Origin of the sequence: Limosilactobacillus gastricus PS3 (genome assembly GCF_000247775.1) — a bacterium.
Classification (GTDB): Bacteria; Bacillota; Bacilli; order Lactobacillales; family Lactobacillaceae; genus Limosilactobacillus; species Limosilactobacillus gastricus_A.
In genome coordinates this window covers 1-57,671 of record NZ_AICN01000014.1, presented here as the reverse complement: position 1 = coordinate 57,671, position 57,671 = coordinate 1, and the positions used below count along the sequence as shown (strand labels likewise).

Genomic DNA, 57,671 nt, shown 5'->3' with positions numbered 1-57,671 from the left:
TAGTTTTATTACACGCTTGGTGTGGTCAACCTTAATGCCGGTGGTGGACGATGCAATGCATTTCACCGTACAGCAAGGAAATAGTTATGTTACTTGGTTTTATATTGGGTATGCTATTTCAGTTTTACCAGGTGGGATGTTAGCCGATAAATTTGGATATCGGCGGATGGCAATGGTTGCAATCATTGGAAACTTGGTTGTGATGGTCTTAATGTCCTTTATGCAAGGATATTGGTCTGGATTGATTTTACGGGTACTTTTGGGACTGGTTTCTGGTCCTGATTTATCTGCTTGCCTTGGTATTATTACGGAATGGTTTGATGATACCAAAAGAGCTACTGCGACAGGCTGGTTTAACACATGTACTTCATTTGGTTTAATTGTAGTTAATGCTTATGCACCATCAGTCTCTGTTCATTATGGATGGCGTGTAGCAATGATTGTTACGGCGCTATTCCCATTAGCAGCTTTAATTTATGCCGGAATTGCCTTTCGGATGAAGCCACCATATCCGCAACAGTTTAAGGTTAGAACTGCTTCAGGTGAACTAAAGACACAATCTGTATGGGCTCGGTTATTAAGTGCCATCAACAGTCGAAGCGTTTGGATGTTAGCAATTACTGGATTATTTGCAACTGGTGCTAAGTGGGGAGTTACTAATTGGGCAAATCTATTCATGGTTAAGAGTTTAGGATTTAATGTGGTTGAAGCTGGGGCAGCAATGACCGTGTATGGTGTGACATCAGTTATTTCTATGGTTATAGCTGGCTGGCTTCCTGATCATTTTCAAAAAATTTCTCGACATGTATGGGCAGCGATTTTTATGGTCATTTTTACACCGACGATTATTGGTTTTGCTTTAACACCTAAAGGAAATGTTCCATTACTTTACTTCTGGACCGGAGCTGTTGGTGTGGGTGCGTTTATGTTCTCAACAATTACCAATAATTTGTCGGTTGAGGTTGCTCCTCCAGATCAGCGTGGAACGGTTTCAGGTTTTGTTAATGTTTTCAACCAGTCGGGATCATTTATTGCTCCGATCATCTTAGGACAATTATTGTCATCAACTGGAAGCTATGTTCAGTCATTGTTGGTAATTTCAGTATTTCCATTAATTGCGGTGGTGGCCTTATTGTTTGTCCGGGAAGATGATGCCAAAAAGTATGCGATTGAATAGTGTGAAGGAGATTTAAACATGGAATTTGGTTTAAGCAAAAATCATAAACGGAATGAAAAGGTTCAAGAACGTATTCAAACAGCTTTAGACTGGTTAGATTCAAAAACGACAGAAGAATTATTAGCAGAGCCAATTTCAAATAAAGTAATTGCAGATGGTGTGGAATTACGCTTCCAAAGCTATGATTCGCGTCCTTTTAATGATGAAATGCCATTTGAAACTCATCAACATCATATTGATATTCATTATATGATTAAAGGGCAAGAGTATTGTCGATTTACGGATAGTGGAAAAATTACTAAAGCGCGAACGGATTATGATGAAAAAGAAGATTTACAATATTTTGACCAACCAGAAGGTTATGATGGGAAAGTATTGTTAACAGATCGTCATTATGTTATTTTCGACCCAACTGATTTGCATGCTTGTCACGGCATGGTCGGCGATAAGCCAGATCATAACCGTAAATTATGTGTCAAAAATTTCATTAGATTAGAAAAAACGGCCTCCCAAAGTTGATGGGAGGCTATTTTTAAAAGCTTTCATGAAGACGGATTTCAGTAGGCATGGTTATTAGTCGTGGCGATTGTTCGGTTTTATTTTCTAACTTATCGATTAGGTTAGAAGCGGCTGTGATTCCAATTAACCGTGAATCCTGCCGGATACAACTAATTCTCGGGCGGAATACTCTTATCCATGAAAATTCTTCATAGGTAGCTAAAGCATAGTCATCAGGATAGTGGTAACTCAAGGTCTGCATCGCGTCTATTAATCGTAAAAAGACTCTTCCGTTCATAGAAAAAAAGCCGATACGTTTTTTTCCACGATTTGCCATAATCTCTTGAATAGTATTTTTAAAATGATCATATTCTTCAGGAGCTCCATGATGGGGAACTTGAATTAGATGTGAATCATTATTCGGATAGTTCATGGCCTCTAGAAATCCTTTAAAACGTTGGATTCGAGTGCTGACGCCACCTAAAGGCCAAGAAACAAAATACATTTCATCAATTCCAGAATTTTTCATCAATGAAACCATTTCTTTTACTGATGATTCATTATCAGTAACGATAGTATCGACCTTAATTTCGTTAGCTTGACGGTCCACCATAATAGTATTCTCATTCGAAAAAGTCTTAAATAAGGTACCATTTGGATTTACAGGGTCAATAATGTATCCAGATACCTGCTCAGAACGAAGTCTCACTAGATTTTTAATTTCATGTTTTGGATCATTGTCAGAGTTAGTAAAGATAACTTTGTAGTCATGCTTGTTACAAACTTCAGAAATTCCTGAAACGACTTGAGAGGTAAAAGGGTTAGTAATATCAGCAATTGATACCCCAATTGTACGATTCTCGTTTTTCGCTAAACCACGTGCAATACTACTAGGATGGTAATTAGCTTGGCCAATTACCTCTGCAATTTGCTGTCGGGTTCTATCAGACATTTTATTGTAATTTCCATTAAGGTAATTAGATATTGTCGCGGTAGAAACCCCAACTAGCTCGGCGATATCTTTGATTGTTAATCTTGCCATTAATTTTCTCCCGCAATTATAAAGTAATTTCTATAATAATATGCTATTTTAATAAATTAATCCATGTATTGACAGCGGTTTCAAGCGGTGATATTATGAAAAAGTGTTAAAGGTTAAGCGCTTAACAAAAATGTTTAATACGAGTTGTAGTAGCTGAAACAATGGTTTTATATGAGGTAATAGAGTGAAATATATTCTAAATACAATTGGATTCAAGAACCAGTTGGATCAAGGGGTTTCACAAAAGGACTTGGTTCCATCGGTTAAAGAGATGGGATTTGATGTGATTGAAGTTCGAAATGAATTTCTAACTGGTGATGAAAGTGAGTTAGTCGATATTAGTAAGGCGGCTAATGAAAACGGTTTAGACGTATTTTATAGTGTTAATGATGTTTTGATAAACGATGATGGCTTGAATCCACTGTTGGATAAATATGTAAATGAAATGCAAATTTTAGGATCAGACCATCTCAAGATGAATATCGGACGTTTATCCCAAGTTGATGATCAAGCCTTGAATGATAGATTGTCTAACCTTCTAGATGGTAATTTTCAATTAAAGGTTGAAAATAATCAGACAATTCAAGATAGCAGCTTGGAACTAACCAAAAAGTTTTTAGATAAAATGGCTAGTTTCCAATTATCTGATGTTTCTTATTGTTTTGATATTGCCAATTGGGCTTGGTTGGATGCTAGTCCAGCGGATGCAGCGAATTTATTAGCTCCTTATACTACTTACCTTCATATGAAAAATTATCAAAATTCTCAAGAACAGTTAAGAGTAACTTCCTTGGAAGAAGGTGAACTAAATTGGCGTCAACTAATCCAGAAGTTTGATGACATTTCTGAAGTTGGTCTAGAGTATGCAGGAGATGTTTCGACGATTAAACAAGATTTAAAATTGTTAAAACAAATTTACGGTTAATTATGAAAGGAATATAGTTATGTTAGAAGCGGTCAATAACTTCTTTACAGCGTTCGGTGCGAGTGTGGTCGTGCCAATCATGATTTTTATCATTGCTTTGTTCTTACGAGTTAAACCAAAGACAGCGATGATGAGTGCCTTTTATGCTGGGGTTGGTTTGACAGGATTCAGCTGGATTATTTCTGAATTTACTCCAGTTGTTACCAAAATCATTCGTCAGATGGTTAACACTACGGGATTGAATTTACCAATTGTTGATATTGGGTGGCAAGCTGGATCTTTGGCTTCGTTTGGTTCAACAGTTGGTCTGTCGTTCTTCGTGTTTGGATTAATTTTCGAATTAATAATTTTTGCTTTGGGGATAACTAAGATCTTCATGGCCTCAAATCTTTGGAATAATTTTGGGTTTATGATTTGGGGAACAATGGCATACTATGTAACGCATAATTTCTGGCTATCACTTGGCTTATCATTCTTCATGCTGTTATATGCATTACTGTTAGCAGAAGTTCAAGCGGATCGTTGGTCAGATTACTATGGGGTTAAAAATGCGTCGGTTGCATCGTTGCATAACATTGAACAAACGGTGCCAGCAATTATTTTAGATCCATTGTGGAATTTACTTGGATTTAATAAGGTGAAAATGACGCCAGAATACTTCAAGAATAAACTTGGGGTATTTGGGGAACCAACTACTTTAGGGGCTTTACTAGGTTTAATCATCGGTATCTTAGGGAATTTGAATTCACTAGGGACGGTTAAAGCATGGGGACAAATTTTACAATTTGCCATTCAACTTTCAGCAGTTATGACAATTTTCCCATTAGTTACTAATGTATTCTCAAAGGCATTTACTCCTTTGGCTGAAGAAATTGATAAGAATCGTAAAAAGGAATCGAGTGAAGAAGGTAAGAAAATCGATAAAATCAACGACAAAAAGCGTTGGTTCTTGGGTGTTGATGACGGGGTTGGATATGGTGAACCTGCAACCATCATTTCAGGGGTTATTCTAATTCCAATCATGGTTTTGATTGCCTTTGTTTTACCAGGAAACAAAACTTTACCAGTTGTCGATTTGATTTCGATTCCATTTATGGTTGAGTCAATTGTTGCCATTACTCGTGGTAACATTCTGAAAGTTATTGCAAACGGTATTGTATGGTTTAGTTTAGGTCTATATGCATCTAGTTGGTTAGGATCAGTTTATACTGGAGCCGTTTCTCATTATGGGGCTGCTATTCCTGCTGGGGTGGTATTAATCACCAGTTTCAACTTAATGTCTCGTCCATTGAACGCCTTGGTCTTCGCAGCCTTTATTACAGAAAATCCAGTTTGGATTGGTATTTGTATAGTTGTTTATCTTGTCTTATTATTTGCTTTACGTCGTTACCGTCCACAAATCTGGACTTATCTTAATAAGATGGCTGATAAGAATGCTGGTTTTGCTGGAAGCAAAGATAAGATTGAGTATTAGTTTTAATTAAACATGAGGAGGAAATTATCATGAAAAAAATTGAAGGTCATATTCATTTAGTACGTGCTATTGCCGGGTCAAAAGGTTTGGGACGATTGACTCCAATTGGTGATGGTCGAGCAATTTGGGATAATGGAGAGGTTATTCATTTAATTCCAGATGGTTGGGGTGATGATAAATTTCTTGCTGAAAAGTATCTAGAAATCATGGATGAAGAAAATATCGAGAAGGCTGTTTTACTTCAAGGTACGTTAAACGGATATCAAAACTATTATTCATATCAAACAGTTAAGAAATACCCTGGCAAGTTCGTTGCTGCTTTCTCAGTTGATCCATTTGCTGATGAAGCCATGAATATTGTTAAACGTCATGTTGAAGACCTTGGCTTCCGAGCAATTAAGTTTGAAATTAGCCAAGGTGGTGGTCTGCATGGTTTCCACAAGCCATTCCGTTTGGACGTTGAAACACGAGTAAGCCAAATCATGCATTTCTTAGCTGATTACCCAGGTTTTGTTGTAACAACTGACTATGGTGATTACGAACAAACCAGTTACCAGCCAGAAGGAATTGTTAACTTAGCAAAACGGTACCCTAAATTAGACTTTGTGGTATGTCACCTATCATTCCCAAATGCTGACCATTTGGACCGTTTAGAGAATGCATTACAACAATTTGCACCTTACGATAATGTTTATGTTGATATTTCAGCTATTCAAGATATTGAAGGTGAAGAAGCCGATGCTTTCCCTTACCCACGTTGCCAAAAAGATGTTAAGTTAGCCAAGGAAATCCTAGGTGCTAAAAGGATTATTTGGGGAACAGATTCACCATGGTCATCTACCTTTAATCCATATCACAGTTTAGCAACTTGGCTAGAAAAAACTGACATCTTCACTGATGAAGAGTTAGAGGATGTTATGTATAATAATGCTGAGAAGGTTTACTTTAAACCTGGTAATTTACAAGCGATGTTAGACGCTGATGACCCAGCAGTCAAATAATCGGAGAGGATAGCAGAATATGAGTAAAGCAAAAGTATTAGTTACAGGTATCATTCCTGAACAAGGTTTAACAGAATTAAAGGAAGTCTTTGATGTTTTCTATGATCCTGAAGTAGAAACTCGTGAATGGGTTTTAGAACATTTAAAAGAATATGATGGCCTGCTTTTAATGGGCACGAAAGCTGATAAAGAATTAATTGATGCTGGTACTAATTTAAAGATTATCACCGCTAATGGGGTTGGCTTTGACCACATTGATATTGAATATGCAAAGGAAAAGGGGATTGTGGTATCTAACTGTCCTACTGGGGTTCGGGTGCCTACTGCTGAAATGACCTTTGCCTTATTATTAGCTACCGTTCGTCGTCTCTTCTTCTACGACAAGGTGGTTCGGTCAGGTAATTGGATTGATGTTTCCGAACAAAAGTACATGGGAATGTCACTGCAAGGTAAGACTCTAGGTGTCTATGGATTTGGTCGGATTGGATCTGAAGTAGCTAAGTTCTGCCAAGCATTAGGAATGAAAGTTATTTATAATGATCCGCATCCTCTTGATGCCAAGCTAGAAGCTGAATTAGACGTTAAGTATGCTGATTTTGATACTCTAGTTAAGGAAGCGGATGTAATTACTTTGCATGCTCCTGCTTTACCATCAACTACTGGTATTTTCAATGCCAAGGTATTCGATGAAATGAAGGATACTGCTTATATTGTAAATGCTGCCCGTGGGGTTTTGATTAAGCAAGACGATCTAATTGATGCTCTTAAGAATCACAAGATTGCTGGGGCTGGGTTAGATGTGTTTGAGACGGAACCAGAAGTACCAGTTGAATTACGTGAGTTAGATAATGTAATTATGAGTCCACATGCTGGGACTGGTACACTAGAAGCCCGGACTGCAATTGCTAAGGAAGCTTCAAATAACTTGATCTCATTCTTGCGTGATGGGAAGCCAAGTAACCAAGTGAATGCGTAATTAATAGTTTTTACGAGGGCATTGGATTTATTAGTCCAATGCCTTTATCAGTGATAAGGGGATAAAGATGAAATTTGAAAAAATTTTTAAAGATCAATTAGATCATGGATATGCTGTAATGCGTCTTCAAGCTGAAGGACGTGATTTTGCATTGATTGCATCAGAAGAAAACCAACCATGCTATGCATATGATTTGGATGATAATTTTAAGCGTTATACAGTGTGGCCAGATGTTGGTGGGACCATGACGATGGTTCAATTACCAGGGACCCTTAATTTTGTGGCTACCCAAAAATTTTATCCAGGGTTTAACTCTCCAGAGTGTCGAATTGTTAAAGAAACGTGGAATGGTAATGGTTGGGACCAAACGATAGTTGGTGACTTTCCCTATGTTCATCGATTTGATGTAATTAAGAAGAAAGATGGCCAAGGCTATTGGTTTATTGGTTGTTCAATTGCAAATTCTAAGAAGTCAATTGATGACTGGTCCGATCCTGGTAAAATTTGGGTTGGTGAATATGACGACGAAAAAGAATCAGTGACTCAACATGCTTTAGATATTCGGATTGTTAAGAATCATGGATATAAGCGGATGGATGGTTATTCATTGATTACGGGCGTCGAAGGAATCTTTAAATTAACTTGGCCGACGTCTGGTCATGACTGGCAATTGGAACAATTGTCAGAAATTGAGACTTCTGATATCTTTAGCGCGGATGTGAATGGTGATGGTAAACAAGAATATTTAACTATCGAAGGTTTCCATGGCCCATATTTGCGAATTTCTAATGATCAGTTTGAAACGATTTCTTTAAGTGGGGCAGAAACCCCATTTGGTCATGCTATCTGGGGCGGCAAGCTAAATGATGGTAAGGAATATTTCATCTTTGGTTGGCGTGATGGCAAACAAGATTTAGAATTAATTACGGACGATCAACTTGACGCGCAATTAATTGACGAAAAGGTTGGTCCTAGTAACGTAATTGTCTACGAGAAGGATGGTAAACAATACTTACTATCAGCTAATCGCGAATCAAATGAGGTAGCTATTTATTCAATTGAACCTACTAAGTAATATGAGGTTATATGTATGCATAAATACTTTTTAACAATTGATAACGGCGGTACCAATACCAAAGTAGTGATTTGTGATGAATTAGGACATCAATTGGCAGCAGTTGCTTTTCCAACTAAAGGGTTACAGCCCAAGCCTGGTTATCATGAATTATCATTAACAGATCTTTGGGATAAATTAGGTGAAAGTACCCAAAAGGCACTCGCAGAAGCTGGGTTAACCGGTGCTCAAATCAGCGGGGTTGCTACTGTTGGTCATGGTAAAGGATTATACGTCCTGGATCTTAACCATCAGCCGTTTATGAACGGGATTCTCTCGGCAGATAGTCGTGCCGAAGAATTAGCTGAAGAATTCGAAAGTCGGGTTCATGAAATATACTCGATTAGCCATCAACATGTAATGACCAGTCAGGCGCCGGTGATTTTACGATGGTTAAAAGATAACCAACCAAACAATTATCAACAGATTGGGGCGATTTTATCGAATAAAGATTACATAGGTTATTTATTAACTGGCGAAGTTAAACAAGAAATTGGCGATGCTTCTGGGAATAACTTTGTTAATCTTGATTTAGGTCATTATGACCGCAAGCTCTTTGAATTCTTTGGCATTCCTGAAATGTATGATCAAATGCCACCGTTGATAAAAGCGACTGACCAACGTGGTGTAATCTCTGACCAAGCTGCTGCAAAGACGGGACTTGTTGCTGGTACTCCAGTATTTGGTGGAATGTTTGATATTGATGCGTGCGCAATTGCAACTGGTGTGCTAGATGATGATAAGTTTAGTATTATTGCCGGAACCTGGAACATGAATATTTTCCCGTGTGATACAATGGCTCCGGAATCTAGTAATCTAATGAATTCAATTTTTCCCACTGGGAAAAATTTGGTTGAAGCATCGAGCCCAACTTCGGCAGGGAATCTAGCGATTATTTTACGAATGCTGATGACAGCCGAAACTCGGGATGCGGAAGCAAATGGAGAATCGATCTACGATACCCTAGAACAATTCCTTGAAAGTACGGATGCTCATTATTGTCAAGTGTTGTTTTATCCGTTCTTATATGGTAGTAATAGCGCGCCAGATGCTGAGGGATCGTTTATTGGACTTCGAAGTACGACTACTAAATCAGAGATGATTCGGGCGGTTTATGAGGGGATTGCCTTTGCTCATCGTTATCATATTGAACAGTTGATGAGAGCAACAGATAAGAAGCCGACTGTTTTACGAATGTCTGGTGGAGCAACTAATTCCAAAGCATGGATTCAAATTTTTTCTGACATATTAAAGTTTCCGATTGAAATTGTAGAAGCGACTGAATTAGGGGGCTTAGGAGGCTCAATTGCGAGCGCTGTAGGGACAGGAGTATACTCTTCACTAGAAGAAGCATCTGCGAAAATGTCAAAAGTTCGTCAACGATTTGAACCACAATTTGATCAGGTTAAAATTTATGATGAAAAGTATGCTCAATACGTTATCTTCATGGATGCGTTAAAAGATTCATGGAAATCATTTAAAAAGATGCAGGAAAGGATTGCTGAAAATGACTGAAAATGCGTTAGGAATTTATGAAAAAGCTCTTCCACAGAGTTTAACATGGGAAGAAAAATTTAATTTAGTTCATGACCTAGGATTTAATTTTATTGAATTTTCAATTGATGAGAGTGATGAACGGTTGGCTCGCTTAGATTGGACGAGGGAAGAGCGTCAAGAATTTCGCGATGCCATGTGGAAGACTAATAGTCGAATTAATACGATGATGTTATCTGGACACCGTCGCTATCCTTTAGGGTCAAAGGATCCGGTTATTCGCCAAAAGTCTTTAGAAATGATGCAAAAGGCCATTGATTTAGCGGTTGACTTGGGAATTCGGAATATTCAAATGGCTGGCTACGACGTTTTTTATGAAGAAAAAACGGTTAACAGTCGTGAGTTATTTGTTGAAAATCTTAAGAAATGTGTTGAAATGGCAGCAAAGAAAATGGTGATGTTGTCCATTGAAACGATGGATGATCTATTCTTGAATTCAATGGAAAAGATTGATTATCTTAAGACCATGATTCACAGTCCTTGGTTACAATGCTATCCTGACTTAGGGAACATTACTGCTTGGCCTGAAAATAATGTTGCTTATGATCTGGAAACTAACGTAGACAATATTGCTGCTGTGCATTTAAAAGATACTAAAGCGGTAACTCCGACCTCTAAGGGACAATTTAAGAATGTTCCATTTGGCGAAGGATGTGTTGATTTTGAAGGGACCCTTCGGACGTTAGCACGCTTGGATTATTCTGGAAGCTACACTATCGAGATGTGGGGTGGCGATAATGGAGACAGTGATCCATTAGCTGAAGTACGAGCGGCTAAACAATACTTCGATGATTTATTCGAAAAAGTTGGTATTACACAAGAACCTGTTGTAAAGTAAAATTATTGATTCAGAGGAGATGACAAGATGTTAGAAGAACTAAAAAAAGAAGTTTATGATGCTAATATGCAATTACCAGAGTTAGGGTTAGTTACTTTTACTTGGGGGAATGTCTCGGGAATTGATCGTGAAAAAGGTTTATTTGTTATTAAGCCATCAGGTGTTGATTACAATGATTTAAAACCAGAAGATATGGTAGTTGTTAATTTAAAGGGTGAAGTGGTTGAAGGTGATTATAATCCATCATCTGACACGCCAACTCATACTTATTTATATAACCACTTCCCTAAGATTGGTGGGATTGTTCATACTCACTCTCCATGGGCGGTTTCATTTGCGGCTGCTAAATTAGATATTCCAGCCATGAATACAACCCATGCAGATACTTTCTACAATGACATTCCAGCAGCGGATGCATTAACGAAAGAAGAAATTGAAGAAGATTACGAAGGTAACACTGGTAAGACTATTGTTAAGACTTTTGAAGAACGTGGTCTAGATTATGAAGCAACTCCAGGAACGTTAGTTAGCCAACACGGCCCATTTACTTGGGGACCAACACCTGCCAAGGCAGTATACAACGCTAAGGTTCTGGAAGTGGTTGCCGAAGAAGATTACCATACTATGCAAATGACGATGGACAATACTCGTTTGCCACAATACTTACTGGATAAGCACTACTATCGTAAGCATGGGGCTAATGCTTACTATGGACAAAATAGCGCACACTCAAAAGATCACGCAAAGCATGAATAGAAAAATTAAGGAGTTAACCTCATGACTTGAGGCTAACTCCTTTTTGAGTACAGTCGATTTAATATTAATTCAGTGTATGCGATGGGGATCGATTGAATATCAATTACTGAATTTCGATTGGCTATATTTCCGGGAAGTAAGATTGTTTGGGAGAAAAATTTACTCATTTCCGCATTTTTATTCATGGTAATCAGGAAAGTTCGGTTCGAATTTTTAAAATTAGAATCCTTTAGCAGATGTGGGTAAATTAATTTAACCCCACTAATAGAGAAGACGATAATGGTTGATTTTGAATCAATAAAATGCCCTAAGCTTTGTTCACGGATTGGATTGTTAACGCCAACCTGAATACTTTGATATCCAAGATCGTTAAGACCAGTTGATAATTCATAAGCTGACGAAAAGGAATAATGTGTTCCTAGAACATAAGTTGTCCGTGAGTTAAGAATGGAATTAATCAAATTTTTGGTAGGCTCTTGTGAAAAAATACTAGGGAGTTGTTTTATAGTATCTAAATATGAATTCCAGTCTTTATTAGAATAATCAACCTCTTTTGAATTTAGATAGTCTAAGACGTTGAATTTAAACTCGCTGAAGCCATCATAGCCGATAGCGAGACAGAATCTTTGGATGGTAGCAATGGATGTACCAGCTTGATCAGCTAAATTACTGATGGAAGGGGCGTAGATTCGATTGGGCTCTGCCAAAATAAAATCAGCAAATTTTCGTTCAGTCTTTGTTAGATGAGGACGGCGAATTTTTATGTTTTCTAAAACATCCAAGGCTTCTACCTCTCAATAATTTTGATAAATTTATCATATAATATTGAAAGCGATTACATCAACTGATAAATTATAGATAGAAAAATTATCTTTTTAATAGATAAAAATATCAGGAGGATGAACATGGACTATCATAAGTTAGCTGCCGATATTATAAATAATGTTGGTGGACAGGAAAATGTAAATAGTGTTGGTCACTGTATGACGCGACTTCGGTTTATATTAAAGGATGTTAAAAAGACCGATAAAGATGCAATTCAAAATCTTGATGGCGTCGTAGGGGTTGTTTATGCTGGTGGACAGTATCAAGTGATTCTTGGTCAGAATTTATTGCCGGTCTATGAGGCCATCATGAATGATTTTGATGTGAAGGCTGGTCAAGTTATTAATGAAAATGTCGATGAACCCAAAAAAGAACCTTGGTCTTGGAAAAATGCAGGTAGTAAGATAATTGGTTTCGTATCGGGAGCTGTTATGCCAATGGTTCCTGGACTTGTTGCTGGTGGGATGCTTAAAGTAGCCTTACTGTTAGTGGTTACTTTCATCGATGCAAATTTTGCGAAGAGTAGCAGTTATCTATTACTTTCTGTTATTGCAGATTCGCCATTTTACTTTATGCCAATTTTCGTTGCTTATGAAGCGGCTACTAAACTAGGCGCTACACCAATCTATTCAATGGTTGCGGCCGCCGCTTTACTGCATAATAATTTTTATTCATTAGTTACTCAGTTAGCCGCTCACCCAAATAGTGTAAGTGCTTCTTTATTTGGAATTAATGTACCCATATTGTCTTATTCAACATCGCTTTTGCCAGCCTTGCTGATATCTTTAGTAGCTTATTATACAGAGAAGTTTTTAAACAAGATTGTTCCAGGAATCTTTAAAGCGATTTTCGTCGGGATGGGAACGATTTTTGTGGCTGGATCTTTGGGGTTTATAATCCTTGGACCTCTAGGGAACTATCTTGGTCAAGTCATTGCTTCAATGTTTATGTTCTTAAACAGTACTATTGGACCGTTTGCTGTTGGACTTTTAGCTGCTGCCTTACCATGGATGGTCATGGCCGGAATGCACCAAGCAATCACTCCATTCATGCCACAACTATTAACTAATCCTGGATATGACGCTTTGCTTCGGCCAGCTTTCACTGCTCATAACATGGCTGAAGGTGGTGCGAACATTGGAGTTGCTTTAAGAACAAAGAATAAAAAATTCCGTAGTGAATGTTGGTCGTTGGCGGTTGGCGCCATTGTTGCTGGTGTTACCGAACCATCGATTTATGGGGTTAACCTACGATTGAAAAAACCAATGTATGGGGTCATGGCAGGAGGCTTTGCCGGCGGAATCGTGGCTGGATTGTTAGGTGCCCGTGCTTATATCATGGGATATTCTAATCTGTTAGCGTTAGCAATCTTCGAGAAAACGGCATTGGCCATGTTCGCGGGATGTGTTACTTCGATTGTTGTTGCTGCCATTGTTACTTACATCGTTGGATTTGAAGATGTGCCTAGTGAGCAACAGGTGTCAGAAAATGAACCTGTACAAAAAGAATATCCTGATGATGCGATTGTTGCGGTAGCTAGTGGTGAGTTAGAGAATGTTGAACAGGTTAATGATGAAGTCTTCTCAACTAGAATGATGGGTGATGGAGTTGCCTTTAAGCTTAGTGGAGATTTCATTTGTTCACCTGCTAATGGTGAAATTGTTTCCCTTTTCCCGACTGGTCATGCCTTCGGAATACAAATGAATGACGGGACGGAACTACTAGTTCATATTGGACTGGATACGGTTAAGTTAAACGGTGAAGGTTTTGATGTTTTGGCTAAACAAGGTGAGATAGTTAGGGCAGGACAACCAATTGTAAAAGTTGATCGTAAACAAATAGAAGATGAAGGATATGATTTGACGACAATCTTAGTTATAACTGACGCTAAGAATAATGATATTAAATTAAAAGACCAAGGATCAATCAATGTTGGTGATCGTCTTAATTAGGGGTGAATACTATGGAAAATAATAAAAAGTTACCGGAAGGTTTTTTATGGGGTGGTGCAACTGCCGATTTTCAATATGAAGGTGGATATGATGAAGGTGGTCGAGGTCTATCAACTCACGATTACGAAACTAATGGATCAGTAGAGAATCCCCGTCATCATACTATGGAAATGCCTGATGGAACTATTATTGGACCAGCTAGTTCATTTATTGATGCGGAGACTGTTCCGGATGAAGCGAAGCCAGTATTTATTGATGGTCAATACTATCCGAGTCATAAAGCTGTCGATTTTTATCATCATTACAAAGAAGATATTAAATTGATGGCCGGAATGGGATTTAATGTATACCGTTTCTCGATTAGCTGGAGTCGGATTTTTCCAACTGGAGAAGAAGAGACGCCCAATGAGGCTGGTTTGAAATTCTATGATGATGTGATTAACGAGATGGCTAAATATAAAATGGAGCCATTGATTACCATTTGCCATGATGAAATGCCAATGAATTTAGCATTAAAATATAATGGTTGGGCATCACGAGAGTTAATTGATTTATATGTAAAGTATGCCAAAGTTTTGTTTGAACGTTACGGTGATCGGTGTCGATACTGGCTGACTTTTAATGAGATTAATGCGGTTCGAGGATTTGGCCCAACTGGTGTTCGGAAGAACCAGGGGATCGACCGTTATCAAGCGGCCCATAATATGTTTGTTGCCTCTGCCAAAACGGTTATTATGGGGCATGAAATGATACCGAATAGTAAGTTTAGCACCATGTACGCCTTGAGTACTTTCTATCCAGCGACTTGCAAACCACAAGATGTTTTCCATAATATGCAACAATTACGAGAAAATTGGTATTTTGTTGATACGATGGGTCGAGGATATTATCCATCTTATGCAGATGATATTTTACTGCATCACGGTATTGAGGGCTTAAGTGAAATTGAAATGGCGACAGAGGATGAAGAAATCCTGAATAAAGGGCAGTTAGATTTCATTTCATTTAGTTACTATCGTTCAAATATTACAAAAGATGGCGATGATTGGTTTAACGTTGGCGGTAGTTCTAATCCATATTTAAAAGAGACACCGTGGGGATGGGGCCTTGATCCTTTGGGACTAAGGTATACGATGAATATGATTTATGATCGAATTCAAAAACCGATCTTCATTGTTGAAAATGGAATTGGAATTATTGATCAGGCAGATGAAAATGGTTATGTCGAAGATGATGAGCGCATTAACTATCTTCAGGACCACTTATCGGCAATGGCGGATGCTATTAATCAAGACCATGTGCCATGTTTAGGATACACAATGTGGGGACCAATTGATCTCGTATCATTATCAACGGGAGAAATGAAAAAACGTTACGGATTTGTATATGTAGATATGGACGATTTAGGTAATGGGACTCTAAAACGGACGCCAAAGAAATCATATTATTGGATGAAAAAAGTGATTGAGTCTAACGGAGAATCGTTAGCAGATCATGAATAAATAAACGGAGCTAACTAATGACCAATTTATGGTCGATAGTTAGCTCCGTTCTTTTTTAGTTATGTGGATATTGATGACCGAGTTCGTAAACTAATTCTGGTTCTTGGCTAATACGTGTGTTTTGGTTAAGGCTATCGATTTGTTTAATCTCATCTGAGGTTAATTCAAAATCAAAAATAGAAGCATTTTCTTGAATACGTTCGGTATGTGATGATTTTGGAATAAATGCGATATCACTTTGGAGTTGCCACCGAAGAATAACTTGGGCAACGGATTTTTCGTGAGATTCAGCGATGCTTACTAAACTAGGATTACTCATCATTCGTCCCCGACCAAGAGGCGCCCAAGCCTGCGTAATTATATGGTTGTCTTGGTCAAATTTAATCATTGCAGATTGGTTAAACCAAGGGTGACGTTCCAGTTGATTGACGGTTGGCATTTCACGAGCTTTGGTGGCTAATAATTGGAGGTGACCCATCCCATAATTACTTGTTCCAATTGATTTAGTTAGCCCCATTTTTTTCAGGTCTTCAAAAGCTCGCCAGGTTTCAAAGAAATGTTGATGAATAGGCCAATGAACTAGTAGTAGATCAACGTATTCGAGTTGAAGATCTTTCAATGATTGTTGTACGGATTTAACGGTTTGATCATATCCCTGATTAGCTTCGCTGACCTTAGTAGTAATGAAAAGTTCATCGCGATTAACATCCAAATCTTTCAATGCGTTGCCCAACATTGCTTCATTACCGTACATTTGTGCTGTATCAAAAAGTCGGTAACCGGTTTGATAGGCAGCTTGAATAGATTGATTTAAGATAGTTTGATCAGTAATTTTATAAACTCCAAATCCTTCTCGGGGCATTCGATTTCCATCGGCTAGCTCGAAATAACTATTTATAATATCCAAAATGTGTTCTCCTCTCCAATTAAATAGGAATTTGAATCACCTCAACGCCATGATTTTGCAGTCTATCTAGCACAGCTTTATCAGCAAAGTTATCAGTGATTAATATATCAATATCACTAACATCACCAATTGTAAAGTTTGAAACGGGGCCAATTTTAGAATAGTCAGCAACTAGAATCAGTTTCTGGCAATGACGGATGATAGAACGATTAACATCAGCCTCACGAAAGACAGGGGTCGAGATACCGTTTTCAACGTTAACCCCAGCGCAACCGATAATAGCTAGGTTGGCACGAGCGGCGTTAAAGGAGTTAATAGTCTCGTTACCTACAAGAATATTGTCTGAGGTGAGTTCGCCACCACTTAGGACGATTGAGCAATTATCGTTACGATTTAAATTGACGACATTTGCATTATTAGTGTGGATTACAATGTTTTTGTTTTTGATGTAATTGATCACCTTCATCGCAGTTGAGCTTGAATTAATTGAGATAAAATAATTATCTTCAACAAACCCAGCAGCGGCCTCAGCTAATTTGTCCTTAATATGACCGTGAGGGTCTATTTGGCTATTTTTGGGATTCCGTTCAACGATAGAGATTAACCCGCGATCTTGGTTAACTTCCCCCATTTTGATTAGTTCTTTGCAATCACGTCGGATTGTCATTTCAGAAACATTCGTTAACTTGCTAAGTTCAGGAATGGACAATTGTCCTTTTTTTTGCAGGACATCAATAATTTGATTACGTCTTTGATTAATCGTTTCAAGTGAATTTTTCATGTCACATGCCCCAATTTCATTTTTTTACAATGGCTAGTTTATTACCATTCATCCTTGCTTTTTGTAAATAAGTCCCGATTTCGTTTGTTTTACCACTTTCGCGATAGGTGTCAGCGATTAAAACATTCAAATATGTCTGTTCACGAGCATTTAGTTTGGAAGTATCAACGTGATTCAAATAAGAAAGTGCTTTAGAATATCGACTTTTAATGTAGCAATTAAGACCATCAATCTCGTCCCATGAGAAAAGGGGAGAATATTTCTTTTGATTGGTATTTCTAATTTTATTTAAACCAGTCATGGCCGATTCACCAAGCGACGGATTATCTAATAGCCAAGCTAACTGTAATTCTGTATGAAACTTAATGAAAATATTATCTATCGATGCTCGGAAGAATTTATCATTATCAATTAAGTATTGACGACATTCATCGTATTTCCCTTCATCCATCAATAGAAGGACATTGAAGATAGTTAGTGATCCTTTAAAACCGTTGAAAAGGTCACGTTTTCTAAGAAGTTCTGATGAATGACGTGCCTTAATAGGGTCGCAATCGTTAATTAGAATGCCGACCGTCTTGTGATAGAGTTGCTTAAGGTATTCGTAATATAAGCACGTTCCTAAAATAATGATTAAAATTAACGAATAAAGAATCTTAGTACTAATGTGAGACGCTTGGATAATCAGGTACAGTACATATGCGAAGAATGCCAGATAAATTAGGATATTAAAAACAACTTTCCATCCGTAATATCCTTTAATGAATAAAGATTTAATTGATGTATTCAAGATAAATTACCTCCATTAACGAGCTTATTTTAACATAAAAATCACGTATATAGAATTAAATAACGTTAAAAAGGTAATGTAAAGGCTTTTATTTTTGTTAAAAGAAATCAATGATTATAAAGTAACGTAAAACATACATTTTTATCATATAAAACAGTTGAAAACGGTTTCTGTGGGTTCAATAATAATAAGTGTAAAAAGTAACAAACGGCAGAGATGTTGTTGAATTATTAAGGAGGAATATTCAAATGGCTTCACCTAAGAATATTAATGATGTTACTAAAGAAGTTTGGACTGCTAACGTTTTCCCAGAATGGGGAACTTACCTCAATGAAACGATTGCTAATAAGCAAGTTCCTGAAGGTAGTTTCGCTATGTGGTGGACTGGATGTATGGGATTCTGGTTAAAGACACACGAAAATACAAACATTGTGGTTGACCTTTGGAATGGTACTGGTAAGCATACCCATGGTGATGGTGAAATGCGTAAAGGCCACCAAATGATGCGGATGAATGGTGGACATGAACAACAACCTAATTTGCGTAATCGTCCATATGTCTTAGACCCATTTGCTGTTAAAGATGTTGATGCTTTGTTTGTTACCCATACGCATCATGACCACCTTGATATTTATACGGCAGCATCAATTAACAAGAATTGTCCTAATGCTAAGTTTGTTGGTCCACAGGGTGTGGTTGATGAATGGCTTGAATGGGGTATTCCAAAGGAAAAGACAGTTGTTGTTAAGCCAGGTGATGAATTAGAAATTGGTGCGGTTCATGTTAAAGCTCTTGAAGCTTTCGACCGGACAGAGTTAGTTACAGAAGATGACCCTAACGTTAAGTTAGCGGGAACCTATCCTAAGGACATGAGTAAGATTGCGGTTAACTACCTATTTGAGACTTCTGGTGGTAACTTATATGACGCCGCTGATTCTCACATGTCAAATACCTTTACCAAGCACGGTAATGAAAACAAGATCGACGTTGCGGTTTGTGCTTACGGTGAAAACCCACGTGGTGTTACAGATAAGCTTGATGATTCACAAGTGCTTCGGATGTCTGAAGATCTTAAGACGAAGGTTGTTATTCCAATGCACTGGGATATTTGGAGCAACTTCTTCACTGATCCAAAAGATATCTTCGCTTTATGGGAACGCAAGCGTTACCGTCTTAACTACCAATTCATTCCATATATTCTTCAAGTTGGTGGGGAGTTTAATTACCCACAAGACAAGGATAAGCGTGAATATATGTACGATCGTGGATTCCATGATGCCTTCAAACATGAAAACGACTTACCATTCCCAGAATTACTATAAAAATATTGAAAAAATGATCATTGCGGCTGCGTAGACGTGAGTTTGGTATGCCAAGATGACATCCGTATCTACGCGGTTGGAGGAAAGATTATGCTTCGTTATTTTTTAGAAAATGGTCTGCTTAATATTACCAATCAACAACCAAAAGATTGGGAAGAAGCGTTAAGACTGAGCGGTGAAATTATGAAGGAGAAAGGGCTAGTTACCGATCAGTATATTGACCAAGTGATTTCAGATGTTAAAGAATATGGCCCATATATTGTGATTGTTCCAGGTGTTGCCATGCCACACTCATCAGCTAAAAATGAAGGTGTGCTTGGAACTGGAATTGGTTGTACCATCATTCCAGAGACAGTTTCATTTGAAGAAGGCAACCCAGAGAAGGATGCACGGCTATTCTTCATGCTTGCAGCTAAAGATTCTGAACAACACATGCAAAATATCGCTAATTTGTCTGATATGTTAATGGAAGATGAAATGGTTGAAGATTTGATGGGCGTTAAGAATCTCGATGATTACAAAGCTGTGATGGAAAAGCACAATATGTAGGGGGATAAATAAATGGACGCTGTACTTAATTTTTTAATGGCATGTTGGGAGTATTTTGCTACTAACATCCTTGAACAACCAGCATTCATGATTGGGTTTATTGTTCTATTAGGTTATCTGTTGGAACGTAAGCCATGGTATGAATGTGTTTCAGGCTTTTTGAAAGCCACTGTAGGTTATTTGATCTTAAACGTCGGGTCTGCTGGATTAGTTAATTCCTTCCGTCCGATTCTAGTTGGATTAAGAGATCGGTTTAACTTAAGCGCCATGGTTACCGACCCATATTTTGGTCAAAATGCCGTGACTGCCGGAATTTACAAGACTTTTGGTCGAACTTTTGCCGACACTATGCTATTGCTTTTGTTTGCTTATATTTTTAACATTTTGTTAGTTCGTTTCCAAAAATGGACGAAGTTACGTTCAGTATTTACAACTGGTAACGTTCAAGTTCAACAAGCAGCAACGGCATTCTGGTTATTCTTATTCTGTTTCCCTAAAATGCGGGAAATTCCGATTTTAATCGTCATGAGTATTATTCTTGGGTTATACTGGGCCGTTGGTTCAAACCTAACAGTTGGGATTACTCAAGAATTGACGGATGGGGCTGGATTCGCTATTGCCCACCAACAAATGTTTGGGATCTTCTTCTTCGCTAAACTTGCCGAGATGTGGGGGAAGAGTAACAAGAAGAAAGGTCGCAAGAGTGGTAGGCGACTTGAAGATATTGAATTGCCAGGATTCATGTCAATGTTTAATGACAACATGGTATCTACTTCAATTCTAATGATTGTCTTCTTTGGGATTATTTTGATCGTTCTTGGTAAGCCATATCTAGTTCATGCCAAATTTATGACTGCTGATCAAAGTTTCTTGTTCTACCTATTGACGACTTCGCTTAATTTCGCAGTTTATCTAGCAATTCTTCAACTTGGGGTTCGGACTTTCGTTGCCGAACTTACAGAATCATTCCAAGGTATCTCAGATCGCTGGTTACCAGGTTCTGTTCCTGGTATCGACGTTGCCGCTACGTTAGGATTCGGTGATGCATCTAATGCTGCCACTATCGGATTTATGTTTGGGGCTTTAGGACAATTCGTGATGATTATTCTATTGTTAGTATTCCATTCACCAACAATTGTTATCGCTGGATTTATTCCGATGTTCTTTGATAACGCAGCGATTGCCGTATATGCTAACAACCGTGGTGGTGTTGTTGCGGCTATGCTATTCCCATTCCTTTGTGGTTTGATCCAAATTTCAGGATCTGCTTTAATTGCTACCTGGGTTGGAATGGCACAATACGGTGGTTACATCGGGATGTTCGACTGGGCAACTGTATGGCCATTCTTCACCGTCTTAATGAAGTATATGGGATACATCGGAATCGCTCTAGTAATCATTATTCTTGTCGCAATTCCGCAGCTTCAATATCGTGCCGATCCAAAGGGATACTTCCAAGTTGTTACGGATTACGAAGCATGGAAGGCATCGCATCATGATGAAGCTGAAGGTGCCGCTGAAGATTAATTTTAATCGGTAGTATATAATTTAGGTATAAAGTAAATTGTTTAAATTTTAGGAGGAATTACCAATGAAGATGTTAACAGCCTGTGCCAATGGTTCTGGTACTAGTTTAATGATGATGCGGACTGCAGAAAAGGCTTTGAAGCAATGTGGATTTAAGAATGTTCAATCTTCCCATTGTTCTGTTTCAGAAGCTAAAGGGACTGCTAAAAACTACGACGTTGTATTTACATCAGTTGCTTTTAACAATATGTTTGATGATGCGCGGGCTAACGGAGCCATTGTTTTACCTATTAAGAATCCAATGTCAGTTCCTGAAATTGTAAAGGCAATTGAAGATGCTGATTTAAAGAGTAAGTTTAATTAATATAAACTTAAGGAGAAGTGAAATATGACAAAACCAATGCTTCAAGTAGCTCTGGATACTGAAGATACTGCAACAGCTCTAAATATTGTTCGACAAGTAGGAGATGTTGTTGACGTTGTAGAAGCCGGAACTCTATTGATCTATGAGGAAGGGCTTGATGCTGTTCGGGCACTTCGCGCAGTTGCACCAGATAAGATTATCTTGGCTGATACTAAAACTGCAGATGCTGGTGGTCACGTTGCCGAAGAATGTAAAAAAGCTGGTGCAGATTGGATGACTTGTATCAACGCTGCTACTGTTCCAACAATGGCCAGTGCTCAAAAAGAAATTGAAGTCCAAGTTGAATTATATGAAGGCTGGGACAATGAGGAACGAGCACAAGCTTGGTTAGATAATGGTGTTGACCAAGTGGTTTACCACCAAAGTCGGGATGCCAAGTTTGCTGGTCAAACATGGGGTGAAAAGGATTTAGAGTCAGTTAAGAAGTTGATTAACATGGGATTTAAGGTCTCGGTTACTGGTGGTATGAAACCGGACGTAATTAAGTTGTTTGAAGGTGTTCCAGTATATACATTTATTGCTGGACGTGCTATTCATGGTGCGGATGATCCTCATGCAGCTGCTCTTGAATTCAAGAGTGAGATTGATAAATATTGGGATTAATTTCGCTAATCCAAAATAAATGATTGTGATTTGTTAAAGAAGTGGTTAGTAGAATAGCCACTTCTTTTTTAGGTGGATGTAAATGATAAAAAATTATTTTTTCGATTTTGATCGAACTCTTGCTGATTCAGGAATGGCTTCAGTTCATGCAACTCAAGCGGCTTTTCAAGATTCAAATTTAGATGTTCCTAGCGAAGCGGAAATCTCAAGTTATATGGGGATGCCAGCTCCAGATTCATTTCCCCAAATGGCAAATCGAAACTTATTATCTGACGAAATCAATGAGCTGGTTAGAAAATTTCGACAATTCTATATAGAATACGAAGATCAAGATACGTCTTTATACAACGGGATGCTAGAAACGTTAGCATCATTAAAGGAGAATGGTAAAAATATGTTTGTAGTTTCTGCTAAAGAAACTAAGGCATTAAAACGAAACCTTACCAAACTTGGTATTGATCAGTATTTTAAGGAAGCAGTAGGATTTGATGTAGTTAAGCACCCCAAACCAGCTCCGGATGCTTTATTAATGTTGATTGACCAATATCAATATTCACTTGATGAGTCGGTGATGATTGGTGACGCCAAATATGACATTCAAATGGGGAAGAGTGCTCATATCAAAACTTGTGGAGTAATTTGGGGAGCTCACGATGTCGATGAATTGAAAGCGGAAAAGCCTGATTTCTTAATTAATCAACCGCGAGATTTACTAGAATTAGCTTAGTGAATTAATTACATTACCATTTTCCGAAAAATCAATTGTTTCATCTATGAAAGCGGTTTATAATGTATAAGTGTTATGTTAAACGGTTATCACATAAGATGTGAAGGAGGACAATGTTTATGTCACAAGTTGTAAAAGGAATTGCTGCTAGTGATGGGATTGGGGTTGCCCCAGCCTATCTCTTAGTTGATCCTGATTTGTCATATGACAAGAAGAAGGTTGACGACACCGCGGCGGAATATGCGCGGGTCGAAAAGGCCTTCCAAGACTCAATTAGTCAATTAGAAACCATCAAGGAAAATGCCAAGAGCCGTCTAGGTGATGAAGAATTAGCCGTCTTTGATGCACATATTGCGATCCTTTCCGATCCGGAAATGCTCTCACAAATCAAAGATGATATTGAATCAAACCAAACCAGCGCCGAAGAAGCTGTTGATAAGGTAACGACTAACTTCTCAGATATGTTAGCGGCCATGATTGATAATGCCTACATGCAAGAACGGGCTGCCGACGTTAAGGATGTGGCTAAGCGGGCCATGAGTAACTTAATGGGCAAAGAATTACCTAACATCGCGGGGATTGATCACCCAGTTGTCATTGTGGCGCACGAAATTACCCCATCTGATACTTCTCAAATGGATGCCAAGTATGTCAAAGGGATGGTCACGGATCTTGGTGGCCGGACGAGTCACGCGGCGATTATGTCACGGACTCTACGGATCCCAGCTATTGTCGGTTCACAAGAAATCACTACTACCGCTAAGCAAGGTCAAACCGTGATCGTTGACGGTTTAAATGGGGATGCGATTGTTGACCCAAGTGAAGCCGAAGTGAAGGAATACGAAGATAAGGCCGCCGCCTTTGAAGCAGAACGGGCTGAATGGGCTAAGATGGTCGACGCACCATCCAAGTCTAAAGACGGCAAAGACTTTGAAATTGCGGCTAACATTGGGACCCCTGACGACGTGGAAGATGCTATGGCCCAAGGTGCTGACGGGGTTGGGTTATTCCGGTCAGAATTCTTATACATGAGTAGTGACCACTTCCCATCTGAAGAAGAACAATTCAAGGCCTACAAGGCGGCCGTAGTTGGGATGGATGGTAAACCAGTCGTGGTTCGGACGATGGATATCGGTGGTGACAAGCCATTAGATTACATGCCTCTTCCGGAAGAATTGAATCCATTCTTGGGTTACCGGGCCATCCGGATTTGTTTGGAACAACCAGACATGTTTAAGACCCAATTACGGGCTCTAATTCGGGCTTCAGAATTTGGTCCAATTGAAATCATGTTCCCAATGATTGCGACTGTCGCTGAATTACGGGCGGCTAAGCAAATTTACGAAGAAGCCAAGGCGGAAGTTCAAGCGGATCACCCTGGTTTAGGGGACAACGTTAAGATTGGGATGATGATCGAAGTTCCATTAGCTGCCGTGAACGCTGACGCTCTAGCCAAGGAAGTTGACTTCTTTAGTATCGGGACCAACGATCTGATTCAATACTTCTTTGCAGCCGACCGGGGTAACGATGCGGTTTCTTACCTCTACCAACCATTAAACCCCGCTCTCTTGAGTGTAATCAAGCATGTGATTGATGCAGCCCACCGGCATGATGCCAAGGCAGCCATGTGTGGTGAAATGGCTGGGGATCAACTCGCCTTACCATTGCTGATGGGAATGGGACTTGATGAATACTCGATGAGCGCCACTTCCATCTTACGGACCCGGAGCATGATGTCGAAGTTAGACACGACGGAATGTGCAAAATTAGTTGACGATGCCTTAAACCTTGATACGGCTGAAGAGGTAGAGGCCTTAGTTAAAGAACGTCTTAATTTAAAGTAAATTAACCATCAAGTGCGTGTGGACCAAAAAAACGGTTTCACACGCCTTTTTTTATTGGTAAAATTAAAGATGTAAATAATCGAAAAGAGGATCAGATCATGGCAAATCGAGTGGCGGTATTAGGGAGTTTAAATGTGGACACGACTTACCGCGTTGTCCGTTTTCCGGAACCGGGTGAGACAATTTCGGCCATTAGTCGAAGTTCAGCACCTGGGGGAAAAGGTGCGAATCAAGCGGTCGCAGCCGCCCGATCGGGGGCGAAAACTTATTTTATCGGAAGTGTCGGGAATGACGATGAAGGAAAGCTAATGCGCGAATGTTTAGACGATGAGCGGATCTATACGGCGCATTTAACCACGAATATGGATCATGGAACGGGGACAGCCTTAGTAACTCTTAATGAAGAGGGCCAAAACAATATCATGGTGTATGGTGGAGCCAATCAAGCAATGACCACCAGTGTCTTGGATGGGACTGATCAGGTTTTTGAGGACGTTGATTTTATGATTGCCCAATTTGAAACGCCCCAAGCGGTGACCCTGGAAGCCTTTAAGCGGGCAAAAGCGCATCAAGTGGTGACGATTTTAAATCCTGCGCCGGCCAGTCAATTAATTCCAGAATTAGCCCAATATGTGGATGTGATCGCACCCAACGAAACGGAAGCCGAATTATTGACGGGGGTCAAGTTAACTGATGAAGCTTCGTTGGATCTGATCGCCCAACATTTCCAAGCAATGGGGATCCCAGTAGTGTTAATTACTTTAGGGAAACGCGGAGTTTACTATGCTACCAAGGATCAAGCAGGAATCGTGCCGGCTTTTACGGTTACAGCAGTTGACCCTACTGCGGCTGGTGATACCTTCATTGGGGCTTTAGCTTCCCAACTTTCAACAAGTTTAGATAACCTGGATGAAGCAATTACCTATGCCCAACGAGCTTCCAGTCTAACCGTCCAAAAATATGGCGCCATGCCATCTATTCCAATGGGCTTTGAGGTAGAAGAAGCGTTAAAGAAGTAATGTAAATCCCCCTAGTTCTGAGATAGGAGCTAGGGGGATTTTTATGAAAAACCATATTAAAATATGGTATCATATAAGTGAGGTGATGAAAATGATGAATGTTACATTGAAAAATTTATTAGATGATAATCAAATCACTCAAACTATGATAGCTGAAACAAGTGGAATTAGTTTAGCGACTATTAATCAAACATTAAATAGACCTATTGATTCTTGGTCAATTAAAATATTGGATGCTGTAGCTAAACCGTTGTATATGTCAGCTGGCCAACTATTAGATATTATAAATCCTTCTAAATTCGAATTAGAAACCAATGATGATTTAATGACGATCCAAGGCGTTAAAATCGATAACTACGAGATGTACCAACAAATTAGATTTGCGGTGGAAAATAATGTGATGGAAGGTTGGGAGCCAACTAAGCAAGATATCGAAGATCTATTAAGATTTGCTCATAATCCAGATCCCGAATACATAGCACGATATAAAGAAATATTTGGTGACGAGTAATTATGGATAAATTTAATTATTCGAATGGGACTCTAAGAAATAAACTTGATGTTCGTAATGCTGAGCAACTAAGGATATATGAATATACTGTAGTTTCAAGATACTCTTATTTATATTTAAATCAGCAAAGAATTCCTAAGTCCATTGATGATTTGTGTAAAATCCATTTATTGTTGTTTGGTTCCATTTACGAATGGGCAGGAGAGATACGTGACTACGATTTGGCTAAAGGAGGTTTTCATTTTCTGGAGGTCCATGCTTTATCCAGTGGTATTAATCATATAAATGATGAATTGAAATCCTTACCATTATCAATTCCGATTAACAGAAAAATATATGCAGATTTACTAAACGATCTGAATTTTTTGCACCCATTTAGAGAGGGAAACGGAAGGTCGACTCGTTTATTTTTACAATGTTTGGCAGCAGGTCATGGTCAAGTGTTAACGTACGATAGAAGTCAAAAAGACTTAATTGATGCATTACAACGATCAGATTTATTGGAGATAGAAACTCTAATAAAAATTGAACACGTTGGTGGCAAAGAATTAGCATTCCGAAAATTAATGGAAAAGCGGAATGGTCTATAATCTTGACAATTTAAGGGTTGGTTTGAATTCATTATCGGGTATAAATAAAAGGTCTTTCACGTCCGAGTATATCTGGTTAGGATGACGATTACGCTAGCGTCGGTTTTTGTTTGGCTATGTTCCTTATCGACGAGTCTCTTAATCAGTCGACGAATTCGAAGGTTGGACATGGTTCAAGCCTTAAAAGGAGTTGAATGAGGAAAAGAAAGCAGCTGGTGAAGAATAACGTTTCTTCACCAGCTGCTTCACTATTAATTAATATTCTATAGCCCAACGATTGGTTCATCTGACGAACTCTTGACCTTAAAATCATCCTTATTGATCTTAACGACTAAGACATCCGCATCGGCATTGCGCGTTGCGTACTGGGTAACGGAACCGACGACCATCCGTTCAACCGCTGATAATCCAGTGGCACCCATCACGATTAGATCAATCTGGTGGTCTTCCACGAAATCATGGGCAATCACTTGTTTAGGATTACCAAAACGGACATGGACGCCGACCTTTTCCACGCCAGTGGCTTCCAGTTCTTTTTTAAGATCCTGTAAACGTTCATTGGCTTGATTAATGAGGTTGTAGGTTTGATCTTTATCCAAGGAAATTCCTGAGATAATTCCATCGCTAAATTGAGCTACTTGAACGACATTCAAGAGTTCTAAATTAGCGTGGTGGGCTTTTGCCATGACCGCTGCCTGAGCAACGACGGCTTCGGTAGCTTTGGACCCATCAACCGGTACCAAAATATGATGATATTCTTTAAGTTGCATAATGTTTCCCCTCCACACAGCTTTTCTTTATTATAATTGATTTTATTAAGAAATTCACATAAAAACTTAATTCTTATCGATGAATTGCAGATTGATTGCCAATCAGGTAGAATTGTTGGGAATAATGCAAGGGGAGCAATTATGAAAGAAGAAACACGATTTGCCTTCGTCACCTTGATCAGCTGGCTCATGGCTTGTCTTATTGAAATTTTAATGCAAGTTCAAATTGGAACCTCTCTTTTGAGCGGGGCGATCTGGGGGCGAATCATTTTAATGACGATTTTAGAAGCGGTCATCATTATCGCTAAATACACCCAAACCATGCTCGCTTCTTACGGGACGATTATAGTGATGCTTTATTTTGGGATCCTTTCCTTAGGTGGAATCTTACAAGTGAGTGCACGCTTTTCAGGCTTAGGGATTTTAACACAGCTTATTGGAGTAATCGGCGTGATGACATCTTTAACTGGGATTGTCGATGGCTTTAATCAACGGACCAAAGCACACGAGGCACGATGGAGGAAGAAACACAAATAATGGAAATGACAGTTACCGAATTACTTACACAGTTAGAAACAGAACGCATTCAGGTTGCTTCGCAAGGCTTAACCGCTGATCAACTGACCCAGGAAAACTTACAAGCGGGGCTCGAACATGTTAGCAGTCAGTTAGCTGCTGGCTACTTAGCCCAATTTAGTTGGCAAGTTGAGATGCCAGTAGGAGATCCCGTAAATGTGCGCTTAGAAACAAATCTAATCAATGTGCCCTTAATTGAAGCCCCTCGCCTAGATCCAAAATTATTAGATCAAACAGCGCTGTATGAAGTTAAAGTCTACATGGTTATTGAAGGTGACCAAGTAAATGCTTCAGGACTACGGATTGACGAATTAACGACGGCTGATGAATTAATGCCGGCGGTTGATAATTATGTTGAACCTTTTAAGAACTGGGTAACTGAACACATCGCAACGGCAATTAATAATCGAGAAAGTGTTGATGACTAGTCACCAGCTACAAAGTGTGTTAAATTAAAGTTACGATGAGCCGAGAGGTCGGTAACCAACCCCAATTGGTTACGTTGATTTTTTCGGAAAGGGGACACGAAACCTACCGGATTGTAGGGTGTTCGATTCAAGGGTGATTGTGAACTAGTTCTTGAGTCTGAGATCATATCAATACCTTAAAAACCACCAATTTGATCAGAAATGGTCAAGTTGGTGGTTTTTCTATTGGACCAGATAAATTTGTTCGTCGACGAGGTCGAATGATTGTAAGGCTTGATTTAGGGGTTGGACAGCGTCGGGTTGACTTAATTGCGCCATTTGCCAGAATTGTTGGGAGTTCGTTGCTCCTTGGTATTCACCGATTACTAATAACTTCAACTCGGGGTAAGCTTGCCGGATTAATTGTAAGACCTGCCAATCAGCATCCCCTTTATCAGGAGCCCAAGCCATAATGACGTAGTCAACTTGATCATGAAAATTCTTGATGGCAGCAATGGCCGAATAATTTTGCACCTTAGTCACAGGATGCTTACCGGTTTCATTCTCTTTAACCCAAGATTGGTCGTCAGTCGTGATGATAGTCTGCTGGTGGTTCAGATCGTGAAGCCCTTTAGAGATATAACCGTTTCCCGCCATAATTTCTAGAACGGGGGCTCCCTGTAAGTATTTGCTCAAGGCGCTTATAAATTTAGTGTTAGTGAATGACCACATCCCATAAGTCGCTTCCAAGTAGTCACGGTAATTACGCAATAAACGATCCAGTTTTGGTAAGGCTTCACTATATTCTTCCCATAATCGATCGCCAGTTGGATCACCACTTGGATAATGTTGGTTCAAATAAGTAAAAATCTCATCTTGAATGTCGTCTGGTAATAACATTTTCACGACTGGTTGGGGTAAGAGCTGATCTTGCATCAGCCGATCATTAACGAGAATGAGATTAATTAGATACTTAATCCGTGGGAAATCTTGAAAAAGTTCTCCATATTGTGTCAATTGTTGAATATAAGTTGATTGTCGCGACTGAGGATTTGCTTTGCGGTGTTGTTTTTTTAATTGTTTGAGTTTTTTGGGATTCACAGGTTCCTCCAGACTAGAATTTGAGGTTCAATTCTTCTTGCGTACCGTAGAAAGTTTCGGTTTCACTTCGGTTTTGCCGGCCCTTTAAGTAACCATCAATCAATTGAAAAATTTCGTAACGATCCTCGCTAGTTAAAGTTGTATGGTTAAAGGAGAGATCCTTACTCGAGAAGAATAGCTTTGCCAGATCATGATCGTCACGTTCGGCACGACCGGTTAAATAGTCGAGACTCACGTCAAAAAATTCTGCAAGTTTGCGGACTTCAATATAATTAGGGGTCCGAATCCCTCGTTCCCAATTGCCGATTTGTGACGGAGTATTGGGCCGTTCATCGGGGCCAAGATTGGCATTCAGTACATCACATAGCTCCCGTAAGGTGATTTTTTGCCCGCGGCGTAAGGCCCGTAAACGTTCTGGAAACATACCACCACATCCTTTGTCTCTTTTCTTTATTTTAGCATTAATTGACCGGGGATGTAGCTGGTGAGCTGAGAATTTAAAAGAGATAACTTAGGAAAGTTATGTCGTGATATATTACTTGATAAAAAAGTTATTATCTTTTTGAAAACGGTTGCAAAGCCGGGCTGAACCCCATACAATGAAAATGTAAATTTTTGAAATGGGGAGGTAGAATCAGATGATTCCATTCTTACGGCCGGCACCTGACGCAAGCAAGAAGGTCCCGGCAGAAAAGGTTGTTAGTAGTTATCGATGGCATCAAACGGGGGTTCTGTTGTCATTGTGTATCGGTTATATTGGGTACTATATTATTCGGTTAATTTTCACGACCGAACAAAATGATATTATGAAAGATTATGGCTTCACCACCGCCCAAGTGGGACTTATTTTATCCTGTTTTGGGATTGGCTATGGGATTTCCAAATTATTCATGGGAGCCTTGAGTGACAAGAGTAATACCATTCGTTACCTGGCAACGGGGCTGATTGTTTCCGCCATCTTAAACGTGGGCTTAGGGGCGACCCGGAATTTTTATTTGATGATGATTTTGATGCTGGTCATGTCAATTGCGCAAGGGATGGGAGCCGCTGCTTGTCAACGCACTATCCAACTTTGGTGGGGAAAGCGTTGGCGGGGGACCGTCTACTCGATCTGGTCATCAGCGCACAACGCTGGAGCCTTTTGTTGTGTAGCCGTCGTTCAACTAGCCGTTTTTATGTTCTCAGGATCGATTCAAGCGGTCTTTTATACCGCTTCCGTCGTTTCGGTCATTATTGCCCTCTTTGTCTTGTGGGCCGGTTCAGAACGACCAGCTGCCGTTGGGTTGCCAAGTATTTCTGAATATACTGGGGATGAGGTGGTCCTTGATGGTGGGGAAACTTCATCGGATGATTTGACAGACTTATCCTTATGGCAAATTTTTGTCCAATATATTTTGAAGAACCCGATGGTCTGGGCCATTACTTTAACCTCTATGTCCTTATACCTGGTACGTTATGGGGTTATGTCCTGGATTCCATCTTATTTGGTTCAATCCAAAGGCTTTTCACCTGATTTTGCTAAATGGCTAGTTGGGATTTTTGAACTTGCCGCTGTGCCAGGGGTGATCTTAATGGGGGCGATCTCCGATTTCCTGAAAGATCGTCGGGCCCTAGTTTGTCTTATTTGTGTTTTAGGCCTAGTCGCTTGTTTAACCACTTACTTCTATAGCACTAGTCATGTGCTGATTGTAACGGTTCTCTTTATCATGGGGACTTTAATTTACGCCCCGTTAACTTTAGTTGGATTGATGGTTAACGAAGCCGTGCCGAAGTTTGCGGTTGGGTCGTCGACCGGTTTTATGGGCTTCTTCCAGTACATTTTTGGGGAAACTTTAGCGACGGCTTTAATTGGGATCTTGGTGGCCCAATATGGCTGGGTGGCAAGTAACGCCGTCTTGTATGGTGCTTCGGCCTTGTCCTTATTATTGTTAATCTACATTATGATTCATGAAGCGCGGATGAAGCGGTTAGCTAAGCACGCTGAATAACTAGTGGAGGTTACCAATGGACTTCAAATCAATATATCAAACCACGGTGGAAAATGATATGGGAATTCTCGGTGAAACCAAGGGTGACCTCGTCTTACGGACCAGTAGTCCCCTAAGTGAGATGCCGGGGACGAATCCTGAACAATTGGTTGGACTGGCGTATGCTACCTGCCTTAATGCGACCATTGAAGCTGAAGAAGCTCGTCGTGATCTGGTTCATAATAGTCAAGTGCGGGTGCAAGTTGATCTAGGTAAGGACGTTGAAGGGTATCAATTTAAGCTTTTGGTCCTAGTACGCATCCCAGAAGTAAATCGGACCGTTGCGGAAGAAATACTTGAAATTGCTAAGCGTCGATGCCCGATGGAAAAGTTGTTAGGTCAACATCCTAATGTTACAGTAAAGTTGGTTGATCAATTTAAATCGAGGCGAGAAAATTGAAGTATTTAGTCACCAAGAGTCATGATATTCGTTATAATTTAGCTTTAGAAACCTACTTGATGGAACATGCCGACTTGAGCGAACCCATCTTGTACTTTTACATTAATTCACCTTGTATTATTTTGGGGCGGAATCAAAACGCTTATGAAGAGGTGAATTTAGATTATGTGAAAGCCCATCAAATCGTTGTGACCCGTCGGACCTCGGGCGGTGGAGCCGTCTTTGATGATTTAGGCAACGTTAGTTTTAGCTTTATTACGCAAGATGACGGGCATTCATCAGGTAACTTTCGGAAATTTACTGATCCGGTTATTCAGGCCTTGCATGAAATGGGAGCAACGAAGGCCGAGTTGTCAGGTCGAAATGATCTTCAAATTAATGGGCAAAAATTTTCTGGTAATGCGATGCGAGTTGAACACGGGCGGATGTTTTCACATGGAACATTGATGTATGATGTTGATCTCGATGTCATTGGTCAAGCGCTGAATGTTCCGGCTGATAAGATTGCTTCCAAAGGAATCAAATCGGTCCATAGTCGAGTTACTAACTTAAAACCACATTTTGCGCCGGAATTTCAAAATCTAACGATTGAAGAATTTCGGGACACCCTAGCCAAGAAAATTTTAGGCCTGACGGATTTAAAGGATGCCCGCCCATATGAGCTAGACCAAGCCACTTTACAGGCGGTTGATCAATTGAATCAAGCCGTTTATAGCAATTGGGATTGGGTGTACGGAAAATCTCCGGTGTCTAAGATTCAACATCGACAACATTTTGATCAGGGGACCGTTGATTTTCGCTTAGAAATTAACGATGGTCGGATTACTGATCTACAGGTTTATGGTGACTTTTTAGGCCAAGGGGACGTGAATGAATTTGCCAAGCAGTTGCGCGGGGTACGTTATCAAGAAAATGAGCTCGCGGATGCCCTAAGCCGAATTGATACTGAATATTATTTTGGCAAAATTGCCCCAGCTGATTTGTTAGCTTTGCTATTACGTCAAGAATAAGAATAATTTAAAAGGCCTCCAACATCATTCTGGATGTTGGAGGCCTTTTGGGCGGAATTTATAATTGGCTAATCTAATTCAGCATGTGCTTGCTTTATTTGGGCTTTGACTTGATCAAAGCCGGTTCCGCCCAGGGAAGTCCGCCGTTGGACCGCGACTTTGGGATCGAGAACTTGATAGACGTCTTCTTCAATTCGAGGGTCGATCTTTTGATAATCTGCTAATGAAATGTCTTGCAGATTTTTCCCACTTTGGAGTCCTTCATAAACTAGATTACCAACGATGGCGTGAGCCTGTCGGAAGGGGATCCCCTTAGTAGCCAAATAATCAGCCAACTCGGTAGCATTGCTAAAGTCATTTTTGGTGGCGGCGGCCATTTTGTCGGGATGGACACTTAAAGTTTTGATCATCCCGGTCATAACTTTTAGACAGGGGATAATGGTCTTAACTGTGTCGAAAACCCCTTCTTTATCTTCTTGCATATCCTTGTTGTAAGCTAAGGGGAGTCCTTTCATGGTGGATAACAGACCCATTAGGTGCCCATAGACCCGACCGGTTTTTCCACGGGTTAGCTCAGCCATATCAGGATTCTTCTTTTGTGGCATAATTGAACTTCCTGTCGAGAACTCATCGGCCATTTCAAGATAGTTAAATTCATATGAGCACCAGGAAATTAATTCTTCACTGAGTCGGGACAAATGCATCATTAAGATGGCGGCATTACTCAAAAATTCTAAGGCAAAATCCCGGTCACTAACCGCATCCAAGGAATTTGTGTAAATTTGGCCGAAGTCCAATAGTTGGGCTGTATATTCCCGGTCGATGGGGAAAGTGGTCCCCGCTAAGGCTGCGGACCCCAATGGCATGATGTCGGTATGGTGTTGATTAAATTCAAACCGTTCGACATCCCGCTTAAGCATAGCGTAATAAGCCATTAAATAATGGCCATATGAAATGGGCTGAGCATGTTGAAGGTGGGTATAACCTGGCATGATGGTTTCCACATTTTCTTCCGCCCGCTGCACAAGGACCCTTTGCAATTCTTTAATGGTTTCGATAATTAGGGGAAGACGGTGTTTTAAATATAAGTGAAAATCGGTGGCAACCTGATCGTTCCGGGACCGGGCAGTATGTAATTTACCGGCCACGGGACCAATCTTTTCCGTCAATAAGGCCTCCAGATTCATATGAATATCTTCGCGTTCCACAGAAAAACTTAATTTACCAGCATCTAAATCGGCTTGCAAATCTTCTAGGCCGGTTTTAATTTGTTGGACTTCTGGACTTGTTAAAATGCCCGTATGGCCTAACATTTGAACGTGGGCCAAGGAGCCTTCGATGTCTTCATGAGCCATTAATTGGTCAAAATCAATTGAAGCGCCGAATTCATCAACCCACTTGGCTCCTGCAGATTGAAACCGACCGCCCCAAGCAGTTTGAATACTCATAAGCACTAGTCCTTTTGTTCAGCGTGTTGGTGTACCTGGGCATAAACCTGGGTTGGCAGCCCCCAAAGTTTAATGAAACCGTTAGCGGATTCGTGATCAAAGGAGTCCGAGCTAGTGTAAGTAGCCAAATCCTCATTATAAAGGGAAAGTGGCGATTTCCGTCCTTCACAGATGACATTCCCTTTGAATAATTTAACCCGAACGGTACCGGTTACGTCCGTTTGACTGGCTTTGATAAAGGCCATTAAGGAATTAAAGAGAGGTGAGAACCATTGAGCATTATAGATCAGATTACTGATTTCATGTTCTACTAAGGGCTTGTAATGACCCAATCCCCGTTCCATAGTAAGGTTTTCGAGATCTTGATGGGCTTTAATGAGAACTTCGGCCGCCGGCGCTTCATATACCTCCCGCGATTTAATGCCGACCAACCGGTTCTCGATATGGTCAATCCGACCAATCCCATGTTGTCCTGCAAGATGGTCTAGTTGAGCAATCAATTCTTCTAATGGTAATTCCCTGCCGTTTAAAGCCGTTGGGATACCTTGCACAAATGATAATTCGACGACTGCCGGCGTGTCCGGAGTATTTTCTAAGGCGTTAGTCCGAGCAAAGGCATCTTCAGGTGCACCTACCCATGGATCTTCTAGTACTCCCGCTTCATTAGCCCGTCCCCATAGATTTTCGTCAATAGAGTAGGGGCTTTCCTTGGTGATTGGAACGGGAATGTTATTGTCCTTTGCATAGGCGATTTCTTCTTCCCGGGACCAGTGGACTTCCCGGATCGGGTCCTCAATGATCATATCTGGGGCCAAGGCGTGAATGGATACTTCAAACCGGACTTGGTCATTCCCTTTACCAGTACACCCGTGGGCGATCGCAACAGCGCCGTATTCCTTAGCGATTTCAACTAAATGCTTTGAAATGAGCGGCCGTGAAAGGGCAGAAACTAAGGGATATACTCCTTCGTATAGAGCATTTGCTTGCAGTGCAGGGAGGACATATTCAGTCGCAAACTCATGCCGAGCATCGACCACAATCGATTCAATTGCTCCGACATCGAGGCCTTTTTGTTTGATGGCACTAAGGTCCATCTCTTCTTCACCGACATTAAAACAAACTGCGATGACATCATAACCAGCATTTTTTAACCAGGCGATCTCAACTGAAGTGTCGAGACCACCAGAATAAGCAAGCACAACTTTTGGATTAGCCATAATCTTTTTCTCCTTGATGAATAATTATTAATTTACAAGGAACAATATACAACTAAAATGCATAGTATGCAAGCGTAAAATGAATATTTATTTAATTATTCGTTTTTATGCATCGTTCATACGGTTATGAACGCCAGTTGTTGGAAAAAGAATGTTGTTGAGATTCTTCAAAGCCTCGATGACCATATATTTTTAATTGGTTCAAAGAATCATCTAAATCCTTAAACTCAGCATCGGTCAGTTGGACCTTCCAAGCACCGAGGTTTTCAATGATCCGTTGGAGATTTTTTGATCCTGGAATTGGGACGACATTTGGATATTTCTTTAACATCCAAGCCAAGGCAATCTGGGCCTTGGTAGCGTGTTTGCTGGTACTAAATCGGTCCAATAAATCAACGATCGGTTGATTGGCCGCTAAATTTTCGGCTTGTAATTGGGGAACAAATTTCCGAACGTCATCCCCCTCGAATTTCGTTGTTTGCGTAATTTTGCCTGATAAAAGGCCACTAGCAATTGGTGAGAAGGGTACGCAACCAATGCCTTCTTGTAAACAATAGGAGATGATTTCACTTTCACAAGACCGTTCGACCATATTATAAAGATTCTGGACGGCACTTACCGGAGTGATTTCATGCGCCGTTTTAAGAAGATTTAGGCCAACTTGAGAAACTCCCCAAGCTCGAATTAGACCTTCGTCAATTAGTTTCCCCATGACTTCAGCGACTGGTGCCATCCCTATTTCTTCGTTATAGCGGTGGAGATAATAGTGATCAAGGTAGTCAGTTTGTAAATTTTTTAATGAATGTAGTAAGTGTCGCTTAATGGTTCGGTATAGATCGTGATTGGCTTGATATTCTTCGGTTGAAATATGGATCTTGGAAGCTAACACCACTTCTTTACGAAAGGGTTTGATTGCTTGACCAACCAGTTGTTCATTATGACCAGGGTAAAATTGTTCGCGTCCATAGGTTTCGGCTGTATCAAAAAAGGTACATCCGTAATCGTGGGCTCCCTGAATCGCCTTGATTGCGACATCAGTTTCCGGCACCTTTCCATAGCCATGAGAAAAGCCCATACAACCCATCCCAATCGGTGAAACTTCTAATTGCCCTAATTTACGCATTTGCATGATCAGATCCTCCACTTTCCTTTTTGATTATTATAAAACAAACTTAGTCAGCAACTGGTAATTATGTTAGTCAAGAAATAAAAAGACCTGAAGATCCGACAAAGATTCTTCAGGAATGAAAGTCCACTTAAACGGGGCAAAAGATCAATAATAATTGCAGAATGATCAGTCCACCGATTAGTAGCCACCAATCACTAGTTTTAACTGCAATGGCATGACTAACCGTTCGCGATTGGACCTCATTAAAGCCATGGGATTCCATCGCCTGGGCTAGTTCATCTGACCAGTGGATGGCGGTTAAAATCGCTTTGAAATAAAGTTGGGGTGACCAATAATTTAAAATGACCCCCCGCATGGCAGCGGCTTGTTTGATTTTTTGGACATTTTCAATCGTCTTCGAGATCAAATTCAAAGCGGCTAAGACCCCATAGGCATACTTAGGTGGTAAGTGGAGGTTTTGCTCCAAAGATCGAGTCAGCGTTAAGGTCGAGTGAGTTTTGACAATCGCTGTTCCGGTCAGGATATAGACGTAAATCCGCGAGACTAAAATCCAAGCGTACATAATATTATGCGAGCCAAACCAGCCAATTGTTACCAGAATGGCTAGACCCGGAATAATGGGGGCAGCTAAAATCCACCACCAGGTCCTGGCCGGTAAGTTTTTATACATTAAGTACAGGATGGTAATGATGATAATGATCAAGTTAGGTAATAACTTTTTGGTGAAGGTAATCTCTAAGGCAGAAATTAAAATGAGTAGCAATTGATAGCTAGGGTTCATAGGCAACCACTCCTTGATAAGTTAAACGGTGATTAGCTAAGTGTAAGTGGTGGTCGACTAACTTGTCAATTAATGCTAACTGATGGATGATGATTAACATCGTTTGTGGGTAGACAGCTTGACACTTACTGATTAGATTAATGATTTGCTGAGCCGAGTGGCGATCCAAGCCGGTTAGCGGTTCATCGAGCATTAAAACGGGTTGCCCCATCATTAGCATGACTAAAACTTGGAGTTTCTTTTGCTGACCACCACTAAGGGAGTAAACTACGCGCTCCATCAATTGATCTAAGCCCAGATCGGTCAAGGTAGCCTGTAAGTTTTCGTCAGTAAAGTATGGATGGTGACCGTGTTGACGACTTAAGTCAAGTTCTTCTTGGACCGTAATGTTGATAAATTGATCGCTGGCTTGTTGGAAGATTACGCCAATTTGTTGATTTAAGCCTAGGGATTTTAACTTAGCGATCTCTTTGTGATTGAATTTTAAACTTCCTTGATAAGGAAGGCGTTTCGTAATGGACTTAAAAAGACTGGTCTTACCACTTCCCGACTCACCAGTTAATAAGGTGATTTTATTTGTTGGGACGGCTAAACTTGACACCTCCATTAGAGTTTGATGACCTTGTTGGAGGGCAAAGTTTTTAAATTCTAAAATCGGCGCCGTTGAATCCGGCAGCGCAACCGGTGATTCAATCGCTTGGACCTTTAATAGTGCTTGGATTTGGTCGCTTGATAAATAGTAAGCTTGGCCATGACCAACTTGAATAATTTGAGGTTGGTAATCCTGGTAATCGTTTAAATCATGATCAGCGATGATAATGGTTTTGCCTTGCTGGCGCAGTTGCATTAACTTTTCTAAGATCCAGTGGCGATGATGATGATCAAGGCTAGCAAAGGGTTCATCCAACAAGATGATGGTGGCATCTATTGCAACGGCGACGGCTAGGGCGACTAATTGTTGTTCCCCACCGGATAGGGTCACGATTTGGCGATCTTTTAAGTTTTCGATCTGACAAAAGCTAAGAGCCTGCTGGATGCGCGTGGGAATTTCGGTTGGCGCAATTTGGAGGTTCTCAAGCGTGAACTCTAATTCGTGTTGCGGAGTATCTAAGGCAAATTGCAAGCTTGGATCTTGAAACATCATGGCTACCTGATCATTCCCAGTGATCTGCCCTTCAAGGTGCCCACGGTATTTTGGATAGAGGTGGGCAATCAATTTCAAAAGAGTTGACTTACCACCACCTGACGGGCCAAAGAGTAGGGTGAATTGTCCATCGGGAATCGTTAGTTCAGGGATCTTAAGGATTGTTTGATCTTGATATTGAAAATTTAAGTCATTGATTTGGATTGCCATAATTAACGCGCCTTTAATACTTGTGAGCGTTCCAAAAGATTACTGATTAATTTAACTAAGACCCCGTCAATAATGAACATACAGATAATCCGGATAATCAATAAAGTAATCACGGTGCTGGGCTTAAAGGCGTCGTAACCACTCTTAAACCAGTCCCAAACAAAGGTGACGGCACAGGTGGTGAGGGTAGTTAAGATGGCAGTTAACCAGTTGTAAATTTTGTATCCGGTAAAAGCAAAGCCCAACTCGCTACCAAGTCCTTGAACGGCCCCAGAGAGGAGATTAGCAGCTCCCCATTGATCGCCAATTAACATTTCGACGACAGCACCGATGACCTCGCCTAAAAAGGCAGCTCCAGGACGGCGAAGGAGGAAACCAGCCAAGGGGCCCGCCATGCACCAGAGCCCTATGGTGATGTCTTCAGCAGCGGGTCCAAAACCGACTGGAGTTAGCGCTAACATAATGATGTTGTATAAATAGCCGGCCCCAACAAAAATTACCCCAAAAACAATCCCGATTAGTGCCAACAAAATAATATCCTTTAAACTAAAACCTTTGTGTTGCATTTTTCGCACACTCCCTAATTGAAAATTATCAATTAATATAAAACCCCGCTTTAAGCACGGCTCAAAACGGGGGAGATAGTAATTAATTCAATGAATAAAATCGTTTATCTCCCTTCGCTGGTCCTAACCAGAGCAGGTTCAATGGGTTCATCTCAGCTAAAAAGCGCCCCAGATAACTAATTGATTGTCTTCATCATAACCAATTTAAACTGTAAAATCAATCCTTGAAAGGAATTCCTTCAAGCTCTAATAAAAACTGTTTGCGTGCGATTCCACCCGCATAACCAGTCATTTGCTGATGAACGTTTAGAATCCGGTGACAGGGAATAATAATGGAAATCGGGTTACGCCCGACGGCATTACCAATGGCACGAGGAGAGCTGTGCAAGGTCTGGGCCAGCTCTCGGTAAGTTTTGGCTTGACCATAGGGGATCTCTCGTAATTGTTGCCAAACAACCATTTGAAAGGGTGTTCCCACGGGATGAACGGGGATCAAGCGAGGGTCAACTATTTGGTGATTAAAATATTGGGTTAACCAATTAATCGTTAGATCTGCCACATCAGTTGTTCCCAACGCAATTTCATCTAGTTGATAGTGGGCACCATAATGATTGGCTTGTTTAAACCAGAGACCAAATAAAAATTGATGATCACTAAGGATGGTAATTTCGCCTAATGGTGATTGCCAATTTGTTCTAATCATTAGTGTTCCTTAAAGAGTTGCGTTAAATAGTTCATAAAAGTTGCAAGATAGCGCTCTTTGTCTACGGTAATGGCCACCTTAACATTCGGATTAGGATCATTAAGTTTATCTTTATCCCCAATTGTCCGAGCGTAATTATGGTCGTCATAGATAACTTTCATAAAGAGACTGAGAGTTTGGACAAAGGAAGGATCTAAAGAAACCCCAACAGCTAATGGGTCGTGGAGGGCACAACCATTTTTATCAATGTCTAAGTTATAATAAGCATCAATATAAAAATCGGTTAGATCAGCATAGGCTTGGCCAGCTTTGGTACCTAGAGCTCGCCATTGCGCCGTTTCTTGCTTGGTGAGTAAGGTCCGTAAGGTAACGTCTAATCCAACCATAGTGAGTGGCAGGGAGCTGGTAAGGACGGTATTAGCCGCCTTGGCATCTTGATTGATATTTGCTTCCGCCACATCAGTTACGTTCCCTTCGACGGTTAAAGCTCCACCCATGAAAGTCACGTTACCAATTAGATCGGCAATTTCAGGATCTTTTTCTAAGGCCGCAGCTAAATTGGTCATGGGTCCGGTGGGAATAATAATTAAGTCTTGACCGTATTGATGAGCTGCTTGGATGTAAAAATCAACGCCCGATAGTTTTTCAACGGCGCGCTGTGGTTTAGGGAGATCAACATCGCCGATGCCGTTATTACCATGGATATCCAAGGAAACTTGCATGACCTCAAAATGGTCACTCGTACTAGCGTGTGGCAAGCCCTTATAAACCGGGACATCGGTTTGACCGAGCAATTCTAATAACTTCAAACTATTTTCTGCACAAACATCGAGGAGGTTGTTTCCATAGGAGGCAACAATGCCGATTAAGTCCACGTCGGGGGCGGCCACCGCATACGCAATTGCTAAGGCATCATCAACCCCTGTATCTAAGTCTAAAATCATTTTTTTCTTTGCCATGAGCTGCTCCTTTTATTTTAAATCTTTGGTTACTATAATTATACTGGTACCTGTTAAAATAGAAAAATAATATTTTTAAAGGAGACAACTATGACGGAAATTTATGATGTCACCATTGTTGGTGGCGGGCCAGCAGGGATTTTTGCTGGCTTTTACTGTGGCCTCCATCAATTAAAAGCCCAATTAATTGAGGCCCTTCCCCAACTGGGTGGGCAACCAGCCACTTTGTACCCTGAGAAGCAAATTTGGGATGTTGCCGGTTTAGCTGGTGTCACCGGGAACCAGTTGACCCAGCACCTGATTAAACAATTGGAAGTGGCGCCGATTGATTATCATTTAAATCAAGAGGTCACCAATGTCCAAGCTTTACCTGATGGAACCTTTGCGGTAACGACTGACCAAACAAGGACCCATACCAAAGCAATTCTAATTGCCTTAGGGAATGGAGCCTTTGCGCCACGGAAGTTGGCCTTAATAGGGGCTGAACAATTCGAAGGGCAACAACTACAATATTTTGTCCAACCTAAAGCGACATACCAGGATCAGCGAGTAGCGATTTTAGGTGGTGGCGATTCAGCAATTGATATGGCATTAATGTTAGAACCAGTTGCTAAATCGGTTACCTTAATCCACCGGCGGGATAACTTTCGGGCCATGGAACATGCGGTTAATCAATTAAAAGCTTCGACGGTTGAGATTCTAACGCCATATTTGCCCCAAGCTATTCATCCAGGAGATGGTCAAGAAATTGAATTGGATCTCAAAAAGATGAAGTCAACGGCAACTAAGCAGTTAACGGTTGACAAGCTGTTGGTTAATTATGGGTTTACAGCTAATAATGGGGCTCTTCAGCAATGGGATTTACCATTAGCTGGCGAACGGGGGCGCCTAAAGGTTAATCAACAGTTGCAAACCAATGTTAAAGGCGTGTATGCCATCGGTGATTGTGCCATCTATGATGGGCGTGCCGATCTAATTGCAACGGGTTTTGGTGAGGCCGTTAATGCAGTTAACGCGATTGCCAAAGAATTGTATCCTGAAAAATCAATGGCTAAGCATAGTTCATCCATGAATTTACAAGCAAATTGACAATTAAAAGGGCAGGGAAGAAACAAATTCATGTTTCTTCCCTGCCTCGTTTTGTTTAGATCACATTTTTAACCAGCTTTTATAGTTTAAACAATATCAAGGTGAAGTTGATTTTCACCAATCAAGCCGATCTTCTTCATGAAGAAGTAAAGGGCTAAGGAAATTACAGCCGGCACGATCATCCCAAAGAGGACGTAAAGCATTAATTGGTAAGGCCCCTTGGATAGATAGGCGATTGGGGCAATAAAGGAGTTTAATCCCAAACCACCCAAGGTGTAGGTAGAACGGAACCCAAGCGAAGTGGCAATAGGTGCACAAATTGCTGCGGCGGTTACCGATGGAACTAAGAGCCAAGGATTAATTAAGATATTCGGGAATTGGATCTTTGGGGTCACTACAAATTGAGCAATGTTAGCCCCAGCGTTGTTTTGACGGAAGGACATGACCGTGTAGTTAACGAATTGTGACGTTGTTCCAATTAGGGCGGCAGCTGATGAGATTGGATCCAACATCAAGGCCACTGATAAGGCAGCAGAAGAGGCTGGCGTCATCAAGAAGAGGGCCCAAACCACTGAGATAGCGATGGAACCAATAACTGGAGAAACTTGTTCCATGTTAGCGATCCACTTAGAAACTGCTAGTAGGGCAGGCGTAACCACGGCAGCGAGGGCTAAACCAGCAACCACCCCGACGGCTAAGGCGCCAAATGGCACTAGGACCATGTCAAGCGGAGTTTTACCAGTTAACCATTTCCCAACGATGGTTGCACAAACGGCTGCTAACAGCGCCGAAATTGGTTGCCCAGTTGTATAAACAGGAGCATTTGCGGCCGTCGCATAAGCTTGACCGGTAGCTGTCAAGGCTTGAGTGGCAGTAGTGGTAAAGTGAACGGCATTGGCCCCGATCATGGCTGAAGCCATCGAAGCAAAGGTTACCAAAGTATTAGTATGAACTTGAGAAGCTACGGCATAACCGATTGCAGGAGCAAGTAAGACTTGAATAGCAGCCCCAACTAACGTTAACGCTTGAATCCCAGTTAATTGACCAATGGTTTGGACTAAAAGTCCACCCCCTAAAATAACCAAGACGGCATTAGCAACGGCAGCGAAAATCCGATATGCAGCTTCCATCCATTTGGATGAGTTCGCATAGGTCTTTTTAGCTCCCTTATGTTCGTGAGCTGTAGAATTGTTCATGAATCGAACCTCCTGAAAAATTAAGAATGATTTAATGTTATCACCAAATCTTAATTTTTCTATAAAATATTTAATTTTAATGAAAGATTAATTTGAAACCGTTTGCTTTCTAGAGGATGCACTCACATACTTTGAATAATTAATTAAATCAACGTTTAATATTAATATATTTTTGTTTTTAGTAAATAAATCTAGCCAAATCGACTAAATAAGTTGCGATAAAGAGCATTATTTCTTCAAAATACACAAGATATTGTGTCAAAACAAAGTATTAATTCTATATCTTGTGTTTATTTTGGTTAAGGCTTATACTAATTTCATTAACTTTAAACTAAGAGAGGATGATGAGAATGCAAAGAAAGGAATTAGTGCAAGCTTGGCACCAGTTAGCTCATTGGTCCCTAGTTAACCAGCGTGGTCAAGAAGAGTCGTTTCAGGAAGTCAAACTGCGGCAGACATTAAAAACCCTGCATTTACAGGCGGAAGCGGCCTTTTTAATCGGGTCAATTGAATTAAAAATTGTGCAAAATAATCTGCATACCACGACGGCTATCCGGCAAGCAATTCTCCAGGTCTTGCATGAACAAGGGTATGTGATCGAAGCTGAGGAATATAAAGATCAACAACGTTTCCGACAATATAAATTAGCCTAAAGTAAAAGCCAGGTTGGCTTCATCCTTAAGATGAGGCAACCTGGCTTTTAACTTAGTTATTGGTTGAATCAGGATTGGTAATCTTGATCCGGTTGGATGAGGTTGAGGAATGGCTTGCTTCAGGAGCGTCGGTTGAATAATCATCAACGGTTGATTTATCACCATTCTCACTGAAAAGACTAGTCGATTTGTTTCCCAATTTCTTCGCTAATTGTTTGAGCTTCTTTAAGCCGTTAGAATAATTAAATTTCGAAGCTACCACCTTTGTGAACCCTTTTGGCGTGTAGAAACGTAAGAGGTTCTTTTGGTTGAGGGCATCAGAGAGTTTTAATTCTTGGTTAACAAAATTAGTATCCTCACGAATTTGCTTCTTTTCACTCTTGGTTAAAGTAGCTAATTTTCCAGTCGTATTACTATAAATTTTGCCACTGATACTCGTGAACTTATTAGTAATAAAATCGTTATCCCGGAAAGCGACGACTTGCCGGTGTTGCGAAGAGAAGAGATCGGTACCAAAGAAGATATAGCGTTTGGTACTGATACCTAGGAGGTGTAAGAGGGTTGGTAAGACGTCCACTTCGCCACCATACGTGTGATAGACCTTCCCACCGGTTGTTCCTGGAATGACAAACATCAATGGTACCCGCTGCATTTGAACATTGTCGAAATTAGTCCAGTTATTCGCGTCTTTGCCAATAACGGAAGCTAAAGATTTATTCTCACTATTAGAAATTCCATAGTGATCTCCATAAATCATTATGATCGATTTTTTATCTAAACCAGTCTTTTCAAGGTAATTAAAGAATTCTTCCAGCGATTGGTCTAAATAATGAGCAGTGACGAAGTAATTATCAACCGTACTATCACCAGTGTCAGGTGCCGTAAAATCAGAATCTTCGTCTTCACTATCGAGTTCAAATGGGAAGTGGTTTGTCACTGTAATAAATTTGACATAGAAGGGTTGTTGAAGCTGTTCAAGATATTTAACGGAGTTTTGGAATAATAATTTATCTTTTAAGCCATAGCCCGTTGCCTTATCCCCAGAAGTGTCGTAATAGGAGGCATCAAAGAAATATTGATAACCAAGGTTTTTATAGACGTTATTCCGGTTCCAGAAACTAGCCACATTTCCGTGGAAGACAGCGCTAGAATATCCCCGGCGCTGATTTAAGATTGCTGGAGCCCCTTCAAAGGTATTATCTGAGCCTAAAGTAGCGAAGAGCGATCCCTGTGGAAGCCCAAAAGTGCTGGTTTCAAGGAGGTTTTCAGCATCACTAGTTTTCCCTTGTCCGACTTGATGGAAGAAGTTATCAAAGGAATAGGTATCGTTGCTGTTGACTAACGAATTGAGGAAAGGCGTAACTTCTTGCCCATTGACTTTTAATCCAATTAAGAATTGTTGGAAACTCTCTAAGTGAATCACAATCACATTGCGACCCTTGGCGATTCCATACATTTTATCGTTGGGTTTAGCATAGATCGATTCGGTGAATTTGCGGACCTGGTTAAGTTGCGACTTAGTAGCACTACTTCGCATCTGGTTAACTTGCTGGTTTTGAATGACATTGTAGGCCGTGAAAGTATCAATGCCTAAATATTTAACGATATAAGTCCGATCAAAAGTCCGTCCTAATAGTTGGGGCCGGTCCATTTCAGCAACCATCAGGTTAGTACCAATCAACACGAGTGCAATTGAAGTAATCGCAAAGGCAAACCGATGGGTAACTGCCCGGGGATCAAACTTAATTTTGCGAAGAATCATCAAAATTAAGATGATGGCGATATCAAGCCAGAATAAAACGTCATGGGGCTTGGTCAGGGCTAATGAACTACCACTTAAGCCTTGGTTAACTTTCGAATAGCCGGCAATGGTGGCGATCGTCATAAAATCGGTAAATTCGCGGTAGTAAATGACATTTAAATACAATAACAGAGTATTTAAAATATCAATTTCCATTAAAACTGGGTAGAAAAACCGGGATTTTTTAAAGTAAAAAGCCAAACCGAATAACAGGATCGTGGTCCCTAACGGATTGACTAGCAGTAGAATATACTGCAAGAGTCCGGTTTCACCGAGACTGAAATCAACGAAATAAGCTAGTAAGGTTTTTAACCAGAACAAGACGGTTAGAACTAGAAATAGTCCTAACCGCGTGTTCAATAGGTTGCCCATTTTCTTGAACATGGGACGCTCCTTTATTATCTGTAGAATCGTGATGAAATCACTGATGAAAATATTTTAGCACACTTTAAAAGGCGGCGTTTTAATATCCAAGGGAAAATTAGAAAATTTAAGCAGGTCTTTAGAATTAATGGGGTAAAATAAGAGTATCGATAGCGGAGGTGAAAATGATGACTAAGTTAAATATTTTTTTAGTGCGGCATGGTCAGACCTATTTTAATATATATAATAAATTACAAGGCTGGAGTAATAGCCCTTTGACCCAACAAGGGCGTGAAGATGCTCAACGAGTCGGGCAGCGGTTAAAAGATATTCACCTTGACGCTGCTTTTTGTAGCGATCTAACCCGGGCGGTCGAAACTTGCCAGACGATTTTAAACGTCAATGAAGCGGACTCAGTCGTCCGGCCGCGGACCACCCCTGATTTGCGAGAAGAATTTTATGGGGTTTTTGAAGGGACGAACATGTCATTAGCCTGGGAAATGGCGGGCCTGCCGCATGGTTATAAGACCTTTAAGGACATTGTGACGGACTATTCGATTAATCAAGCTAAGGATTGGTTAAAAGAAGCTGATCCTTTCCATGATGCCGAAAATAGTCAAGAGTACTGGGAACGGTTGGATCGGGGGTTAGCGACGATTCGTCAAGCCGATTTACTGGATGAAGCTAATGTTTTATTGGTTAGTCATGGCAATACCTGTTTAAGTTTGATAGAACGGTTTGGTGAAGGGAAATATGATATCACCGAACGACCAGCAAATGGTAGTTTATCTAAACTAGTGATGACGGATGATGACGTTAAGGTCATCACTTACAACGAATAAAAGGAAGCTGAAAAACAATCAGGCGCGCTTTTTGAACGTCGGTACCGGTGTAATCAAAAAATGGGTGGGTAGAAATGTCAATTAGCATTTCTTCCCACCCTCTTTTGTTAGGCCATTTTATGGTCTAGATAACGTGATAGTAATGATAATAAGTAACAAACAATAAAGTACATTACCGCAATTGCCACGAACATTGGGATAATGTAGGTACTATTCTGTCCATAGACAATTTCGGCATGATACATTAATTCTGGTAGCACGATAATCGTTGCTAAAGAAGTATCCTTAACCAGGGAAATGAATTGACTGACTAAGGCCGGTAACATGTGTTTCAACCCTTGAGGAAGTACCACGATCCGTAAGGCTTGCCAGTGAGTCATTCCATTAGCCATGGCCCCTTCAGTTTGCCCGATATCAATCCCTTGTAAACCAGAACGGACAATTTCCGCAATCATCATTGATTCAAACAGTGACATTGACATAATCGCTGAAGGAATTACTGGCGGGCGGAAACCAATATTAGGTAGCCCAAAGTAAACGAAGAAAATGATCAGCAGTAATGGTAGGTTTCGAATAATATCAATCACAAAGCCCACGATTGCCGAAACATACTTAATTCGCATGTACCGAATAGTTCCTAAGAGAATGCCGACAATTAAACTAATCAAAATGGAAACGACTGAAATTTCAATCGTAACCCATAATCCTTCCAAGAGGAAGCGGATGTTAATCCATGAATAAGCATCAATAAAAGTTTGCATACCCTTCTTCCTCCTATCCTAATTTCTTTTCCAAATGCCGCATGTAATAACTTAAAGACAGGGTGATTACAAGATATAAGACCCCAACGATAAAGTATGACGGCATCGTTTCTAAGGTGTTGCTAGCAATTAAATTTCCCTCATACATCAAATCTAATCCTGCGACGAAGGCTAAGACGGAAGAATTTTTAACGAGGTTAATAAATTGGTTCCCCAGCGGTGGGATTACCACCCGGAAGGCTTGTGGTAAAACAATGAGCCGCATGGCTTGCCAGTATGTTAGTCCGTTGGCTAAGGCCCCTTTCAGCTGTCCTTCATCAATGGAGTTGATCCCCGAGCGGACGGTTTCGGCGATAAAGGCCGAGGTATATAGGGTTAAACCAATGGTCCCAGCAGTAAAACCGTTAATCTTGACGATGTATAACGGTACGATTAAGAAGAAGGCCATGGTAATTACCAGAAGAGGAATATTTCGGAAAATTTCCACGTAAATATTAGCTAAAATCCGAATCCAACGATGTTCTGATAATTCCAGCAGGGCAAATACCGTTCCAATAATTAAACTAAAGATTAGGGCAATAATACTAGAAGCGAGAGTGACGCCAAGGCCGGATAAGAATAATTGCCAATTAGATGTAATTAAATTAATCATGAGCGCTTCATCTCCTCGTAATTAAAGCCTTTGACATCGCCAAACCATTTCTTCAATAGTTTATTGTAGGTGCCATCTTTTTCTAATTCTTCGAGGGCCCAGTTCAGTTTCTTCAAGAAGGCCTTTTGATTTTTATTGACCGCAATCCCATATGGTTCTTTGGTAAAGGTCCCACCAACGACTTCATAGCCTTTGTTTTCACTGGCTAACCCGTATAAGATCCCGTTATCAGTGGTCATGGCATCTCCTTGACCAGACTTGAGGGCCGTCATATCTTGAGCATAGTCTGATAATTGTAAGACCGTGGCTTTAGGGGCGACCTTAGCCACATTTTGAACCGAGGACGATCCTGAAACCCCGAGGATGACTTTTCCTTTTTTGTTTAAGTCTTTAATACTGGTGATGCCACTCCCTTTTTTAACTAAGATCGATTGACCGGCATCAAAATAGGATTTCGAGAAATCAACTTGTTTAGCCCGTTCGGGAGTGATGGTCATGGTTGCCATAATCGCATCGATATTCCCATTCTTCAAAAGCGGAATCCGCGTACTACTAGTGACGGGGACGAATTCGGCTTTAGCATCAGGACCCAGAATCTTCTTGGTCATCGCCTTAGCTAAATCAATTTCAAACCCTTCTAGTTGACCGGTTTTGATATTTTCCAACCCAAATAGGCGGGTGTCAGCTTTAACCCCCCAGGTAATGGTTTTGGACTTTTGATCCGCTTTTAAAACATTTCGATTTGCCACAGAGGTGGTACTACATGCCGATAAGGTGAGCCCTAAGGTAGCCATAATGGCAATCAGACTCAATCGGCGCCAAAATTTCTTCATGCCAGCCTCCTTAAATGTGTCCGTTAATCTTACTTAAGAATTGGCGAGCCCGTTCGTTTGATGGTTCTCCATCGAAGAAGTTTTCAGTTGAGTCATCTTCGAGGATCCGACCATCGGCCATAAAGATAACCCGGTCTGCCACGGCCTTGGCAAAACCCATTTCGTGGGTCACCACTAACATGGTCATATCACTACGATGGGCAATTTCTTTCATAACATCCAAAACATCATCAATCATTTCCGGGTCCAAAGCACTGGTCGGTTCGTCAAACAACAGACATTTTGGTTTCATGGCCAAACTCCGCGCAATTGCCACCCGTTGCTTTTGCCCACCAGACAGTTGGGCCGGCATATTGTGGGCCTTATCAGCTAAACCAACTTGTTCCAAGAGGCCCATGGCTAATTTTTTATTTTCTTCCTCAGGCCGTTTTAAAACTACCCGGGGAGCCAACATAATGTTTTCAAGCACATCTTTATTGTTATATAGGTTGAAGTGTTGGAAAACCATCCCCACATCTTTGCGGATCTTGTTGACATCGGTTTTCTTATCCCCAAGGTCGAATCCATTGACGATTAGTTGACCACTTCGAATCGGATCAAGACCATTGACCGTCCGGATCAAACTACTTTTTCCTGAACCAGAAGGGCCGATTAAAACTACCGTTTCGCCGGCGTCGATTTTTAAGTTAATGTCTTTTAAAGCGTGAAAATCGCCATAGTATTTTTGAACATTTTTAAATTCAATCATTGCCATAGAGATCGTTTCCTCCAATGTATAATAAGATTCTCATTAAATAATTTTACTATAATTTAATATATGCATGCAACAGATTACACTTCTGGTCACAAAAAGGACACATTTTAATGTCTTTAAGAAATAAAAAGATCCTCTCCAAAAGAGAGAATCGTGACAAATTTATTTCCACCAGCGCTTATTGAACATGAACCAAATTGACAAAGCAATAAAAATCAAGGTGATAATGACCGTGATCTGCCATGCCCAGTCGTTTTGCGCGAAGGGGAGACTTTTGACGTTTTCACCATAAAAACCTGAAACAATTGGTGGAATAGCCAGGATGATTGAATAAACCGTTAAAAATTTCATTGTCTGGTTTAGATTGCTATCTAAAACATTGCTATAGGCGGATGAAACCCTAGAAACAACATCCGAAGTCATTTGGGCCATTTCGAGTCCTTGTTGAGCTTCAATGATGGCATCATCAAGTTTGTTTTGTTGACTAGTAGTTAGCGTATATAAGAAACGCCGCTTAAACTCCTGGAGCAAGGAAACATTCCCTTGGATCGAACTTAGAATATAGACCAAGTTAGTTTCCAACTCCATAAACTTATTAATCGACACGCGTTCATTGCGTTTACGAATGTTTTTTTGGAGGGCCTTGCGCTGATTGTCAGCTTTTCGGATCGGTAAGAAGTAGTCGGTTGACAATTGATAGAGCAAGGGAAGCACCACATCATAAATTGAATGAATCGGATGGTGAGCTCGTTCGTTCTTAATCAATTGGGCAATAATCCCGTTGACAAAGTTGGTTTGGGCATTGGTAAAGGTTAAGACATTATTATTGGTTAACATGATCCCAATAGGAGCCGTTACATCATCGTCTTCTTCGGGATGGGCGATGTAAACGTCAAAAATCAACAGAGTGATATGGGCATCATGGTCAATTTCGATACGAGCCTTTTCAAAGGGGTCAATGGCGTAGTCTAACATGTCGGAAGTGACTTCATACCGTTCAAACAGTTCTTGTTGTTCATTGGGGAGAGGTTCAAAGACGCTAACCCAGTAGCTATGTTCATTTAATTGGACTGAACTGAGCATAGGAGAACCTCCATGAAGTCTTAAGGATGAATCGTGCCGATTAGTTGCTTAACCGTACTCCGGATAATAAGTGGGTTTGGATCCGTCATGTGTTGACTTAGTAACATGATATAGCCTTGAACAAATGACCAGAATTGAATGAAGAGCACTTGTTCATTAAAGTGTAAGCCCGTTTGTTCCTTGATGTTAGTGATATGGCGTTTCAAAATGTCAATAAATGGTAAGCCCTGGCGGTTACCGTTAAAGACATTTGATAAGCTAGGGTTCGAGAAGAAGAAGTTTGCTAAGTTTGGTTCATCCATATACCACTTAATCAAATCTTCCCCGATTTTGATAATGGCCTCAGTTGAATCGCTGTAGTCGTTATATTCTTCTTTATCCGCCATTTGTTCAGACAAAGCATAGGTAACGGCAGCGAATAAATCTTCCTTATTTGTGAAATGGGAGTAAACTACCCCAGTGGTGGCACCAATCTCATTGGCTAATCGACGTAAAGTTATGTTTTGGTAGCCATGTTTGCTAATTTCTTGAATCGTTAATTGTACTAGTGAATCTTTAGTTGCTTTAACCATACTTAGATCTCCCTTAAATATTATTTCTGTATTGATTATAACAACTTTACAATCGTGTTGTCCAATAGTTTTATCACAATCGAGATTTTGGTTAATCGATCGATAAATAAATTCCGCTTAATGGTTATAAGTAATATCATTTTTAGTTGCGAACAGTTTTTTGTTAAAATAAATGACACGGTATAAAAAGGAGGAATGGACTTAATTGTCACTTTTAAGAGAACTATATGGTCCCTTTTTTAGTGGCCACAATTGGCTATCAGTTTTAACATCTGGTCAGGATTGGTTGATCATCTTTTCATTAGTTTTGATGGAATGTTTGCTGTCAGTTGATAATGCGGTGGTATTGGCGGCGCAAACCCGGGTTTTACCTAATTTACGGGAACAAGAAGAGTCCTTGTTTTATGGGATTTGGGGGTCCTACCTATTCCGGTTCTTGGTGATTGGAATTGGGACCTACTTAATTAACTTTTGGGAGATTAAAGTCATCGGGGCAGCATATTTAGCCTACATGACTTATCGATTCTTCCATGTTAAATTCTTTGGCAAAAAGCCAGCGCATCAGCGACGTCAGGGATCGTTAGCGAACCTCTCGGGGCGCAAACGCTTCTGGGCGGTTGTGGCGCAAATTGAATTTACTGACATTGTATTCTCAATTGATTCAGTTTTAGCAGCGCTTGCCGTTTCTGATAATCCAGTGATTGTCCTAATTGGAGGGATCATTGGGATCTTATGTATGCGGGGCATTGCCGAGTTCATAATGAAATTAATGGAAAAGGTTCCGGAATTAGAACCAATGGCCTATGTCTTAATCTTTATTATCGCGATTAAGCTCTTTTTAACGATTCCGGCAATTGATATTGAAATTTCATCGGGATTGTTCGGTACCTTTATTTTAATTGTTTTCCTAGTGACCTTAATCATTCACTTTATTCGTAAGCGAGGAAATAAAAATGGCGATTAATGTAAGTCCAGTTAATTTTGAGCAAGCTTTAGAGGGACCGATTACCTTAGTGGATTTCTGGGCAGATTGGTGTGGACCTTGTAAATTAATGGCTCCAGTTTTAGATGAGTTAGAAGCTCATTATCAGGACCGAGTTAAGTTTGTTCGTTATGATGTTGAACAAGATAATTCGATCCCACAACGCTATAAGGTCATGAGTATGCCTAGTTTGGTCCTGTTCCGTGATGGGGTGGTCAAAGAAAAGGTGACGGGAATTTATAATTATCAACAACTGTCACATTACTTAGATCGAAAATTAGCTGAATAGGATTTGACGGTAATTATCAGTGTAGTTAAAAACGAGGCGAGAAAGAAACTAATCTACGTTTCTTTCCCGCCTTGTTTTTGACTTGAACCTTGGTCGATAAATTAAAAAGAGCAGAATCCCTAAACCAGCGGTGAGGACATCGGCGATCGGTTGCGCCACGATAACTCCAGTGTAGCCGAATAATTGACTGGTAATGACAATGACGATGAAAAAGATCAGGCCTTGGCGACTGACCGAGAGTAAAAAGGCTGGGAAAGCTTTCCCCATTGATTGAAACATCGTTGTAAAGACTAACATAATTCCGGCGAAGGTGGAGGATAAGACCAACCAGCGGATCATTCCAGCACCTTCAGAAATGACACGCGGATCATGCAAGAAACCTTTCATAAGGGTAGGTGCCAAAATAAACATCAAGACGGTCATAATAATTGAAAAGCCACAGACTACCTGTAAATCAAACTTCATAATTTGATTAAAGCGTTTCGCATCTTTGGCGCCATAAGTATAACCAATTAGCGGTTGGGCTCCAAAGGCAAAGCCCACGAAAACCATATTGATAATAGTGCTAATCTTGAGGGCGATACCCATAGTAGCGACGCTATCGGCCCCGTAAGGGATTAGGTAATGATTGGTAAGGGCGATGGCAAATGTCGACATAATATTAGTAACGGAAGCCGGAATTCCAATTGCGAACAGTTCCCATTGAAGATGACGACTAATTTTAGTTTCTTTAATTGAGGTCGTGAGACGGGTACTCTTGGTGTGTGTATAGTAGATTAAAAAGCCATCACTAATAATTTGGGAGATGACGGTGGCGGTTGCTGATCCGGCGGCGCCTAAACCTAACGGGAAGATGAAAATAGGATTTAAAATAATATTTAAAATCGTCCCAATCATACTTGCCTTCATTGATTCCAGGGCAAGTCCTTCGGTTCGCAAAATATTAGTAGGGGCAAGACCAAAAACAATAAAGGTCGCCCCGCTGACCAAGACCGTATAGTATTCGTTGGCGTATTGCCAGGTAGCGCTGGTTGCTCCCAATAAGTGCAAGATTGGAGTTTTAAAGACCAGCATAATAATTGTGACGATAATCCCACATAAAATTGAGCCATAAAAAGCATAGCCACTAACGTTGCGGCCGAGTTGATCTTGCTTTTCGCCGAAGAGACGAGAAATTACCGAACTTCCGCCTAGACCAAAAATATCGCCAAGGGCGATCAAAAAGGTAAAGATGGGGGCGCTTTGCGAAACCCCGGCGACTAAATTAGGGTTTTGGGTTTGGGAAACGAAGAAGGTATCCACCATGTTGTACACCAAGGTGACGACCATACTTAAGACGACGGGCATTGCCAAGGTGAAGTAGGCTTTCGGGATTGAAGTGTGTTCGAATAGTTTGTCCATGACTAAGAACTCCTTTTATGATAACCAAGCCATTTTAAGGGAAAAGTCAGCTCGGATGCAAGGGGCGTGTTAAAATCAAACCATTGAATTGAAGGAGATTATAATGGCGGTTTTAGATGTAAACGGCTTAACCATGAGTTATGCTGATAAGAAATTATATGATCAAGCTAGTTTTCAATTAGAACGAGGCGAGCACATGGGAATTGTCGGTGAAAATGGAGCCGGGAAATCTACCCTAATTAAAATCTTAATTGGCCAAGTGCTGCCGGTCGCTGGAAAAATTACTTGGCAAAAGAATCTTAAAATCGGTTATTTGGATCAATATGTTGATATTAAGGCGGGAATGACTTTAATCGAATTTCTCCAAACCGCTTTTCAAGATTTGTATGCGAAAAATGACCAGATGAACCAACTTTATGCAGACTATGCCGAAAAATTGGATGACCATCTGCTCAATCAAGCTGGTCAACTCCAAGCGGATCTTGACGCTCATCATTTTTATGAAATCGATACGCAAATTGAACGGGTAATGACGGGGTTAGGTTTAATTGAATTAGGTCGTGACCACATCGTAGCCGAAATGAGTGGGGGACAGCGTTCCAAAATTATTTTAGCTAAAATGCTGTTAGAAGAACCTGACGTGATTTTACTAGATGAACCGACGAACTATTTAGATACTGCCCATATCGAATGGCTAATTGAATATTTAAGTAATTATGACGGATCAGCCATGATCATTTCGCATGACTATGACTTTTTAGAGCGAGTTACGAATACGATTTGTGATGTCGCTTTTGGTAAGATCACAAAGTATCGGGGAAGTTTCCAACAAGCAATGCGACAAAAGACCGAACGGCAGGCACTCCAAGCACGCGAATATGAAAAACAACAAGAAGTCATTGATAAGGCCCAGCGCTTTATCCGTAAGAATAAGGCGGGCTCAAAGTCGACCATGGCGAAGTCACGGGAAAAAATGTTAGCGCGGATGGATCGGATTGATCCGCCGAGTGATAATGTGCAAGCTAACTTTAATTTTCCCTATGAGAATACGGGGTCAGCGAATGCATTGCGGGTAGAGAACTTAAGTGCCGGCTACCAACGACCGTTGCTGGCTCCAGTGACTTTTTCGATGTCCAGTGGCGAAAAAATCCTGTTTAGTGGTTTTAATGGGGTTGGAAAATCAACCCTTATCAAAACTATTTTGGGCGAGATTCCTGCGCTGGGTGGGACTGCTAGTTTTTCGCCATCGACAATCGTGAATTATTTTGATCAAGACTTAATCTGGGATGATCCATCACTATCCCCATTACAAACCTTGCAAAATTTATTCCCAACGATGTTGCCAAAAACGATTCGTCAACGGTTGGCTCGGGCTGGCATTAACGCTGCTAATACGATGAAGCCCCTCCAACTATTATCGGGGGGTGAACAAACCAAAGTTAAGCTAGCTATATTAGAGCTAACGCCGGCCAATTTTTTAATCTTAGATGAACCGACCAATCATCTTGACGAACCCACGAAAGCAGCCTTAAAACAGGCACTACAGTCGTTTAAGGGAAGCTTAATTCTAGTTAGTCATGAACAAAGCTTTACAAACGGATGGTTTGACAAGGTGCTGAATGTTGAGAAACTGAGCCTTAAAGGAGAAAAACATGCCAAGAACAATTAAGGTATTTTCACATAATGATTTAGACGGGTTTGGCGCTCCCTATTTACTAAAAGCGGTCCAACCGACCATGTTTTCGGAGACGACCTTTGAAATTGAACCTATCGGTGCTGGAAGAATTGATGATGCCTTAGCACAATGGCTACGAGATCCAGCTGCCAGCCAGTGTACGGATGTTTATATCATGGATATGACGCCCGATAATGATTACACCATCCAACAGTTAGATCGCTACTTTGCTAATCACTGGTTGATCTTTGATCATCATGATAGTGAGGCTGAGATTCGCCAAAAATATCGACCCAACGTGGTGACCAGTTCAATCAAAAACCCGAGTGCGGTTAGTATTGTCTGGGAATGGTTGCAAGGCCAAGATTATTTTGATCAATTAGCTAGTACTCGCCAGGTATCTCTAGCGGAATATGTCGAAGCGATTCGGGCCTATGATACCTGGGATTGGCAAAACGATCCTGATATGGCAACTGAAGTTCGGCAAATGGCCGATGAATTAGACCAGCTATTCTGGTTTTATCCGTTGGATTATTCCGCGACCTTTATCGAACAGTTATTGGCGACCGATTGGGCGACCTATCGTCACCAAAATGAATTACTAATTACGACTTTAAATGAGCGGCGAAGCCATTATTTAAAGCATCACTTGAAGGATGTAGTGGAAGCTAAGATTGATGATCACATTTGGGCAATCGTCTATGCGAATGATTACAAGTCTGAAATAGGTCATCAAGTCCTAAAAGATCATCCCGCCGCCCAAGCGGCTATGGTCGTTAGTCCCAAAAGTATCTCTTTTCGTAGTAATGGGGAACTAGATGTGGCCTCCTTTGCTGAGAAGTATTTCCGTGGTGGTGGGCATGAGGCGGCTGCGGGCGCCCGTATTGACTTTAACTTGATTGAAGTTGGGGAAAAGGCCTTGATTGAATTTGTTCAAGATACAGTTGAAAATCACCAGGAAGAAGTTGAAGCTACGAATGAGACGTTAGCCGATACCCCGATGGGGGCGCAATTAGCTAAATTAGCTGAACAGTTGAAAAAGCAGTCAA

The 57,671-nt window shown here is 40.6% G+C and carries 59 protein-coding genes and 1 riboswitch (1 of these 60 running past the window's edge); of the genes, 34 read left to right on the top strand and 25 right to left on the bottom strand.

Translation table 11 applies throughout. The annotated features are described in order from the left end of the window. Positions 1 to 1,177: the 3' portion of an MFS transporter gene (locus PS3_RS01605; protein ID WP_040467878.1), read on the top strand. It extends 89 nt beyond the left edge of the window; 1,177 of the gene's 1,266 nt are visible here — the last part of the coding sequence; the start codon falls outside the window, past its left edge; its stop codon occupies positions 1,175 to 1,177. Positions 1,178 to 1,195: 18 nt separating this feature from the next. Further along, on the top strand, positions 1,196 to 1,696 hold the full coding sequence (locus PS3_RS01600; RefSeq protein ID WP_040467877.1) for a NanQ anomerase/TabA/YiaL family protein: 501 nt from the start codon (positions 1,196 to 1,198) through the stop codon (positions 1,694 to 1,696). A 13-nt stretch (positions 1,697 to 1,709) separates the two neighbouring features. Here PS3_RS01600 and PS3_RS01595 read toward each other — a convergent pair whose 3' ends face one another. Next, entirely contained in the window at positions 1,710 to 2,717 is a 1,008-nt protein-coding gene (locus PS3_RS01595) for a LacI family DNA-binding transcriptional regulator (protein WP_007121809.1), read from the bottom strand. A gap of 184 nt (positions 2,718 to 2,901) precedes the next feature. Between PS3_RS01595 and PS3_RS01590 the strand changes: the two genes are divergently transcribed. From PS3_RS01590 to PS3_RS01555, 8 genes are all read left to right on the top strand, one after another. After that, entirely contained in the window at positions 2,902 to 3,642 is a 741-nt protein-coding gene (locus tag PS3_RS01590) for a sugar phosphate isomerase/epimerase family protein (RefSeq protein ID WP_050950788.1), read from the top strand. Positions 3,643 to 3,661: 19 nt separating this feature from the next. After that, on the top strand, positions 3,662 to 5,116 hold the full coding sequence (locus tag PS3_RS01585) for a PTS galactitol transporter subunit IIC (protein WP_007121808.1): 1,455 nt from the start codon (positions 3,662 to 3,664) through the stop codon (positions 5,114 to 5,116). A 29-nt stretch (positions 5,117 to 5,145) separates the two neighbouring features. After that, a complete protein-coding gene (locus tag PS3_RS01580; protein ID WP_040467876.1) occupies positions 5,146 to 6,117 on the top strand; it encodes an amidohydrolase family protein in 972 nt (323 codons plus the stop codon). 19 nt (positions 6,118 to 6,136) lie between these two features. Next, a complete protein-coding gene (locus tag PS3_RS01575) occupies positions 6,137 to 7,093 on the top strand; it encodes an NAD(P)-dependent oxidoreductase (protein WP_007121807.1) in 957 nt (318 codons plus the stop codon). A gap of 67 nt (positions 7,094 to 7,160) precedes the next feature. Further along, positions 7,161 to 8,168, top strand: coding sequence for a hypothetical protein (locus PS3_RS01570; protein WP_081478361.1), 1,008 nt, complete (start codon positions 7,161 to 7,163; stop codon positions 8,166 to 8,168). 15 nt (positions 8,169 to 8,183) lie between these two features. Further along, the gene (locus PS3_RS01565) at positions 8,184 to 9,722 is read left to right on the top strand and encodes an FGGY-family carbohydrate kinase (protein ID WP_040467875.1); all 1,539 of its coding nucleotides are present in this window, start codon (positions 8,184 to 8,186) and stop codon (positions 9,720 to 9,722) included. Then, positions 9,715 to 10,599, top strand: a complete 885-nt coding sequence (locus PS3_RS01560; protein WP_007121806.1) for an L-ribulose-5-phosphate 3-epimerase — start codon at positions 9,715 to 9,717, stop codon at positions 10,597 to 10,599. The genes PS3_RS01565 and PS3_RS01560 overlap by 8 nt, the downstream gene beginning before the upstream one ends. A 27-nt stretch (positions 10,600 to 10,626) precedes the next feature. Further along, positions 10,627 to 11,355: an L-ribulose-5-phosphate 4-epimerase gene (locus tag PS3_RS01555; protein WP_007121805.1), complete on the top strand. Its 729-nt coding sequence runs from the start codon at positions 10,627 to 10,629 to the stop codon at positions 11,353 to 11,355. Between the two features lie 32 nt (positions 11,356 to 11,387). Here the strand turns inward: PS3_RS01555 and PS3_RS01550 are convergent, their stop codons facing one another. Further along, complete coding sequence (locus PS3_RS01550; RefSeq protein ID WP_040467874.1) at positions 11,388 to 12,137, bottom strand: MurR/RpiR family transcriptional regulator; 750 nt, start codon at positions 12,135 to 12,137, stop codon at positions 11,388 to 11,390. A gap of 123 nt (positions 12,138 to 12,260) precedes the next feature. Here PS3_RS01550 and PS3_RS01545 point away from each other — a divergent pair, with 123 nt between their 5' ends. Then, on the top strand, positions 12,261 to 14,132 hold the full coding sequence (locus PS3_RS01545; protein ID WP_007121804.1) for a glucose PTS transporter subunit IIA: 1,872 nt from the start codon (positions 12,261 to 12,263) through the stop codon (positions 14,130 to 14,132). A gap of 11 nt (positions 14,133 to 14,143) precedes the next feature. After that, the gene (locus tag PS3_RS01540) at positions 14,144 to 15,634 is read left to right on the top strand and encodes a glycoside hydrolase family 1 protein (RefSeq protein ID WP_007121803.1); all 1,491 of its coding nucleotides are present in this window, start codon (positions 14,144 to 14,146) and stop codon (positions 15,632 to 15,634) included. Between the two features lie 55 nt (positions 15,635 to 15,689). Here PS3_RS01540 and PS3_RS01535 read toward each other — a convergent pair whose 3' ends face one another. The 3 genes from PS3_RS01535 to PS3_RS10410 are packed head-to-tail and all read right to left on the bottom strand — an operon-like array spanning position 15,690 to position 18,112. Next, complete coding sequence (locus PS3_RS01535) at positions 15,690 to 16,541, bottom strand: aldo/keto reductase (protein ID WP_007121802.1); 852 nt, start codon at positions 16,539 to 16,541, stop codon at positions 15,690 to 15,692. A gap of 19 nt (positions 16,542 to 16,560) precedes the next feature. Then, positions 16,561 to 17,322 carry a DeoR/GlpR family DNA-binding transcription regulator gene (locus PS3_RS01530; protein WP_040467873.1) on the bottom strand — a complete coding sequence of 254 codons (762 nt, stop codon included), beginning with the start codon at positions 17,320 to 17,322 and terminating at the stop codon, positions 16,561 to 16,563. A 16-nt stretch (positions 17,323 to 17,338) separates the two neighbouring features. Further along, on the bottom strand, positions 17,339 to 18,112 hold the full coding sequence (locus PS3_RS10410; protein ID WP_040467872.1) for a hypothetical protein: 774 nt from the start codon (positions 18,110 to 18,112) through the stop codon (positions 17,339 to 17,341). Positions 18,113 to 18,360: 248 nt separating this feature from the next. On the opposite strand from PS3_RS10410, the gene ulaG reads away from it, so the two are divergent. The 10 genes from ulaG (at position 18,361) to PS3_RS01475 (ending at position 27,228) form a co-directional block, all read left to right on the top strand. After that, positions 18,361 to 19,434 carry an L-ascorbate 6-phosphate lactonase gene (gene ulaG / locus PS3_RS01520; protein WP_007121801.1) on the top strand — a complete coding sequence of 358 codons (1,074 nt, stop codon included), beginning with the start codon at positions 18,361 to 18,363 and terminating at the stop codon, positions 19,432 to 19,434. Between the two features lie 90 nt (positions 19,435 to 19,524). Next, a complete protein-coding gene (locus PS3_RS01515; protein WP_040467871.1) occupies positions 19,525 to 19,983 on the top strand; it encodes a PTS sugar transporter subunit IIA in 459 nt (152 codons plus the stop codon). A 12-nt stretch (positions 19,984 to 19,995) separates the two neighbouring features. Next, on the top strand, positions 19,996 to 21,510 hold the full coding sequence (locus tag PS3_RS01510) for a PTS ascorbate transporter subunit IIC (protein ID WP_007121800.1): 1,515 nt from the start codon (positions 19,996 to 19,998) through the stop codon (positions 21,508 to 21,510). 64 nt (positions 21,511 to 21,574) lie between these two features. Next, entirely contained in the window at positions 21,575 to 21,874 is a 300-nt protein-coding gene (locus PS3_RS01505) for a PTS sugar transporter subunit IIB (protein WP_040467870.1), read from the top strand. Between the two features lie 24 nt (positions 21,875 to 21,898). Beyond that, positions 21,899 to 22,537 (top strand): 3-keto-L-gulonate-6-phosphate decarboxylase UlaD, encoded by a 639-nt coding sequence (locus tag PS3_RS01500; RefSeq protein ID WP_007121799.1) that lies wholly within the window; start codon positions 21,899 to 21,901, stop codon positions 22,535 to 22,537. An 82-nt stretch (positions 22,538 to 22,619) separates the two neighbouring features. Then, positions 22,620 to 23,264, top strand: coding sequence for an HAD family hydrolase (locus PS3_RS01495; RefSeq protein WP_040467869.1), 645 nt, complete (start codon positions 22,620 to 22,622; stop codon positions 23,262 to 23,264). 119 nt (positions 23,265 to 23,383) lie between these two features. Next, positions 23,384 to 25,108 (top strand): phosphoenolpyruvate--protein phosphotransferase, encoded by a 1,725-nt coding sequence (ptsP, locus tag PS3_RS01490; RefSeq protein WP_007121798.1) that lies wholly within the window; start codon positions 23,384 to 23,386, stop codon positions 25,106 to 25,108. 98 nt (positions 25,109 to 25,206) lie between these two features. Next, complete coding sequence (gene rbsK, locus PS3_RS01485) at positions 25,207 to 26,127, top strand: ribokinase (protein ID WP_007121797.1); 921 nt, start codon at positions 25,207 to 25,209, stop codon at positions 26,125 to 26,127. A gap of 43 nt (positions 26,128 to 26,170) precedes the next feature. Then, positions 26,171 to 26,638: a helix-turn-helix domain-containing protein gene (locus tag PS3_RS01480; protein WP_050950787.1), complete on the top strand. Its 468-nt coding sequence runs from the start codon at positions 26,171 to 26,173 to the stop codon at positions 26,636 to 26,638. 2 nt (positions 26,639 to 26,640) lie between these two features. Next, on the top strand, positions 26,641 to 27,228 hold the full coding sequence (locus PS3_RS01475) for a Fic/DOC family protein (protein WP_040467868.1): 588 nt from the start codon (positions 26,641 to 26,643) through the stop codon (positions 27,226 to 27,228). 263 nt (positions 27,229 to 27,491) lie between these two features. Here PS3_RS01475 and PS3_RS01470 read toward each other — a convergent pair whose 3' ends face one another. Then, positions 27,492 to 27,998 carry a universal stress protein gene (locus PS3_RS01470; RefSeq protein ID WP_040467867.1) on the bottom strand — a complete coding sequence of 169 codons (507 nt, stop codon included), beginning with the start codon at positions 27,996 to 27,998 and terminating at the stop codon, positions 27,492 to 27,494. Between the two features lie 141 nt (positions 27,999 to 28,139). On the opposite strand from PS3_RS01470, the gene PS3_RS01465 reads away from it, so the two are divergent. After that, on the top strand, positions 28,140 to 28,535 hold the full coding sequence (locus PS3_RS01465; RefSeq protein ID WP_040467866.1) for a hypothetical protein: 396 nt from the start codon (positions 28,140 to 28,142) through the stop codon (positions 28,533 to 28,535). After that, positions 28,535 to 29,002, top strand: a complete 468-nt coding sequence (locus tag PS3_RS01460) for a hypothetical protein (protein WP_007121795.1) — start codon at positions 28,535 to 28,537, stop codon at positions 29,000 to 29,002. Before PS3_RS01465 ends, PS3_RS01460 begins: the two co-directional genes overlap by 1 nt. Before the next feature lie 222 nt (positions 29,003 to 29,224). Here the strand turns inward: PS3_RS01460 and PS3_RS01455 are convergent, their stop codons facing one another. Continuing rightward, positions 29,225 to 30,082: a hypothetical protein gene (locus PS3_RS01455; protein WP_007121794.1), complete on the bottom strand. Its 858-nt coding sequence runs from the start codon at positions 30,080 to 30,082 to the stop codon at positions 29,225 to 29,227. 13 nt (positions 30,083 to 30,095) lie between these two features. Continuing rightward, on the bottom strand, positions 30,096 to 30,506 hold the full coding sequence (locus PS3_RS01450) for a helix-turn-helix domain-containing protein (RefSeq protein ID WP_007121793.1): 411 nt from the start codon (positions 30,504 to 30,506) through the stop codon (positions 30,096 to 30,098). A gap of 214 nt (positions 30,507 to 30,720) precedes the next feature. On the opposite strand from PS3_RS01450, the gene PS3_RS01445 reads away from it, so the two are divergent. The 3 genes from PS3_RS01445 to PS3_RS01435 are packed head-to-tail and all read left to right on the top strand — an operon-like array spanning position 30,721 to position 33,519. Further along, positions 30,721 to 32,070, top strand: coding sequence for an MFS transporter (locus PS3_RS01445; protein ID WP_007121792.1), 1,350 nt, complete (start codon positions 30,721 to 30,723; stop codon positions 32,068 to 32,070). A gap of 16 nt (positions 32,071 to 32,086) precedes the next feature. Next, positions 32,087 to 32,509: an OsmC family protein gene (locus PS3_RS01440; protein ID WP_007121791.1), complete on the top strand. Its 423-nt coding sequence runs from the start codon at positions 32,087 to 32,089 to the stop codon at positions 32,507 to 32,509. Beyond that, entirely contained in the window at positions 32,506 to 33,519 is a 1,014-nt protein-coding gene (locus PS3_RS01435; RefSeq protein WP_007121790.1) for a lipoate--protein ligase, read from the top strand. The genes PS3_RS01440 and PS3_RS01435 overlap by 4 nt, the downstream gene beginning before the upstream one ends. 68 nt (positions 33,520 to 33,587) lie before the next feature. Here PS3_RS01435 and argH read toward each other — a convergent pair whose 3' ends face one another. The 8 genes from argH to PS3_RS01395 form a co-directional block, all read right to left on the bottom strand. Further along, entirely contained in the window at positions 33,588 to 34,967 is a 1,380-nt protein-coding gene (gene argH / locus PS3_RS01430) for an argininosuccinate lyase (protein WP_007121789.1), read from the bottom strand. A 5-nt stretch (positions 34,968 to 34,972) separates the two neighbouring features. Further along, on the bottom strand, positions 34,973 to 36,184 hold the full coding sequence (locus tag PS3_RS01425) for an argininosuccinate synthase (RefSeq protein WP_007121788.1): 1,212 nt from the start codon (positions 36,182 to 36,184) through the stop codon (positions 34,973 to 34,975). A gap of 124 nt (positions 36,185 to 36,308) precedes the next feature. Beyond that, positions 36,309 to 37,313 (bottom strand): aldo/keto reductase, encoded by a 1,005-nt coding sequence (locus tag PS3_RS01420; protein ID WP_040467865.1) that lies wholly within the window; start codon positions 37,311 to 37,313, stop codon positions 36,309 to 36,311. A 127-nt stretch (positions 37,314 to 37,440) separates the two neighbouring features. Further along, positions 37,441 to 38,094, bottom strand: coding sequence for an energy-coupling factor transporter transmembrane component T family protein (locus tag PS3_RS01415; protein ID WP_007121786.1), 654 nt, complete (start codon positions 38,092 to 38,094; stop codon positions 37,441 to 37,443). Then, a complete protein-coding gene (locus PS3_RS01410) occupies positions 38,084 to 39,448 on the bottom strand; it encodes an ATP-binding cassette domain-containing protein (RefSeq protein ID WP_007121785.1) in 1,365 nt (454 codons plus the stop codon). Before PS3_RS01410 ends, PS3_RS01415 begins: the two co-directional genes overlap by 11 nt. A gap of 2 nt (positions 39,449 to 39,450) precedes the next feature. Beyond that, positions 39,451 to 40,014, bottom strand: coding sequence for an ECF transporter S component (locus PS3_RS01405; protein ID WP_007121784.1), 564 nt, complete (start codon positions 40,012 to 40,014; stop codon positions 39,451 to 39,453). Between the two features lie 92 nt (positions 40,015 to 40,106). Then, positions 40,107 to 40,195, bottom strand: a riboswitch (TPP riboswitch). Positions 40,196 to 40,231: 36 nt separating this feature from the next. Continuing rightward, positions 40,232 to 40,717, bottom strand: coding sequence for a methylated-DNA--[protein]-cysteine S-methyltransferase (locus tag PS3_RS01400; RefSeq protein WP_007121783.1), 486 nt, complete (start codon positions 40,715 to 40,717; stop codon positions 40,232 to 40,234). Next, positions 40,717 to 41,676, bottom strand: a complete 960-nt coding sequence (locus tag PS3_RS01395) for a nucleoside hydrolase (protein WP_007121782.1) — start codon at positions 41,674 to 41,676, stop codon at positions 40,717 to 40,719. The genes PS3_RS01400 and PS3_RS01395 overlap by 1 nt, the downstream gene beginning before the upstream one ends. A 90-nt stretch (positions 41,677 to 41,766) precedes the next feature. On the opposite strand from PS3_RS01395, the gene PS3_RS01390 reads away from it, so the two are divergent. Further along, complete coding sequence (locus PS3_RS01390) at positions 41,767 to 42,765, top strand: NAD(P)/FAD-dependent oxidoreductase (RefSeq protein ID WP_007121781.1); 999 nt, start codon at positions 41,767 to 41,769, stop codon at positions 42,763 to 42,765. Positions 42,766 to 42,851: 86 nt separating this feature from the next. On the opposite strand, the gene PS3_RS01385 is transcribed toward PS3_RS01390, so the two are convergent. Next, positions 42,852 to 43,961 carry a PTS transporter subunit IIC gene (locus PS3_RS01385; protein ID WP_007121780.1) on the bottom strand — a complete coding sequence of 370 codons (1,110 nt, stop codon included), beginning with the start codon at positions 43,959 to 43,961 and terminating at the stop codon, positions 42,852 to 42,854. A gap of 350 nt (positions 43,962 to 44,311) precedes the next feature. On the opposite strand from PS3_RS01385, the gene PS3_RS01380 reads away from it, so the two are divergent. Beyond that, positions 44,312 to 44,614 carry a hypothetical protein gene (locus PS3_RS01380; protein ID WP_040467863.1) on the top strand — a complete coding sequence of 101 codons (303 nt, stop codon included), beginning with the start codon at positions 44,312 to 44,314 and terminating at the stop codon, positions 44,612 to 44,614. Positions 44,615 to 44,666: 52 nt separating this feature from the next. Here PS3_RS01380 and PS3_RS01375 read toward each other — a convergent pair whose 3' ends face one another. Then, complete coding sequence (locus PS3_RS01375) at positions 44,667 to 46,799, bottom strand: LTA synthase family protein (protein ID WP_007121779.1); 2,133 nt, start codon at positions 46,797 to 46,799, stop codon at positions 44,667 to 44,669. A gap of 167 nt (positions 46,800 to 46,966) precedes the next feature. On the opposite strand from PS3_RS01375, the gene PS3_RS01370 reads away from it, so the two are divergent. Then, positions 46,967 to 47,620, top strand: coding sequence for a histidine phosphatase family protein (locus tag PS3_RS01370; protein ID WP_007121778.1), 654 nt, complete (start codon positions 46,967 to 46,969; stop codon positions 47,618 to 47,620). Positions 47,621 to 47,727: 107 nt separating this feature from the next. On the opposite strand, the gene PS3_RS01365 is transcribed toward PS3_RS01370, so the two are convergent. The 6 genes from PS3_RS01365 to PS3_RS01340 all read right to left on the bottom strand — a co-directional run bounded on the left by PS3_RS01365 (position 47,728) and on the right by PS3_RS01340 (position 52,275). Further along, the gene (locus tag PS3_RS01365; protein ID WP_007121777.1) at positions 47,728 to 48,381 is read right to left on the bottom strand and encodes an amino acid ABC transporter permease; all 654 of its coding nucleotides are present in this window, start codon (positions 48,379 to 48,381) and stop codon (positions 47,728 to 47,730) included. Positions 48,382 to 48,394: 13 nt separating this feature from the next. Next, complete coding sequence (locus PS3_RS01360; protein WP_040467862.1) at positions 48,395 to 49,033, bottom strand: amino acid ABC transporter permease; 639 nt, start codon at positions 49,031 to 49,033, stop codon at positions 48,395 to 48,397. Further along, positions 49,030 to 49,866 carry a transporter substrate-binding domain-containing protein gene (locus PS3_RS01355; RefSeq protein ID WP_040467861.1) on the bottom strand — a complete coding sequence of 279 codons (837 nt, stop codon included), beginning with the start codon at positions 49,864 to 49,866 and terminating at the stop codon, positions 49,030 to 49,032. Before PS3_RS01355 ends, PS3_RS01360 begins: the two co-directional genes overlap by 4 nt. A 10-nt stretch (positions 49,867 to 49,876) precedes the next feature. After that, positions 49,877 to 50,620, bottom strand: a complete 744-nt coding sequence (locus PS3_RS01350) for an amino acid ABC transporter ATP-binding protein (RefSeq protein ID WP_040467860.1) — start codon at positions 50,618 to 50,620, stop codon at positions 49,877 to 49,879. A 162-nt stretch (positions 50,621 to 50,782) separates the two neighbouring features. Continuing rightward, on the bottom strand, positions 50,783 to 51,703 hold the full coding sequence (locus PS3_RS01345) for a magnesium transporter CorA family protein (RefSeq protein ID WP_007121775.1): 921 nt from the start codon (positions 51,701 to 51,703) through the stop codon (positions 50,783 to 50,785). Positions 51,704 to 51,723: 20 nt separating this feature from the next. Next, positions 51,724 to 52,275, bottom strand: coding sequence for a TetR/AcrR family transcriptional regulator (locus tag PS3_RS01340; RefSeq protein ID WP_040467859.1), 552 nt, complete (start codon positions 52,273 to 52,275; stop codon positions 51,724 to 51,726). A 205-nt stretch (positions 52,276 to 52,480) separates the two neighbouring features. On the opposite strand from PS3_RS01340, the gene PS3_RS01335 reads away from it, so the two are divergent. Both PS3_RS01335 and trxA read left to right on the top strand, forming a co-directional pair. Next, positions 52,481 to 53,239 carry a DUF475 domain-containing protein gene (locus PS3_RS01335; RefSeq protein ID WP_040467858.1) on the top strand — a complete coding sequence of 253 codons (759 nt, stop codon included), beginning with the start codon at positions 52,481 to 52,483 and terminating at the stop codon, positions 53,237 to 53,239. After that, complete coding sequence (trxA, locus tag PS3_RS01330; RefSeq protein WP_007121774.1) at positions 53,229 to 53,546, top strand: thioredoxin; 318 nt, start codon at positions 53,229 to 53,231, stop codon at positions 53,544 to 53,546. The genes PS3_RS01335 and trxA overlap by 11 nt, the downstream gene beginning before the upstream one ends. Positions 53,547 to 53,594: 48 nt before the next feature. Here trxA and PS3_RS01325 read toward each other — a convergent pair whose 3' ends face one another. Beyond that, positions 53,595 to 54,947 (bottom strand): MATE family efflux transporter, encoded by a 1,353-nt coding sequence (locus PS3_RS01325; RefSeq protein WP_007121773.1) that lies wholly within the window; start codon positions 54,945 to 54,947, stop codon positions 53,595 to 53,597. A gap of 103 nt (positions 54,948 to 55,050) precedes the next feature. Between PS3_RS01325 and PS3_RS01320 the strand changes: the two genes are divergently transcribed. Continuing rightward, positions 55,051 to 56,616 (top strand): ABC-F family ATP-binding cassette domain-containing protein, encoded by a 1,566-nt coding sequence (locus PS3_RS01320; RefSeq protein ID WP_007121772.1) that lies wholly within the window; start codon positions 55,051 to 55,053, stop codon positions 56,614 to 56,616. Further along, positions 56,600 to 57,671, top strand: a 1,072-nt coding sequence (locus PS3_RS01315) for a phosphoesterase (RefSeq protein ID WP_050950786.1), incomplete at its 3' end; no start/stop codon positions are given. The genes PS3_RS01320 and PS3_RS01315, both read left to right, overlap by 17 nt.

Coding starts and splice junctions, on each gene's coding strand:
- PS3_RS01600 (WP_040467877.1), top strand. CDS start 1,196: ATGGAATTTGGTTTAAGCAAAAATCATAAACGGAATGAAAAGGTTCAA.
- PS3_RS01595 (WP_007121809.1), bottom strand. CDS start 2,717: ATGGCAAGATTAACAATCAAAGATATCGCCGAGCTAGTTGGGGTTTCT.
- PS3_RS01585 (WP_007121808.1), top strand. CDS start 3,662: ATGTTAGAAGCGGTCAATAACTTCTTTACAGCGTTCGGTGCGAGTGTG.
- PS3_RS01580 (WP_040467876.1), top strand. CDS start 5,146: ATGAAAAAAATTGAAGGTCATATTCATTTAGTACGTGCTATTGCCGGG.
- PS3_RS01575 (WP_007121807.1), top strand. CDS start 6,137: ATGAGTAAAGCAAAAGTATTAGTTACAGGTATCATTCCTGAACAAGGT.
- PS3_RS01570 (WP_081478361.1), top strand. CDS start 7,161: ATGAAATTTGAAAAAATTTTTAAAGATCAATTAGATCATGGATATGCT.
- PS3_RS01565 (WP_040467875.1), top strand. CDS start 8,184: ATGCATAAATACTTTTTAACAATTGATAACGGCGGTACCAATACCAAA.
- PS3_RS01560 (WP_007121806.1), top strand. CDS start 9,715: ATGACTGAAAATGCGTTAGGAATTTATGAAAAAGCTCTTCCACAGAGT.
- PS3_RS01555 (WP_007121805.1), top strand. CDS start 10,627: ATGTTAGAAGAACTAAAAAAAGAAGTTTATGATGCTAATATGCAATTA.
- PS3_RS01545 (WP_007121804.1), top strand. CDS start 12,261: ATGGACTATCATAAGTTAGCTGCCGATATTATAAATAATGTTGGTGGA.
- PS3_RS01540 (WP_007121803.1), top strand. CDS start 14,144: ATGGAAAATAATAAAAAGTTACCGGAAGGTTTTTTATGGGGTGGTGCA.
- PS3_RS01530 (WP_040467873.1), bottom strand. CDS start 17,322: ATGAAAAATTCACTTGAAACGATTAATCAAAGACGTAATCAAATTATT.
- ulaG (WP_007121801.1), top strand. CDS start 18,361: ATGGCTTCACCTAAGAATATTAATGATGTTACTAAAGAAGTTTGGACT.
- PS3_RS01515 (WP_040467871.1), top strand. CDS start 19,525: ATGCTTCGTTATTTTTTAGAAAATGGTCTGCTTAATATTACCAATCAA.
- PS3_RS01510 (WP_007121800.1), top strand. CDS start 19,996: ATGGACGCTGTACTTAATTTTTTAATGGCATGTTGGGAGTATTTTGCT.
- PS3_RS01505 (WP_040467870.1), top strand. CDS start 21,575: ATGAAGATGTTAACAGCCTGTGCCAATGGTTCTGGTACTAGTTTAATG.
- PS3_RS01500 (WP_007121799.1), top strand. CDS start 21,899: ATGACAAAACCAATGCTTCAAGTAGCTCTGGATACTGAAGATACTGCA.
- PS3_RS01495 (WP_040467869.1), top strand. CDS start 22,620: ATGATAAAAAATTATTTTTTCGATTTTGATCGAACTCTTGCTGATTCA.
- ptsP (WP_007121798.1), top strand. CDS start 23,384: ATGTCACAAGTTGTAAAAGGAATTGCTGCTAGTGATGGGATTGGGGTT.
- rbsK (WP_007121797.1), top strand. CDS start 25,207: ATGGCAAATCGAGTGGCGGTATTAGGGAGTTTAAATGTGGACACGACT.
- PS3_RS01480 (WP_050950787.1), top strand. CDS start 26,171: ATGAAAAACCATATTAAAATATGGTATCATATAAGTGAGGTGATGAAA.
- PS3_RS01475 (WP_040467868.1), top strand. CDS start 26,641: ATGGATAAATTTAATTATTCGAATGGGACTCTAAGAAATAAACTTGAT.
- PS3_RS01470 (WP_040467867.1), bottom strand. CDS start 27,998: ATGCAACTTAAAGAATATCATCATATTTTGGTACCGGTTGATGGGTCC.
- PS3_RS01465 (WP_040467866.1), top strand. CDS start 28,140: ATGAAAGAAGAAACACGATTTGCCTTCGTCACCTTGATCAGCTGGCTC.
- PS3_RS01460 (WP_007121795.1), top strand. CDS start 28,535: ATGGAAATGACAGTTACCGAATTACTTACACAGTTAGAAACAGAACGC.
- PS3_RS01450 (WP_007121793.1), bottom strand. CDS start 30,506: ATGTTTCCAGAACGTTTACGGGCCTTACGCCGCGGGCAAAAAATCACC.
- PS3_RS01445 (WP_007121792.1), top strand. CDS start 30,721: ATGATTCCATTCTTACGGCCGGCACCTGACGCAAGCAAGAAGGTCCCG.
- PS3_RS01440 (WP_007121791.1), top strand. CDS start 32,087: ATGGACTTCAAATCAATATATCAAACCACGGTGGAAAATGATATGGGA.
- argH (WP_007121789.1), bottom strand. CDS start 34,967: ATGAGTATTCAAACTGCTTGGGGCGGTCGGTTTCAATCTGCAGGAGCC.
- PS3_RS01425 (WP_007121788.1), bottom strand. CDS start 36,184: ATGGCTAATCCAAAAGTTGTGCTTGCTTATTCTGGTGGTCTCGACACT.
- PS3_RS01420 (WP_040467865.1), bottom strand. CDS start 37,313: ATGCAAATGCGTAAATTAGGGCAATTAGAAGTTTCACCGATTGGGATG.
- PS3_RS01415 (WP_007121786.1), bottom strand. CDS start 38,094: ATGAACCCTAGCTATCAATTGCTACTCATTTTAATTTCTGCCTTAGAG.
- PS3_RS01410 (WP_007121785.1), bottom strand. CDS start 39,448: ATGGCAATCCAAATCAATGACTTAAATTTTCAATATCAAGATCAAACA.
- PS3_RS01405 (WP_007121784.1), bottom strand. CDS start 40,014: ATGCAACACAAAGGTTTTAGTTTAAAGGATATTATTTTGTTGGCACTA.
- PS3_RS01400 (WP_007121783.1), bottom strand. CDS start 40,717: ATGATTAGAACAAATTGGCAATCACCATTAGGCGAAATTACCATCCTT.
- PS3_RS01395 (WP_007121782.1), bottom strand. CDS start 41,676: ATGGCAAAGAAAAAAATGATTTTAGACTTAGATACAGGGGTTGATGAT.
- PS3_RS01390 (WP_007121781.1), top strand. CDS start 41,767: ATGACGGAAATTTATGATGTCACCATTGTTGGTGGCGGGCCAGCAGGG.
- PS3_RS01385 (WP_007121780.1), bottom strand. CDS start 43,961: ATGAACAATTCTACAGCTCACGAACATAAGGGAGCTAAAAAGACCTAT.
- PS3_RS01380 (WP_040467863.1), top strand. CDS start 44,312: ATGCAAAGAAAGGAATTAGTGCAAGCTTGGCACCAGTTAGCTCATTGG.
- PS3_RS01375 (WP_007121779.1), bottom strand. CDS start 46,799: ATGTTCAAGAAAATGGGCAACCTATTGAACACGCGGTTAGGACTATTT.
- PS3_RS01370 (WP_007121778.1), top strand. CDS start 46,967: ATGACTAAGTTAAATATTTTTTTAGTGCGGCATGGTCAGACCTATTTT.
- PS3_RS01365 (WP_007121777.1), bottom strand. CDS start 48,381: ATGCAAACTTTTATTGATGCTTATTCATGGATTAACATCCGCTTCCTC.
- PS3_RS01360 (WP_040467862.1), bottom strand. CDS start 49,033: ATGATTAATTTAATTACATCTAATTGGCAATTATTCTTATCCGGCCTT.
- PS3_RS01355 (WP_040467861.1), bottom strand. CDS start 49,866: ATGAAGAAATTTTGGCGCCGATTGAGTCTGATTGCCATTATGGCTACC.
- PS3_RS01350 (WP_040467860.1), bottom strand. CDS start 50,620: ATGGCAATGATTGAATTTAAAAATGTTCAAAAATACTATGGCGATTTT.
- PS3_RS01345 (WP_007121775.1), bottom strand. CDS start 51,703: ATGCTCAGTTCAGTCCAATTAAATGAACATAGCTACTGGGTTAGCGTC.
- PS3_RS01340 (WP_040467859.1), bottom strand. CDS start 52,275: ATGGTTAAAGCAACTAAAGATTCACTAGTACAATTAACGATTCAAGAA.
- trxA (WP_007121774.1), top strand. CDS start 53,229: ATGGCGATTAATGTAAGTCCAGTTAATTTTGAGCAAGCTTTAGAGGGA.
- PS3_RS01325 (WP_007121773.1), bottom strand. CDS start 54,947: ATGGACAAACTATTCGAACACACTTCAATCCCGAAAGCCTACTTCACC.
- PS3_RS01320 (WP_007121772.1), top strand. CDS start 55,051: ATGGCGGTTTTAGATGTAAACGGCTTAACCATGAGTTATGCTGATAAG.